General features: G+C 36.9%; 54 protein-coding genes (2 of these 54 running past the window's edge). 21 read left to right on the top strand and 33 right to left on the bottom strand.

Going from position 1 to position 57,671, the window contains the following annotated elements; all coding sequences use genetic code 11:
• Positions 1 to 1,366 carry the 3' portion of a peptidase domain-containing ABC transporter gene (locus ACPDHL_RS01840; protein WP_430531096.1) on the top strand. The gene continues 845 nt to the left of window position 1, outside the view, so the window shows 1,366 of its 2,211 coding nt (coding positions 846–2,211); the start codon falls outside the window, past its left edge; its stop codon occupies positions 1,364 to 1,366.
• A gap of 75 nt (positions 1,367 to 1,441) precedes the next feature.
• Here the strand turns inward: ACPDHL_RS01840 and ACPDHL_RS01835 are convergent, their stop codons facing one another.
• From ACPDHL_RS01835 to ACPDHL_RS01815, 5 genes are all read right to left on the bottom strand, one after another.
• Entirely contained in the window at positions 1,442 to 2,071 is a 630-nt protein-coding gene (locus ACPDHL_RS01835) for an AsnC family protein (RefSeq protein WP_430531095.1), read from the bottom strand.
• Between the two features lie 164 nt (positions 2,072 to 2,235).
• Positions 2,236 to 2,715, bottom strand: coding sequence for a hypothetical protein (locus ACPDHL_RS01830; protein ID WP_430531094.1), 480 nt, complete (start codon positions 2,713 to 2,715; stop codon positions 2,236 to 2,238).
• A gap of 30 nt (positions 2,716 to 2,745) precedes the next feature.
• Positions 2,746 to 3,696, bottom strand: a complete 951-nt coding sequence (locus ACPDHL_RS01825) for an NAD(P)-dependent oxidoreductase (RefSeq protein WP_430531093.1) — start codon at positions 3,694 to 3,696, stop codon at positions 2,746 to 2,748.
• Between the two features lie 21 nt (positions 3,697 to 3,717).
• The gene (gene serC, locus ACPDHL_RS01820) at positions 3,718 to 4,785 is read right to left on the bottom strand and encodes a 3-phosphoserine/phosphohydroxythreonine transaminase (RefSeq protein WP_430531092.1); all 1,068 of its coding nucleotides are present in this window, start codon (positions 4,783 to 4,785) and stop codon (positions 3,718 to 3,720) included.
• Between the two features lie 4 nt (positions 4,786 to 4,789).
• The gene (locus ACPDHL_RS01815; protein WP_430531091.1) at positions 4,790 to 5,848 is read right to left on the bottom strand and encodes an acyl-CoA reductase; all 1,059 of its coding nucleotides are present in this window, start codon (positions 5,846 to 5,848) and stop codon (positions 4,790 to 4,792) included.
• A gap of 73 nt (positions 5,849 to 5,921) precedes the next feature.
• Between ACPDHL_RS01815 and ACPDHL_RS01810 the strand changes: the two genes are divergently transcribed.
• On the top strand, positions 5,922 to 6,272 hold the full coding sequence (locus tag ACPDHL_RS01810) for a 4Fe-4S dicluster domain-containing protein (protein ID WP_430531090.1): 351 nt from the start codon (positions 5,922 to 5,924) through the stop codon (positions 6,270 to 6,272).
• A 90-nt stretch (positions 6,273 to 6,362) separates the two neighbouring features.
• Here ACPDHL_RS01810 and ACPDHL_RS01805 read toward each other — a convergent pair whose 3' ends face one another.
• Positions 6,363 to 6,593 (bottom strand): hypothetical protein, encoded by a 231-nt coding sequence (locus ACPDHL_RS01805; RefSeq protein ID WP_430531089.1) that lies wholly within the window; start codon positions 6,591 to 6,593, stop codon positions 6,363 to 6,365.
• 76 nt (positions 6,594 to 6,669) lie between these two features.
• A complete protein-coding gene (locus tag ACPDHL_RS01800) occupies positions 6,670 to 8,712 on the bottom strand; it encodes an LTA synthase family protein (RefSeq protein ID WP_430531088.1) in 2,043 nt (680 codons plus the stop codon).
• A gap of 571 nt (positions 8,713 to 9,283) precedes the next feature.
• On the opposite strand from ACPDHL_RS01800, the gene ACPDHL_RS01795 reads away from it, so the two are divergent.
• From ACPDHL_RS01795 to ACPDHL_RS01780, 4 genes are all read left to right on the top strand, one after another.
• Entirely contained in the window at positions 9,284 to 9,928 is a 645-nt protein-coding gene (locus tag ACPDHL_RS01795; RefSeq protein ID WP_430531087.1) for a suppressor of fused domain protein, read from the top strand.
• Positions 9,929 to 9,934: 6 nt separating this feature from the next.
• Entirely contained in the window at positions 9,935 to 10,420 is a 486-nt protein-coding gene (locus tag ACPDHL_RS01790) for a hypothetical protein (protein ID WP_430531086.1), read from the top strand.
• A 147-nt stretch (positions 10,421 to 10,567) separates the two neighbouring features.
• Positions 10,568 to 11,056, top strand: a complete 489-nt coding sequence (locus ACPDHL_RS01785; protein WP_430531085.1) for a hypothetical protein — start codon at positions 10,568 to 10,570, stop codon at positions 11,054 to 11,056.
• A 58-nt stretch (positions 11,057 to 11,114) separates the two neighbouring features.
• Positions 11,115 to 11,885: a hypothetical protein gene (locus ACPDHL_RS01780; RefSeq protein WP_430531084.1), complete on the top strand. Its 771-nt coding sequence runs from the start codon at positions 11,115 to 11,117 to the stop codon at positions 11,883 to 11,885.
• A 104-nt stretch (positions 11,886 to 11,989) separates the two neighbouring features.
• Here ACPDHL_RS01780 and ACPDHL_RS01775 read toward each other — a convergent pair whose 3' ends face one another.
• From ACPDHL_RS01775 to ACPDHL_RS01725, 11 genes are all read right to left on the bottom strand, one after another.
• Entirely contained in the window at positions 11,990 to 13,078 is a 1,089-nt protein-coding gene (locus tag ACPDHL_RS01775) for a DUF695 domain-containing protein (protein WP_430531083.1), read from the bottom strand.
• A gap of 43 nt (positions 13,079 to 13,121) precedes the next feature.
• Entirely contained in the window at positions 13,122 to 13,658 is a 537-nt protein-coding gene (locus tag ACPDHL_RS01770; protein WP_430531082.1) for a GRAM domain-containing protein, read from the bottom strand.
• Positions 13,659 to 13,707: 49 nt separating this feature from the next.
• Positions 13,708 to 14,349 carry a DedA family protein gene (locus ACPDHL_RS01765; RefSeq protein WP_430531081.1) on the bottom strand — a complete coding sequence of 214 codons (642 nt, stop codon included), beginning with the start codon at positions 14,347 to 14,349 and terminating at the stop codon, positions 13,708 to 13,710.
• Between the two features lie 762 nt (positions 14,350 to 15,111).
• Positions 15,112 to 15,747 (bottom strand): DEAD/DEAH box helicase family protein, encoded by a 636-nt coding sequence (locus tag ACPDHL_RS01760; protein WP_430531080.1) that lies wholly within the window; start codon positions 15,745 to 15,747, stop codon positions 15,112 to 15,114.
• A gap of 1 nt (position 15,748) precedes the next feature.
• A complete protein-coding gene (locus ACPDHL_RS01755; protein ID WP_430531079.1) occupies positions 15,749 to 16,921 on the bottom strand; it encodes a sigma-54-dependent transcriptional regulator in 1,173 nt (390 codons plus the stop codon).
• Positions 16,922 to 16,944: 23 nt separating this feature from the next.
• The gene (locus ACPDHL_RS01750) at positions 16,945 to 18,249 is read right to left on the bottom strand and encodes an ABC transporter permease (RefSeq protein WP_430531078.1); all 1,305 of its coding nucleotides are present in this window, start codon (positions 18,247 to 18,249) and stop codon (positions 16,945 to 16,947) included.
• 2 nt (positions 18,250 to 18,251) lie between these two features.
• Positions 18,252 to 19,172 carry an ABC transporter ATP-binding protein gene (locus tag ACPDHL_RS01745; RefSeq protein ID WP_430531077.1) on the bottom strand — a complete coding sequence of 307 codons (921 nt, stop codon included), beginning with the start codon at positions 19,170 to 19,172 and terminating at the stop codon, positions 18,252 to 18,254.
• A gap of 190 nt (positions 19,173 to 19,362) precedes the next feature.
• Complete coding sequence (gene dnaJ / locus ACPDHL_RS01740; protein ID WP_430531076.1) at positions 19,363 to 20,490, bottom strand: molecular chaperone DnaJ; 1,128 nt, start codon at positions 20,488 to 20,490, stop codon at positions 19,363 to 19,365.
• Positions 20,491 to 20,533: 43 nt separating this feature from the next.
• On the bottom strand, positions 20,534 to 21,067 hold the full coding sequence (locus ACPDHL_RS01735) for a nucleotide exchange factor GrpE (protein WP_430531075.1): 534 nt from the start codon (positions 21,065 to 21,067) through the stop codon (positions 20,534 to 20,536).
• Between the two features lie 453 nt (positions 21,068 to 21,520).
• Positions 21,521 to 22,423 carry a TIGR01777 family oxidoreductase gene (locus ACPDHL_RS01730; protein ID WP_430531074.1) on the bottom strand — a complete coding sequence of 301 codons (903 nt, stop codon included), beginning with the start codon at positions 22,421 to 22,423 and terminating at the stop codon, positions 21,521 to 21,523.
• A 36-nt stretch (positions 22,424 to 22,459) separates the two neighbouring features.
• Complete coding sequence (locus tag ACPDHL_RS01725; protein WP_430531073.1) at positions 22,460 to 22,921, bottom strand: DUF4442 domain-containing protein; 462 nt, start codon at positions 22,919 to 22,921, stop codon at positions 22,460 to 22,462.
• A 293-nt stretch (positions 22,922 to 23,214) separates the two neighbouring features.
• On the opposite strand from ACPDHL_RS01725, the gene ACPDHL_RS01720 reads away from it, so the two are divergent.
• Positions 23,215 to 23,556 (top strand): PadR family transcriptional regulator, encoded by a 342-nt coding sequence (locus ACPDHL_RS01720; RefSeq protein ID WP_430531072.1) that lies wholly within the window; start codon positions 23,215 to 23,217, stop codon positions 23,554 to 23,556.
• Positions 23,549 to 24,991 carry a PspC domain-containing protein gene (locus tag ACPDHL_RS01715; RefSeq protein WP_430531071.1) on the top strand — a complete coding sequence of 481 codons (1,443 nt, stop codon included), beginning with the start codon at positions 23,549 to 23,551 and terminating at the stop codon, positions 24,989 to 24,991. The genes ACPDHL_RS01720 and ACPDHL_RS01715 overlap by 8 nt, the downstream gene beginning before the upstream one ends.
• A gap of 51 nt (positions 24,992 to 25,042) precedes the next feature.
• Here the strand turns inward: ACPDHL_RS01715 and ACPDHL_RS01710 are convergent, their stop codons facing one another.
• Both ACPDHL_RS01710 and ACPDHL_RS01705 read right to left on the bottom strand, forming a co-directional pair.
• A complete protein-coding gene (locus tag ACPDHL_RS01710; RefSeq protein WP_430531070.1) occupies positions 25,043 to 25,744 on the bottom strand; it encodes an OmpA family protein in 702 nt (233 codons plus the stop codon).
• Between the two features lie 25 nt (positions 25,745 to 25,769).
• Positions 25,770 to 26,228 (bottom strand): hypothetical protein, encoded by a 459-nt coding sequence (locus ACPDHL_RS01705; RefSeq protein ID WP_430531069.1) that lies wholly within the window; start codon positions 26,226 to 26,228, stop codon positions 25,770 to 25,772.
• A 165-nt stretch (positions 26,229 to 26,393) separates the two neighbouring features.
• Here ACPDHL_RS01705 and htpG point away from each other — a divergent pair, with 165 nt between their 5' ends.
• Positions 26,394 to 28,244, top strand: coding sequence for a molecular chaperone HtpG (htpG, locus tag ACPDHL_RS01700; RefSeq protein WP_430531068.1), 1,851 nt, complete (start codon positions 26,394 to 26,396; stop codon positions 28,242 to 28,244).
• 361 nt (positions 28,245 to 28,605) lie between these two features.
• On the opposite strand, the gene ACPDHL_RS01695 is transcribed toward htpG, so the two are convergent.
• Positions 28,606 to 28,944, bottom strand: a complete 339-nt coding sequence (locus ACPDHL_RS01695; RefSeq protein WP_430531067.1) for a hypothetical protein — start codon at positions 28,942 to 28,944, stop codon at positions 28,606 to 28,608.
• A gap of 188 nt (positions 28,945 to 29,132) precedes the next feature.
• Between ACPDHL_RS01695 and ACPDHL_RS01690 the strand changes: the two genes are divergently transcribed.
• Both ACPDHL_RS01690 and ACPDHL_RS01685 read left to right on the top strand, forming a co-directional pair.
• Positions 29,133 to 30,104 (top strand): EamA family transporter, encoded by a 972-nt coding sequence (locus tag ACPDHL_RS01690; protein WP_430531066.1) that lies wholly within the window; start codon positions 29,133 to 29,135, stop codon positions 30,102 to 30,104.
• A 155-nt stretch (positions 30,105 to 30,259) separates the two neighbouring features.
• Positions 30,260 to 32,872, top strand: a complete 2,613-nt coding sequence (locus ACPDHL_RS01685) for a hypothetical protein (protein ID WP_430531065.1) — start codon at positions 30,260 to 30,262, stop codon at positions 32,870 to 32,872.
• A 53-nt stretch (positions 32,873 to 32,925) separates the two neighbouring features.
• On the opposite strand, the gene ACPDHL_RS01680 is transcribed toward ACPDHL_RS01685, so the two are convergent.
• Positions 32,926 to 33,756, bottom strand: coding sequence for a lysophospholipid acyltransferase family protein (locus ACPDHL_RS01680; protein ID WP_430531064.1), 831 nt, complete (start codon positions 33,754 to 33,756; stop codon positions 32,926 to 32,928).
• Between the two features lie 79 nt (positions 33,757 to 33,835).
• Positions 33,836 to 34,486, bottom strand: a complete 651-nt coding sequence (locus tag ACPDHL_RS01675) for an NUDIX hydrolase (RefSeq protein ID WP_430531063.1) — start codon at positions 34,484 to 34,486, stop codon at positions 33,836 to 33,838.
• 51 nt (positions 34,487 to 34,537) lie between these two features.
• Here ACPDHL_RS01675 and ACPDHL_RS01670 point away from each other — a divergent pair, with 51 nt between their 5' ends.
• Both ACPDHL_RS01670 and ACPDHL_RS01665 read left to right on the top strand, forming a co-directional pair.
• Positions 34,538 to 34,981, top strand: coding sequence for a DUF4268 domain-containing protein (locus tag ACPDHL_RS01670; protein WP_430531062.1), 444 nt, complete (start codon positions 34,538 to 34,540; stop codon positions 34,979 to 34,981).
• Between the two features lie 42 nt (positions 34,982 to 35,023).
• Positions 35,024 to 36,889 (top strand): hypothetical protein, encoded by a 1,866-nt coding sequence (locus ACPDHL_RS01665; protein WP_430531061.1) that lies wholly within the window; start codon positions 35,024 to 35,026, stop codon positions 36,887 to 36,889.
• A gap of 290 nt (positions 36,890 to 37,179) precedes the next feature.
• On the opposite strand, the gene ACPDHL_RS01660 is transcribed toward ACPDHL_RS01665, so the two are convergent.
• The 5 genes from ACPDHL_RS01660 to ACPDHL_RS01640 form a co-directional block, all read right to left on the bottom strand.
• The gene (locus ACPDHL_RS01660) at positions 37,180 to 38,370 is read right to left on the bottom strand and encodes a GlmU family protein (protein ID WP_430531060.1); all 1,191 of its coding nucleotides are present in this window, start codon (positions 38,368 to 38,370) and stop codon (positions 37,180 to 37,182) included.
• 132 nt (positions 38,371 to 38,502) lie between these two features.
• The gene (locus tag ACPDHL_RS01655) at positions 38,503 to 38,754 is read right to left on the bottom strand and encodes a type B 50S ribosomal protein L31 (protein ID WP_182627051.1); all 252 of its coding nucleotides are present in this window, start codon (positions 38,752 to 38,754) and stop codon (positions 38,503 to 38,505) included.
• 323 nt (positions 38,755 to 39,077) lie between these two features.
• Complete coding sequence (locus ACPDHL_RS01650; RefSeq protein ID WP_430531059.1) at positions 39,078 to 39,293, bottom strand: heavy-metal-associated domain-containing protein; 216 nt, start codon at positions 39,291 to 39,293, stop codon at positions 39,078 to 39,080.
• Positions 39,294 to 39,393: 100 nt separating this feature from the next.
• Positions 39,394 to 41,811, bottom strand: a complete 2,418-nt coding sequence (locus tag ACPDHL_RS01645; RefSeq protein ID WP_430531058.1) for a heavy metal translocating P-type ATPase — start codon at positions 41,809 to 41,811, stop codon at positions 39,394 to 39,396.
• Positions 41,812 to 41,898: 87 nt separating this feature from the next.
• Positions 41,899 to 42,462: a helix-turn-helix domain-containing protein gene (locus tag ACPDHL_RS01640; protein ID WP_430531057.1), complete on the bottom strand. Its 564-nt coding sequence runs from the start codon at positions 42,460 to 42,462 to the stop codon at positions 41,899 to 41,901.
• A gap of 242 nt (positions 42,463 to 42,704) precedes the next feature.
• Here ACPDHL_RS01640 and ACPDHL_RS01635 point away from each other — a divergent pair, with 242 nt between their 5' ends.
• From ACPDHL_RS01635 to ACPDHL_RS01610, 6 genes are all read left to right on the top strand, one after another.
• Entirely contained in the window at positions 42,705 to 43,280 is a 576-nt protein-coding gene (locus ACPDHL_RS01635; RefSeq protein WP_430531056.1) for a DUF4199 domain-containing protein, read from the top strand.
• A 13-nt stretch (positions 43,281 to 43,293) separates the two neighbouring features.
• Positions 43,294 to 44,259 carry a glycosyltransferase family 2 protein gene (locus ACPDHL_RS01630; protein ID WP_430531104.1) on the top strand — a complete coding sequence of 322 codons (966 nt, stop codon included), beginning with the start codon at positions 43,294 to 43,296 and terminating at the stop codon, positions 44,257 to 44,259.
• An 11-nt stretch (positions 44,260 to 44,270) separates the two neighbouring features.
• Positions 44,271 to 45,998: a phospho-sugar mutase gene (locus tag ACPDHL_RS01625; protein ID WP_430531055.1), complete on the top strand. Its 1,728-nt coding sequence runs from the start codon at positions 44,271 to 44,273 to the stop codon at positions 45,996 to 45,998.
• Between the two features lie 68 nt (positions 45,999 to 46,066).
• A complete protein-coding gene (locus ACPDHL_RS01620) occupies positions 46,067 to 47,896 on the top strand; it encodes an ABC transporter ATP-binding protein (RefSeq protein ID WP_430531054.1) in 1,830 nt (609 codons plus the stop codon).
• A 147-nt stretch (positions 47,897 to 48,043) separates the two neighbouring features.
• Positions 48,044 to 49,237 carry a nicotinate phosphoribosyltransferase gene (pncB, locus tag ACPDHL_RS01615; RefSeq protein ID WP_430531053.1) on the top strand — a complete coding sequence of 398 codons (1,194 nt, stop codon included), beginning with the start codon at positions 48,044 to 48,046 and terminating at the stop codon, positions 49,235 to 49,237.
• A 96-nt stretch (positions 49,238 to 49,333) separates the two neighbouring features.
• A complete protein-coding gene (locus ACPDHL_RS01610; RefSeq protein WP_002986848.1) occupies positions 49,334 to 49,753 on the top strand; it encodes a nucleoside-diphosphate kinase in 420 nt (139 codons plus the stop codon).
• A 59-nt stretch (positions 49,754 to 49,812) separates the two neighbouring features.
• Here the strand turns inward: ACPDHL_RS01610 and ACPDHL_RS01605 are convergent, their stop codons facing one another.
• From ACPDHL_RS01605 to ACPDHL_RS01585, 5 genes are all read right to left on the bottom strand, one after another.
• Positions 49,813 to 50,292 (bottom strand): hypothetical protein, encoded by a 480-nt coding sequence (locus ACPDHL_RS01605; protein WP_430531052.1) that lies wholly within the window; start codon positions 50,290 to 50,292, stop codon positions 49,813 to 49,815.
• 159 nt (positions 50,293 to 50,451) lie between these two features.
• Positions 50,452 to 51,591 (bottom strand): C10 family peptidase, encoded by a 1,140-nt coding sequence (locus ACPDHL_RS01600; protein WP_430531051.1) that lies wholly within the window; start codon positions 51,589 to 51,591, stop codon positions 50,452 to 50,454.
• 235 nt (positions 51,592 to 51,826) lie between these two features.
• Positions 51,827 to 52,771 (bottom strand): glutaminase A, encoded by a 945-nt coding sequence (gene glsA, locus ACPDHL_RS01595; protein WP_430531103.1) that lies wholly within the window; start codon positions 52,769 to 52,771, stop codon positions 51,827 to 51,829.
• Positions 52,772 to 52,855: 84 nt separating this feature from the next.
• Positions 52,856 to 53,890, bottom strand: coding sequence for an AMP-binding protein (locus ACPDHL_RS01590; protein WP_430531050.1), 1,035 nt, complete (start codon positions 53,888 to 53,890; stop codon positions 52,856 to 52,858).
• A 20-nt stretch (positions 53,891 to 53,910) separates the two neighbouring features.
• A complete protein-coding gene (locus ACPDHL_RS01585) occupies positions 53,911 to 54,816 on the bottom strand; it encodes a CPBP family intramembrane glutamic endopeptidase (protein ID WP_430531049.1) in 906 nt (301 codons plus the stop codon).
• A gap of 42 nt (positions 54,817 to 54,858) precedes the next feature.
• Here ACPDHL_RS01585 and arsC point away from each other — a divergent pair, with 42 nt between their 5' ends.
• Both arsC and ACPDHL_RS01575 read left to right on the top strand, forming a co-directional pair.
• A complete protein-coding gene (gene arsC / locus ACPDHL_RS01580) occupies positions 54,859 to 55,200 on the top strand; it encodes an arsenate reductase (glutaredoxin) (protein ID WP_430531048.1) in 342 nt (113 codons plus the stop codon).
• An 84-nt stretch (positions 55,201 to 55,284) separates the two neighbouring features.
• On the top strand, positions 55,285 to 57,671 hold the 5' portion of the coding sequence (locus tag ACPDHL_RS01575) for a TonB-dependent receptor domain-containing protein (protein WP_430531047.1). It continues 109 nt past the right edge of the window; the window shows 2,387 of its 2,496 coding nt (coding positions 1–2,387); the start codon lies at positions 55,285 to 55,287; the stop codon falls past the right edge of the window.

The raw sequence follows: 57,671 nt of genomic DNA, 5'->3' as shown, positions 1-57,671 counted from the left end.
TGGGGATCATACCAGGATAGAATCCTTTGTTACTAATAATATATCTTCAACAATTCATTCATTTATTAGTGTTTTTGCTTTTTCTATATTATTATTTCAATATAGTACAATCATCTTTATTATATTTTCTGTCAGTCTTACAATTTCTTATATATGGACAGTTTCTTTTACTTCCAGAAGAAATTTAATAGAATATAAAAGATTCTCATCATATAAAAGCAGTATGGGGTCTTCATTCGAAATAGTTCAAGGGATGGTAGATCTGAAATTAAATAATGCAGAGAACTATAGAATTAAAGAGTGGGAGAATAAGCAGAATAAAATTTATTTAACGAAAGAAGAGTCACTTGTTATTGAAAATAAAATAACTATAGGTAATACTTTAATATCGCAAATAAAAAATGCTCTCATTACTTTTATTTGTGCATACTTGGTAATAAATAAATCACTAAGCTTAGGCGAAATGTTAAGTATAAGCTATATCATTGGAGCATTAAATGCTCCACTTGGTGCATTTTTAGATTTTATGAAAAAATGGAACGAAACAAAGTTTAGCTTTTTACGAATAAATGAAGTAAATGAAATGCCAGAAGAAGACTGCAAAGCATCGAAAAGTATAGATGATTTTGAAGAAATAATTATACAGGAAGTTAGTTTTAAATATAGTGGAAATTCAGGTAATAATATTCTGAATGATATCTCTATCAATATTAAGAAAGGACAGAAAATTGCCTTTGTTGGTAAAAGTGGTAGTGGAAAAACAACTATGATGAAACTACTTCTCAAATTTTACGCACCTTCTATGGGTAATATCCTTATTGATACTATTGATTTATCAGAAATCAAATCTAAGGACTGGAGAAAATTATGTGGCGTTGTGATGCAAGATGGGTATATATTTACTGGAAGCATATTAGACAATATAATTTTGGATAAATCAACTATTGATTATAACAGGTTAGAACAAGTATCTCAAATGGCTAATATAAAAGATCACATTAATAATCTACCTAAAGGATACAATACTGTTTTAGGACAGAATGGTAAAGGAATGAGTGGAGGGCAAATACAAAGAATTTTAATAGCAAGAGCTTTATATCAAAATCCTGAAATACTTATATTTGATGAAGCTACAAGTGCGTTAGATACATTTAATGAAGCTTTAATAATGAATAATATATATAATCATTCACAAAATAAAACAATGATAGTAATCGCACATAGATTAAGTACAATAAAAAACGTTGATCATATATATGTTTTCGACAATGGACGAGTTTTAGAACAAGGAAATCATCATGAATTAGTAGCTAAAAAAGGGGAATATTATAATCTAGTAAAAAATCAGTTAGAGTTAGGACAATAGTAAATCTATGTAAATTCATCTCGTATATAGAATAAATGACTGCCAATTTAAAGCTATTTCAAAAAATAACATTCCTCAAATCAGTTCACGTGCTCGCAATACCGCTAATAGTTCCTGATAATTTTTCACTTTAAAGGCAACTGAGAGTTTAGATACTCTTTTCTGAATAGCGCTTGTGCTCAATAAAAGTTCTTGATCCAATTGATTCATTCGATAGCCCTTGGATAGTAAAGTAATAATTCGCCTATTTTTTGAATCGAGTAAAGTGGTGTTTTTTATTGTATTTTGAATTGCTTTTTTTACTAAAGGACTTAGGTAAGGCAATGCATCAGTATGCGTTGCTACAAGATCAAAAAACACCTTCTTCGTGAATTCTGATTTGACAAGTAAAGCATCGGCTTTTGCTGTTTTATACAGCTCATACAAAACGAGTGCTTTCTCATTTTCTGTCAGCAGAATAACCTTGCAATACGGGATATTCTTTTTAATGAGTACCGCACAATCTAAGCCCGTTTCTAGTTTTTTATCAGCAAACCCAAGGACTTCATGGGTAATAATAGCAAGATCTAAGTCATGTAAAGTGGCAAAAAGAGTAGCAAAGTCTTCACAAGTTGTTGTTGTTAAAAACGTGTGCTTTTTAGGCCCAAGTAGAGCCCTATACCCTTCCATTATCATTGGATTGCGCTCCATAATCAATATTTTCATTTTTTACTTTTAAAATATAAAAAACGAAAACACAACAACAAATATTTAACATTAAAACAAACACTAACTAAACAAATCAATGATTAATATTGAAAATATATATAATAAAAAAACCAAAAAGAACATTCTTTTTGGTTTTTTTATTATGTGTCTCGGTCTATTGATTAGAACAAGCCTTTTAGTGCATCAATGGCTCCACCAAGGCCTTCTTTTCCACCTGTTAAAGAGCCCAATAGATCGTTTCCTCCTTTTCCATCCCCTAATCCACTGATTAAATCCGTCAATTGGAAACCACTTTCTCCACCTTGTACTTTAGAGATGATCATCTGAATCACACTAGGAATCACAGAAGAGGCAAAGTTATTCGCAATCCCTTCTGGCAATCCGAGCTTCGTTGTCAATCCTGATATTAGGTTTCCGATCATTCCAGAAACCATAGGATTAGACGCTAAATTACCTGCATTTCCGCTCAATAAACTGGTTAGTCCACCAAGATCTCCTTGGCTGATACTATTTTTAAAACCGTTGATAATACTATCTCCTGTTTCTTTTGTAACCGCTCCTGTTAATTCATTAGAAATAGCAGCTCCGCTTACTTCTTTTGCAGTTACCTGCTCAATTAATTTTGTTAATTGCTCTACCATAGTTTTTATTTTTCAACTAAAGCTACGCAATTAATTTAATAATTCGTGCATTTTACGTTGTATTTCATCCCAAACTTGGTGTTGGCTTTCATGGGTTGCTGTCGCAATATTAGGCGAAAGCGAAAATGCTGGTTGCATGAGTACTTGGATCACGGGATTAGGTTCTTCTTCAAAGCGATCTAATCCTGCAAAAAGAATAGTTTCTTTGTTTACCTCATCCACCAAATCCACTTCGTTAATTGCTTCAGGATAAGCACAGTTGACAATACCTATCAAGTTTTCTGCTTGTTCAAAAATATCCTTATTCACGATATAGCGTTGAAAATACTTAGTGTGAATAGTAATAAAATGAGCTTGCTCTGCTAATTCAGCCAGTGCAATTGATTCCATATCTACAGCAAAGACAAGTCCATTTGCCAGTTCAAAGGTTGTTTTAAGGTGTGGCATTGAAGCATCACTATATACCACGTGCATCCCCAATCCCAATGCTTTCTGGGCAACCAATTGTCCTGCTTGATTCATGCCGATAATTCCCAATGTTTTGCCCGATAACTCAACCCCTGAGCTATACGATTGCTGCAAGGATTTAAACTGGGTATCTCCCTCTAAAGGCATGTTTCTATTGGCTTCTTGTAATAATCTCGCACCGCTAAATAGGTGAGCTAACACAAGCTCTGCGGTGGCATTGGCCAAGGCATCTTCTGCCCAAATCACACTAATTCCGTTGCTCTTGATGTGATCCATAAGTTCTAAATTGACCTGCACTCCCGCAAAAACAATAGCTTTTAAGTGTTTCAGCTCGTCAATCATGCGTTTATTCAACAAGGTACCTTGTTGAACTAATAAAACAGCAACGTCATTTTTTTGGGTATAAGCTACCAATTGTTCATGGGCTACGCGTACTTCTTTTATTTCAAAACCAAGTGTTTCTAATTTTTGTTTTATATCTTCTGGTATACCATCATTGGCTAATACTCTCATGTAATTCTTCTTTTTTATTCGTTAGATTACGGTCTTCATTTGTTCTAATACGTTTACAAGAACAGCAACACTATCTAGTGTTACGGCATTGTACAACGAGGCTCGATATCCCCCTACTGATCGGTGTCCTTGTACATTGGCAATATGAGCTTCTGTACAAAGCTGATCGAATACGCCATTCATTCTTTCTTCTGTAAAGCGAAAGGTTACATTCATCTTGGATCGATCTTCTACTGCGGCAACTCCTTGTACAAAATCCAATTGATCAATGGTTTGATAAAGTAGGGCAGCTTTTTGATTATTGACGCGTTCAATAGCAGCTACTCCTCCCTGTTGTTTGAGCCATCTTAAATTTAGCAAACAAGTATATACTGCAAATACATTGGCCGTATGATATAAACTATCCTTGTTAATATGCTCTTGATAATCCATCATATGTGGAATTACGCGTTGTGTGTTACCGAGTATTTCCTCCTTGATCAAAATAAGGCTAACCCCCGCTGGTCCGATATTTTTCTGTGCTCCTGCATAGATCAAATCGATCTGATCATAGGCAAATTCACGAGAGTAAATATCCGAACTCATATCACAGACCAAAGGAGCATTCGCTTTGGGGATAGAGTTGAACTGTGTACCATAAATGGTATTATTTGAGGTAAAATGCATATAATCCAAGGGTTCCTTCACGTGAATCTCTTTGGGAATATAGGTATACGCTCGATCTTCTGAACTAGCAACGATGGATACTTCGCCCATTAACTGTGCTTGTTCAATGGCTTTGGCAGACCAGGTTCCTGTATTGATGTATCCTGCCTTTTGCTGCATTAAATTATAGGGAATACGCAAGAATTCCATACTTGCTCCCCCTTGTAAAAACAATGCGACATAGCCTTTGTGCTGCAAGCCCAACAATTCTAGACTCAACGATCGAGCCTCTTCCAACACGGCAATAAATTCTTTACTACGGTGTGAGATAGACAAAATAGACATTCCCGTCTGTTCAAAGTCGAGAATGGCTTGTGATGCTTGTTCATAGACCGATTGTGGCAATAAACAAGGACCTGCGCAAAAGTTATGTATGTTTTTCATTGTCTTATAATTTCAATAAAAAGGCTAGCGTATCCACTTGATCCGCATAATCCCAAAGTTGTGGGGTTTGTGTTTGTCCAAATGCGATACTGTCTGTTGTTATACCATTGGATACAATACACTGTATTTTTTCCTGATCGTTTTTCAATCGCTCCATCACTTCTTCTATGACATCATAATATTCATAGTATACGGAAGAAATAGGCGAAGCATAAGACGCGTCTTCTTTGATCGTCAAAAAGCCATTATCTAACAATTTGAATTCACTCATTAAGAAAACGGCTTTGTTGTAGTCGTAATTATTGGCGTATTTCTCATAAGAGATAACGTCTTTTTGCGCGTACATTCCCTGAAAAAAGGCGTCAAAATTATACCCGCGAGGAACGAATAATTTAGATACATTTCGACAACCCAAACCATAGTAAGTAAAGATATCTTTTCCTAAGGCAGTTAATTGTTCTGGTGTTTCTTCTCCTGTTAGTAAAGCAACAGAATTTCTATTTTTTCGAATAATATTGGGTACGCTGTTAAAGTAGTAGTCAAAATAACGCGCTGTATTGTTACTTCCTGTAGCGATAACAGCATCAAACCCTTCCATCTTACCTTTGATAAACACTAGGCGTTCTGCAAACTGAGGTTCTACTTTTTGTAGATATTCTGCTAAAAGGGGAAGTAATTTTTGATCATTAGACGACAATTTTACAAGGGCAATATTTCCAGAAATGAGGACGGAAATTAGATCGTGAAACCCAACTAAAGGAATATTTCCAGCTAAAATTAAACCGACCTTTTTCAAGGGTTCACGTGAAAAATCATAAGCCGAACACCAGTGGTTTAAATTTTCTGCTGTTAATGCTGCTGCCCAAGATTGAATGGCAATTAGAACTTGTTCTTTTACAAACCATCCGTTGTAGTGTACAGATGTCTCAATTAAAGCTTCAAATGGGGCAAAAAAAGTGTCATTATGTTCAACTTTTTCACTTTTTACAAATTCATTTGTCGCAAATTGTCTTAAAAAATCTCCTAACGCTACGAATGCTTTTTTTTTAGCTTCTAAATCCATATTGATTTGTTTCTGAAATGTTTTGGGTGTAAATTTGTAGCAAAGTTAATACATATAAAACAAAATATAAGCTATGGCAATCATTATAACTGACGAATGCATAAATTGCGGTGCTTGTGAACCTGAGTGCCCAAATAATGCGATATACGAAGGAGCCGACGATTGGAGATATAAAGACGGTACGGCCTTAAAAGGATCTGTTGTTTTACCTGATGGAACGGAAGTTGATGCTGATGCAGCTCAAGACCCTGTTTCTGACGAGTTTTACTATATTGTTCCTTCAAAGTGTACGGAATGCAAAGGTTTCCACGAAGAGCCACAATGTGCTGCTGTTTGTCCAGTTGATTGTTGTATTCCAGACGACAATCACGTTGAAAGTGAAGAAACACTTTTAAATAGACAAGCTTTTTTACACAATCACTAGTCGATTAAAAACAGAAAAAATCACAGCCTTGTGCTGAGATATTTCATAACGAAAAAGAGATTTGGAGTCTTTCCAAATCTCTTTTTTTCTTTAGTCTTTTTTTTTGGGTGACAATACAAAATAAATGACGTAAATCCATCCTAATAGTCCGTGAAGAATTGCCCAAAGGACGGATGCATTACGCGACCATGAGGCTACAATAGCAATAACTGAGCCTAATAATCCTACACCTCCTAGCATTCCATCACTTCCAGTTGTATTGGCTAGAGCCTTTGCTCCTACTAATAAAAACATCATCACAACTAACACATACTTATTCATAGCTTTTATTTTTTGTTTACTGTATTCCGTCAAAAAAACAAAATAAACCTAAAAAAAGCCGAATAAAGTGTCAATACTATTTTTTCTTTTGTTGATGTTGATTGATGCTTTTGTAGATTTCAACCGTTTTCATTACTGTATAAGCCTGCATCTTATGTTGCAAGTACAACGCATGACTCGAGGTATTATCACCAACCTGTAGCTTTCTCTTCTCTTGATTGGTCCATGTATAGTAATAAGGTTGATTATTTTCAATGGCAATAGCTCCTTTATCATCAGCAATAAAGCTGTAATCATTTAGAGCAAATCGATGCTCTACTGCAGGATCAAACAGATCATCTCCCGTATAAAAATACGCGGCATCCGAAAGGGATAAATTAAAAATAGTTGGAAAAATATCTTTATGTGAAGCTAACACTGTCCCATCAAAAAAGGCAGGTTTGTATTTTTCTGGAATATACATCAAAATAGGTACACTGCGCTTTAAAAACCCTTCCTCAGGTGTATATTCTAATACTTGACGAATATTGTGATCACCAGAAGCTACAATAATGGTATGCTCTCCTAAAGGAGAATTCCGAATTTCTTTAATAAAACGAGCCAATTCCGAAGCTGCATATTGATGGGAATAAAAATTAGCATAGGCTGTTTTTTCATCTACGCGGATTTTCTTCTTCATGTCCTCACTCATTGTAATCGTTTTCTTTTTAAAGTAAGAGGGGATTTCAAAAGGGGTATGGTTGCTAATAGTCAATCCAAAAATAAACTTAGGCTTTTTTGTTTCTTTTAGCGTTTCTCGGATATAATCAAAGAGATATCCATCGTGCACACCCCAAGCAAATTCCTCTGCATGAGGAAATTTCTCTTGGATGAAATTCTTTCCTTGAATCACATCAAACTTTTGATGTTTAATCATATTATCTATATTTCTCCACGAAATACTTGCACCAGTTAAAAAGTAGGTTTCATATCCACTATTTTTAAAAGGCAAAGCAATTGAACTTGCAAAAGGCGTATCAAAATAAACCGATTGGGATATGATGGTTTTAGGTGTGCCAATTAAGAAATCTTCTAGCGTTTGAATGGTGCCATTATAAGCAGATAAACTATTTTTAAAGTAGTATAAATTCGGTAATTCCTCACTTAAATCCCCCAATAAGTTTAGTGTTTCACTATTTAAATCGAAGTAGTGATTACTCATACTTTCCATTTGTAAAAACACTACATTGGGTGGATTTTGTTGCAGAAATTCGCTGTGTTTTGTTTTTGTAAACAGGTCTTGATCAAATAGGTTTCCTTCGCTATCGCCTTTATATCCCAATTGTACTTCTTCAACGCTCGCAAATCCATTGGATGTTAATTCGCGTTCAATATCGGGGCGAATAGCATTTTCCTTGCGTTCTGAATTAGCAAACTTCAAGGAATATAACGCATTGTAGCATAAGGAATTTACAAATTCATTTTTTGAAATATTGGTATGTTCTCTCCTCAAGGTAAAAACCCCAACACTACCTCTCATTCCAACGAAAAATAACGGAAAGATCAACAATACAATTAATCCATAGGCTTTTGCACGAGATTGTGCAGGTTTTACCACCTTGCGCTTCACTCTTTTACTCCAATACAGCCAAGAAACGATAACTAGAATATAAACCAATCCAATAGTAAACAACGGATAATCTGTCCATACTGAGGTCAAAACAGCTGCTGTATCATCATTGAAAATCCCAAAAAACAACAGGTTAATATGGGATTGGAAAAACTGATAAAAAAAGTAATCAATGATAATTAAGGTAAGAAAAACAAGAGCTACAAATAACAAATAGTAGTGCGCAAAATTGGCGTAAAAGCGACTAAATCCCAATTCATTTTTTTTGGGTATAAACAACGAGGTTAACCAAAAAAGAACTAGGGGCAAAAAGCCATAACAAATAGCAGATACATCAAAACGAGCCCCAACAATAAAGGCTTCTACTATTTTCCATTTTTCATTTTCAAAGATATCTGAGACACCATAACTAAATAAAAACACCAAACGCCCTACTGCAAATAACAAGACAAAAAACAAAAAATAGTTTAGCCCATTACACACCGTTTTTCTAAAAAGATTCAGATTCATATTCTATTTTTTCTCATACTTTAGTTCGCAAAAGTAAGAATTAAATAACAGTTACTTAATCCTAGACCAAAGAAATAATAGTACTTTTTATTGATCGTTTCAATCCGTCAGCTACAAGGTCGCTTCAAAAGTTAGCCCCCTTTTTACCTTGTGCTTTTTACTGTCTTTTTCAATCTTTGTCTTTTCTTACTTCCCTACACATAAAGTCTACCTTAAAAATAACCAAAAATAGGGATTTCTCATTTTGCGAAAAATTTAGAATTTTGACCTTGTAAGAATGAATAAAATTGCGCTGAAAAAAAAAAATAGCATTACTTACATTTTTGTTTACAAATCGCTCGTAATAAGTACGAGCGATTTTTTTTTACCTGATCCGTTGGACAGTTGACGATTGACGATTGATGGTTGACGGTTAACGGTTGATGGTTAACGGTTGATGGTTGACCAATTGCCACGAACACCGAGCAAACCGCACGACGAGCAACTCACAACTCACAACTCACAAATTCCCCTATAATTAGGGATACTTTTCTTATCTATTTGAAGTAATTTTATCACTTAAAAAAGAAGGATGACTTTAGATCAATATAGACAAAACTATAACGAAGAAGATGCGGTAGGATGGGATTGCATTACAGCGGCATTAGATGAAATTTACGATAAGCAAGAACCCCAACATTTTGGCAATGCACTTCCCTATTCATTAGGCGGTGACAATCCGCTAGATGGATTAAGTGTGTATGAAAGCACCAAACAAGAAGATCACTTTCATTTGGTTAGCTACGGTTTTTCCAACCTATACTACGATGAAGACAAAATAGAGGCGGAATACAGTGGATATGGTTTTGAATTGACCTTTCGCTTTAAAAAACAGGGAGACAATAATATTCATTGGGCGATGAATTTAATGCAAAATCTAGCCAAATACGTTTTTGACTCAGGCAAATGGTTTGAAGAATTTCACTTTATCCCAACAAATAGTCCGATTCGTTTAGAATACGATACGGAATTAGTGGGTATTGTTTTTGTGTTGGATCCCGAATTAGGTTCGATTGAAACGCCACATGGTCGTGTTGACTTTTTACAAATGGTGGGTATAACACAACGTGAACTCGATCAACTATGGGAAAATCCAAAATTAGCAGAGACAGAGAAATTGGTGGATTACTTACGTCAAGACAACGCTTTGCTTCTTACCGATTTAGACCGAAAATAAAAGACCATGAAACCTTGTGTTCTCTTCCTTTTTTTCTTTGTATTTATGGGATGTCATTACTCTTCCATTACGCTTTCTCCAACGAAATATTCGTACGTCGGCCAGGCGCGTACTAGGCAATTGGATCAAGAGAATCCTCAATTTGATCCTGCCATAACCTTAAAAGAAATACGCCAATCTATTTGGAGTTGCAAAGCCGTTTTCGAGGTTCAAGGATGGTATAGTTCATATGGCCTTCAAGCAAGGAGTTTAAGGCAAATTAAATGGACCCAAGAAGTGACTGGAGATCAATTAACTCTTACTTGTTATGTAGAACCCAAAAGAGGCATGGGAAAAGAAAGCGCTCAGGTATATGGTTACAATTACAAACAAGAAATAGTCGTTAAAATCCCTTCAACCATTCATCAGTTAACAGTTAAGCTAATCGAACAAAACGCTACACAACAAGACATAGTAAGCTATCAATCTCATGTAGAATTAGATACAAAATAAACAGGCCCAAAACTTTTTTCCCTACAAAACGAGAACAGTTGTACTATTTTTACCTAATTTAACTAAATGAAGTTTGAAAGTAATTCATTAAAACGCAACATTATAGCTATATTTTTGCTATCTTCACCCTTACCTAACACGATTTACATGAAATTACAACTACCTAAAATCAACTATACTCTTTTAACCTATTTTATTGCTGCTCTTATAGGCATCTTACTTTTTCTATACCAAGATGCCGATACAAGATACATGTACATTTTATTGTCTCTAGCCGTTGTCTTTATTCTCTCTACGAGTTGTTTTCACGCCTTGAGTTTTAGAAGTTATCGAACTGTTTTATGGCCATTTATACTCAACATACTCTTGATTTTGGCTTTTACAATTGCCAATGGAGGAACAGATAATGCTCCTTTCTTTGGGTCAGATAACATCTCCTTAAGCCTGTTTTTTATCATACTTGGATTTAACGCACACTGGTACATATTAATCGAATCTCAACCTATATCTGATTTCAGTTTTCTTTTAATTAATGCCTTATTGTCTTTTGTTATTCCGAGCATAGGATATGCAATGGGGTATTTATATACTTCTAAAATAAGACAAACTGATTCGACTTTCTCTAATTCTCAATAGGTTAATTCATCGTGATTTTCAATTCAACGACAGAATACGCTTTTATTTACCCCTATTTATGGAAGAAAAACACATAGCCTGTTCAATACATGGTAAACAAGCAATGGCATTGCTGTGTTCTCATTTGGGACACAGTTTAGACGATCGTATACCCATTGGTTTTTTCGAATATGATACAGGAGATACAGGTCGACCTGATGCTTGGTGTAACACCTGTGAAGAAGCGTGGAATCACACGCAAACAGAAGAAGATCGCGAACAGTGGTTTATTGACTGCCAACACAAATTAGTTTGTGTCAGTTGTTGGGATGAAGCTAAAGCTCTTAATCAAATAGCTACTCATATTTATTTTAAACTACTAACGTCAACAGAGATCCAAACCGTGCTACAGGATCAAACTGCGGGAGTTAGCTTTCCTACTACAGTCTCTTTTCCTTTTCCATCAACCTATCTCCTATTTGCCAAACGCAAAGAGACAACGAGTATTTCTTCCGAGACTATACTATTTGATACTGTTGAAGCCCTAAGTGAAAATAAAGCAAGTGATTTTTCTATGCATTGGATCTTTGCTCGAAATGGACAAGGAGATCGTTGGTTATTTGATGAAATGGGACAAGTGTTTTTTGGCGATCACGATCAACAACCGATGGCTTTAACCCCAATGCACCTCGACTTTGAACAATGGTTGCAACTGGCTTTTTGCGTACAGCAATTAGACGATTGGTTGGAAGCAGATTACGATCCAGAACGCGTAGCACTTCCCTTTCACGAAATACTAAACTGCATTCATCCGCTACTAGCCGAAAATTACCCTTTTGAGATTGCGTAAACAACGTCTAACTAAAAAAACTACGCCTCGTCCGTTGCTCATCGTAGACTGGTTATCCGCATAAAATAAACAGGGCGTTAATCAAATTGATTAACGCCTTGTTTTTATCCTTTATATCGTTCAAATGACTGCCAATATTTATCTTTATAAATAGCATACCCTAAGGTAAAATCACTTTTATACTTCTTTTTCATTTGTTCTAAAACTCGCGCAGGTAATCTAAAATCTTTACAAGCAAAGAAAATATCGCGGTTGCCATCTACCGTCTCCCTACCGAGATTCAAATATCCCTCCATATCAGGTAAAACGGCAATTAATTCATCTTCTACCTGATTCAACAATTGGTAGGTAGTCTCATCTGGAAAGCCATTTTGACTTGCTTTATACGCAATTTCTACGCGTACAATCCACGGATGTGATGCTTTGGCATCCCAATCTAAAATCGTTCGATTAATCATCGCAATCAACGGCATTCCATTTTCCAAAGTTGCCTCTAAGCCTACATAGGCGTCATTTTCTGTATTATAACGAGTTCCTTCATACTTTTCGATAAACTCTTTCTCTCGCCACACTAAATAGTCCTTGAGTTTTAAGATGGGAATTAACGATCCCTCAGCTTCGTCAGGTCCTACTACTTTTAAACCATCAATAGAAGTAATGGCATTTAATTCACCTAAGAAATTGTCTAAAAAGATATATACGCCGTTTGTAATTACGGCTTTGTCCGCTAGGGTAAAATCGTCATACACAATCACTAAATCTACCTCATCTGGATATTGTGGATGTTCGATAGCGTAGAAATTAATTTTATCTTTAGAAAACTCGTAATTATTCATTCGAATATTAAATCGATTGATGTCTACTGCGGGTTTTAAAGCCGTAAATTTCCAATTCGTCAGTTGAGGTGCAGCAGCAACTAAGTCTTCAATAAATGCAACATTCTTAACGATTCCATCGGGTGTAAAAATCAATTCAGCGACTGTGTCTTTCATCATTCCTGCAAGGAAATAAACGCCTTCTTTCAGCTCTTGTAATTTAGGTGCAAGGTGATCAAAAAAGTCTTCTTCGATTGTATCGCGTCCTTGTACTACTTTAAAAAACGTCTGTTCATTGTCCTGAAACCAAGTCCAAAAGTCTTCAATAGTATTAATGGATTTTTCTTTCTTAGCAAAAATATTTTTTAGTATACTCATATAAATGATGTTATAGCACTTCAATTTGTGTGGTATATACCGCTTAAAGCACCTGTTTTAATTCGATTTTAGTTTGTAGTTTTTGAAGCCAGATACGAGGTTGATTGACCTGGAATTTAAACTTCATACCTCCCTTGGTTTGAATACGTACCCCTAGATCAACTACTCCCAGCGAAGAATAGGTTTGAATATTCTCTACATTCTCCCAATCTAATGTCCATGAATTTTCAATCCAATCTTCATTATTGGGTTGAAAGACCAACTGATTTTCAGTTGCGTATAATACACCCGAAACTACTGAAGTTTTAATCAATTGATGTGCTGCTCCATAAAAAGCAATAGATGAATCAGAAGCGATATGATCCATTACTTGTTTTCTTTTGTGTTTAAATCCAAAGGCAAAAAGAAACCAAAATCCACTAAAGCAAATAGCTTGAAAAATCAATGCTACAACAGATATAGCTTCACTATTTACAAGTTGGAACCAATAAAAAGTAAGTCCATAAACTCCGCCAACCAAGAGGCTGAAGTACACCTGAAACTTCGTCTCTATTTGCACGACATCTCCTCCAATTTTCATTCCCTATCTGATTTAGCTTAAAGATACCCAAAAAAACCGTTCACTAAACTTATTTTTGCTTCTTCATTTTTGCCTTAATAAACTCGAAGATAATAGGTAAAATGGAAATAAAAATGATCAATAGGGCAATCTTAGAAAAGTTGTTTTTAACGATAGGTAAGTTTCCTAAAAAGTATCCTGCCAAAGTCAATCCCACTACCCAAATAATCCCTCCAATCACATTGTACATCATGAAGATTCGGTAACGCATGCTTCCTACACCTGCCACAAAAGGAGCGAGCGTACGAACAATTGGGATAAAACGAGCGATAACGATTGTGCGCTCTCCGTACTTCTCATAAAAAGCATGGGTTTTATCTAAGTGCTCTTCTTTGATGACCTGTTTGCCAAACAACCGTATTTTCGTCATCTTCATCCCAGCTTTTCTTCCGATATAATAATTCAACGAATCACCAGAAATAGCGGCAATAAGCAAAAGTACAATAGCCAAGGTAATATCTAATTCTGTGGATTGAGCAATCAGCATTCCCGTTGCAAAAAGCAAGGAATCTCCTGGTAAAAAAGGCATGATCACGAGCCCTGTTTCCACAAAAATAATCAGGAATAAAATAACGTAAATCCAAGATCCATAATTGGCAATTAACGTATGTAAATATTGATCAATGTGAAAGATAAAATCTAATAACTCCATAGTACTTTAAAGTGAGTTTAAAATTGAATTTGTTTGTCTCACAAAGATGTAAAGATTATTCTAATTTAAAAGAAAAAAAATCATTTAACAGCAAGCTATTGATGTTCAGCCATTATTTTTTGTATTTTTAGTTCTAGTACTAAATCGAATCTGCTATGTTTTCACAGCTTGTATCACTTACTACCCTCAATCCAAATCTCGCCTCACTTCAGGCGATTACCCTAATGTTACACCTGTGTTTTCTACTTGCCTTTTTGGTTATTATCGTCCGATTTACCCGAGATTTTTTATTTTACAAGCATCCTTTTCAGCTAGCTTTCAATCGAAGAAAAGCGTCTTTGATAGTGTTGGCCATCGTTTATAGCGTAACCATGTTCGCCATTTATTTTTTGTGGTAGCTTTATTTAGGTGAGTGGTGAATGGTGAGTGGTGAATGGTGAGTGGTGAGTGGTGAGTGGTGAATGGTGAGTGGTGAATTGTAAAACACAAATCAAAAAACAAAAAACAAATCACAAATCGAAGCGAAAATCGGAACGAAGTGAAGATTCATTGAACACCAAAACCAATATAAAATCAGTGAGATATATTCATCGAACACTAAAACAAATATAAGCTAGGTGAGATAAATGAGTTATGAGTTAAGGGGAAAATCTTCTAAATAAGAATAAATATCACAAAGAACAAAAGCCAAACAACAAACAACAAACAACAAACATAAAAAAAGAGGCGAATGATCATTCGCCTCTTTTTTTATATTCTTTTTTATTCTTCGTCCTCTTCGTAAAAATCGAGCCATTCCATATCTTCAGTCATGGTCTTATCAACGAACATATCCAGTTGCTCAACGTAGTCTGTAGCGAAATACACGCGTTGTGTTTTACCGATACTTTCTGACAAGCGGTATAAACGCGGTTCATGTCTATTTCTCAATTGTTGATCCACATCGTCAATAGCATACATTTTCAGCTGATTCACATCAAATCCTGCTCCACTAAACATTAAATTTAGTCGCTCAGCTGTTCCAATAAGGATATCGTTTCCTAGAGACATTTGATTTTTATCATCATCTAAATCGGTATAATCGTGTACGCCAAATACGCGAATTCCCATTTTAGAACCGAATCGATCAAACTCTTCCAATAGGCGTTCTACTTCAAACTTATCTTTTACCACAATTAATACACGCGTAGCGATCATATCATCGACAGGAGCTTCTATACGCTGTAAGGCTGCCATAATCAAGGTGGTTGTTTTTCCTTCTTCCTTAGGAGCAATCAGCACAAAATCTTGTCCTCCTTTAATACGTCCAAAAGCAGTCTTTTGTAATACGGTAGGTTCAACAAGTCCTTGTTCACTTAAATTTTGTTGTAAAACGGGGTGTATTTTTTTTAATTTCATCTTATTTTGTAGCAAATAGCTTTACGTCTTCTAATGTTACTTCTTTCTCTCCTAAAATAATTAATCGCTCCAGTACATTGCGCAGCTCGCGTATATTGCCACTCCAATCGTATTCTTGCAATAAAGCAACGGCTTCTGGTGTAAACTTTTTGGGAGCGGTTCCTTGTTCCGCAGCAATTTGTTTGACAAAATGCTCTAGCAACAAAGGTATGTCATCTCGACGATCATTCAAAGCGGGTACTTTAATTAGAATTACTGCTAATCGATGGTATAAATCCTCCCTAAAACGCCCTGCTTCAATTTCTTTACGCAAATCTTTATTGGTTGCCGCCAAGACGCGAACATCTATTTTTTGATCTTTTTCTGCTCCTACACGAGTAATGACATTTTCCTGTAATGCACGTAGTACTTTCGCTTGAGCAGACAGACTCATATCTCCTATTTCATCTAAAAAAATCGTGCCTTTATCTGCTAATTCAAACTTCCCAGGTCGATCTTTGACAGCCGAAGTAAATGCTCCTTTTACGTGACCAAACAATTCACTTTCGATCAGTTCTGCGGGGATAGCCGCACAGTTTACTTCAATCAACGGTTTGGATGCACGTTGACTTTGGGCATGAATTTGATGAGCTACCAATTCTTTTCCAGTACCATTAGGTCCCGTTATCAATACACGAGCTTCGGTTGGCGCCACCTTTTCAATCATCGCAGTGATTTGTAGAATAGATTCACTTTGTCCAATAATCTCATACTTTTTAGAAACCTTTTTCTTTAAAATCGTATTTTCCACCACCAATTTACTCTTGTCTAATGCATTGCGCACTGTGGTCAATAAACGATTCAAATCAGGTGGTTTAGAGATGTAATCATACGCGCCTAATTTCATTGTATTAATCGCTGTTTCCAAATCTCCATGCCCCGAAATCATCACAAAAACGGTTTCGGGTTTAATCTTCTTTGCTTCGACAAGTAATTCATCACCACTCATTTTTGGCATTTTAATATCCGAAATTACCAAGTCATAATCTTCTTGGGTAATCATTTGTAGCCCTTCTGCTCCATCCTCAGCACCATCCACCTTGTATTCTGGAGATTCTTCCTCTAAAATGCGGATTAAGACACGGCGAATAGCCGCTTCATCTTCGACAATTAAAATCTTGGATTCTTTACTCATAACTTCTGTTTTAGAAAGGGGTCTTAATATTTCAGCCATTTATACAGTTCCTTCCACGAAGGACGCTTTCCATACATGAGAATACCAATTCGATATATTTTTGCTGCAAACCATACCGTTAAGATAAAAGTTCCAAACAACAAGACCATCGAAACAAGGATCTGCCAAATCGGAACACCAAACGGAATACGCATCAACATGACAATAGGTGAAGTAAATGGAATCATGGAAAATACAGTAGCTACTGTTCCATGCGGGTCCTTAATTACAGTAAAAAAGCCAATATAAACCCCTAACATCAAAGGCAACATCACGGGAAATAAAAACTGTTGTGTATCTGTTTCATTGTCCACTGCTGCACCAATTGCGGCATATAGTGAGCTATATAAAAAATATCCGCCTATAAAAAAGATAATAAAATACACAAACCAAGACAACAAAGGCAAACTCATGATTTCCGTTATATAATTTTGGATATCACTCATCATACTTGGATCCATTGTTGTTGCCATTTGAGCTGCTTCTAAATTCGCCCCTCCAGCATTCAATCCAAAAACAGAAGTTGCAACGAGCATTAAAATTCCTCCCACAACTCCCCAAATTAAAAACTGTAGTAATCCAGCCATAGAAGTACCTATTATCTTGCCCATCATCAATTGAAAGGGTTTTACAGAAGAAATAATCACTTCGATAATTCGATTTGTTTTTTCTTCAATAACTGAACGCATCACCATATTTCCATAAATAATAATGAACATCATGATACAATATCCAAAGAGTGAACCAATAAAAATCTTGATTTCATTCAGTCCTTTTACGGTTTGCTCGCCAGAGGCTTTCTCCAAATGCAAATTAACCGAAGCTTGATTGTCTTTGATTACCTGAGGGTCAATTCCTTTTTCGATTAAATTTAAACTCGATACTTTATTTTCAATGATCGATTCGATTTTACCGATAAAAGCAATTCCTGGACTTTCGTTCGAGATATAGTAAATCGAATTTTCATACGCTGCTAGTTGTTCTTGCTTTGGGATATATAGAAGTCCGTCATATTTTTCGGCTAATACACTATCCTTTAACGTTTCAATTGAAACAGTCGATAAGTTTTTATATTCGTATTCCTCTGAATTCTCAAAATCACGGCTAAAGATACCGCTCTCATCGTGCATAGCGATTACTTTCGTTGTTGACTTCATGGTACTTAAAAATCCAATGAGCACCGCAATTCCCACAAAGAAAAGCGGAGCTAAAAAAGTCATAACAATAAAAGCTTTATTGCGCGCTTTTGCGATAAATTCTCTTTTTATAATTAGTTTTAAAACACTCATACCTATTTGCTTACTGTTTGAATAAAAATATCATTTGCCGTTGGCAATTTTTCTACAAAATGAGTGACTTGTCCATTGTTTGACAAAATATGCAATAACTCATTAGGCATCGCCTGACCTAAATCAACCTCCAATTGTAATTCGTCATTTAAAGACTTAAACGAAGTTGGTTGTACAGTAAATTTTTGAGATAATTCAAACATCAATCGATGTACATCACTAGATAAAATTCCCACTTGATACAAATTGGTTCGAAAATCTCGTTTCACATCTACTAAACGCCCTTCGATTAATTTATTTGATTTATGAATCAAAGCAATATGATCACACATTTCCTCTACACTTTCCATGCGGTGGGTAGAAAAGATAATCGTTGCTCCTTTTTCTTTGAGTTCTAGGATTTCGTCTTTAATAATATTGGCGTTAACGGGGTCGAAACCAGAGAAAGGTTCATCAAAGATCAGCAGCTTGGGTTTGTGTAATACGGTTACGACAAACTGTATTTTTTGCGCCATTCCTTTCGAAAGCTCCTGAATTTTTTTATTCCACCATCCTTTGATCTCGAGTTTATCAAACCAATAGTCGAGCTGTTCTTTTGCTTCCGCTTTGCTCAATCCTTTCAATTGGGCTAAATACAAGGCTTGTTCACCTACTTTCATGGTTTTATACAATCCGCGTTCTTCGGGCATATAACCAATGTCCTTAATGTGATGAGGACTCAAGGGCTGTCCATCCAGTAGCACTTGTCCTTGATCGGGGTAGGTGATTTGGTTGATGATTCGGATGAGGGATGTTTTCCCAGCTCCATTTGGTCCTAATAGACCGTATACAGATCCTTTTGGAATAGTGAGCGAAACATTATTTAAAGCTATTTTGTCAGAATATCTTTTTTCTACATTTTTAACTTCTAAGATAGGTTGCATCAATCGATCTTTTATATTTCTTGTAAAAATAAATCATTTATTTCAACTTGCGAAGTACAAGGTATATTTTGATTACAAATAGGCATAAAAAAACCCAACCTTATATTACTATAAGGTTGGGAAAAATTGCTATGAAAAAGAAAATCCACTGTTTAATAAGTGTGCATCAAATGTATGACTTCTTTTCTAATTACGAAAACATTTCTTTGACTTTTTCAAAAAAAGATTTATCTCCCTTACCAGGAGACGGTTTAAAGTTGCCATCTTCTTCCATTTTCTCAAAGAATTCTTTCTGTTCTTTTGTGAGTTTTTTCGGTGTCCATACGTTCACGTGCACCAATAAATCACCACTACCATAACTATTTAAGTGCGGTAATCCTTTACCTCTCAATCGGAGAATTTTTCCAGATTGAATGCCCTCTTCTAATTTGATGCGCACATTGCCTGTTACGGTATAAATTTCTTTATTTCCACCTAAAGCGGCTTCAGAGAAGCTGATATAAAGATCATAATGTAGATTATCACCCTCTCTTTTTAAAGATTCGTGTTCTAATTCTTCAATCACAACCAATAGATCTCCAGCTACGCTATTGTTTCCTGGCGCTTCGTTTCCTTTGCCTGCCACTTTCAACTGCATACCTTCAGATACTCCTGCTGGAATTTTGATTGAAACAGTTTCCTCCTGTGCAATCATTCCTTCTGCATCCGATCCTGCTGGTTTTTGATCAATCATTTGTCCTGTACCTTGACACGTATGACACGGTGATGCCGTTTGCATACGACCAAATACCGTATTGGCTATTTTGGTTACTTGTCCAGATCCATTACAAGTTGCACAGGTCTTATAAGTAACTCCTGCTGCTTTTATTTTGCGTTTTACTTTAACTTTCTTCTCTACACCATTAGCGATGTCCTCTAGTGTTAGTTTAACTTTAATACGCAAACTAGTTCCTTTGGCTCTACGTTGACCGCCGCCGCCGCCAAAACCGCCGAAACCACCAAAACCTCCACCGCCAAAAGCACTACCGAAAATATCTCCAAATTGACTGAAGATATCATCCATATTCATATGACCGCCGCCAAAGCCACCACCACCTTCAAAAGCAGCATGTCCGTATTGGTCATAACGCGCTTTCTTATCTGGATCACTTAATACTTCATATGCTTCTGCTGCTTCCTTGAATTTCTCCTCTGCTTCTTTATCACCAGGATTCTTATCCGGGTGAAATTCAATGGCCTTTTTACGGTATGCCTTTTTAATGGCAGCAGCATCTGCTCCTTTATCGATACCTAATATTTCGTAATAATCTTTCTTCATTTGGATTCTGAGTTTCTATTAATAAATTGGTCTACACATCTGTTTATTGACCAATAACAACTTTAGGAAAACGAATAACTTTATCGCCTAGTTTATATCCCTTTTCTACAACATCCACTACTTTTCCTTTTAAGTCATCTCCCGCAGGAATTTGTGTGATCGCTTCTGATATATCTGCATTAAAGGCATCGCCACTTTGAATCGCTACTTCCTCTAATCCTTTTGCTGCCAAGGTATCGATCAACTTTGTCGAAATTAAACGTACACCTGTCAGGTGTTCGCTTTCTCCTTGTTTTTCTAATTCCAATAAAGCACGACCAAAATCATCCAAAATAGGGAGCATTGCTGACATAACTTCCTCATTTGCTGTTTTAAACAACTCTAAACGCTCTTTTGAAGTACGGCGTTTGTAATTCTCAAACTCTGCAAATAAACGCAAATACTTATCTTTCTCTTCTGCTATTTTAGCATTTAGCACTTCTTCTACAGATGCTGTCTCTGCCGTTGTCGTCTCAGTTTCTTGCGTATTTTCCGCTGTTACCTCTACTTCTTCCTTGTTTATATCTTTATTTTCCATACTACTTTCCTAAATTATTTATTGCTTTCTCTTAATCAAATCCTTTGCCAACTGTTTATTTATGCCATAATGACAGTTTTTTTGGTGAGTAGTGAATGGTGAATGGTGAGTGGTGAGAGGTAAACTGTAAACTAAACCGTGAACTGTATAGATTGACTGATGCGATGCTTCCTTCGTCAGCATGACAAGGTTGTACGATTCATTTTTATACTAAAGATAACTTTCTTACTATTGACGGTGTCCTGAAGGAACGAAGGGTCGCATCCTAGATATTCGTGATTGGTGATGGGAGATGAGTGATGAGAAAATCTTCTAAATAAGAATAAATATCACAAAGAACAAAAAACGAAGAGCGAACCGTGCAAATAGAAACGAAGTGTATATTCATCGAACACTAAAACAAATATTAACTAAGTGAGATAAAGAACAAAGAGCACAACGCGCAAAAAAAAATCAATCATACAGATTTTCAAACGCTTGGGATAACGTTGAAAAATGAAAGGAAAAATCTAATTTCTCTACTTTACTACAGCTAACATATTGTCCTGCTGTGACAAGCATCGCTTTTTCGCCTAAAACTAAGCGCAATACCCAGGTGGGAACTGCAGGTAAAATCATTTTTCGATTTAGGGCGTGACAAAGTGCACGCGTAAAAGCCTTATTTGATTCGGGTTGGGGAGCTACTGCATTAAAGGCACCTGCTAGTCTGTGATCCATGACAAAGAGAAATAGACGAACTAAATCGGTCAGGTGAATCCATGAATAGTATTGTTTTCCCGATCCCAATGGTGAGGCCAGGTAGTATTTTGCCATTTGTTCAATATGGGGCAAAGCCCCTCCATCTCGGGATAGTACTAAACCAATACGCAACAAAGCTACGGGTATACCCAAATCTTCAAAACGTCGATTTTCTCCTTCCCATTGTTGGACCACTTTACCTAAAAAATTAGTCGCTGGTGTATACTTATCTTCAGTTTGTACTACATCAAGGGTATCGTATATTCCCACAGCTGAAGCACAAATGACTTGTTTCACTTGATGCGGATGCCGTTGCAACAATCCATACAGGGTTTGAGATGCCTCTACTCGACTATGGATGATCAACTGCTTGCCTTTGGAAGACCACGATCCGTCAATTGAACTCCCTGCTAGATGGAAAATAACCTCCACTCCTGCTAAACAGGCTGGATCAATTTCACCTTGACGGGGATTCCAAAAAAATCCCTGACAACCTGGCAATGCCATCAATTTATCTTTCGCTGTAGTCACAAAAGCAACCTTAATATTCCTTGCTTGCAGTTGCTGTACTAACTGCTTTCCCACTAATCCCGTTGCTCCAGTAACTAAAACTCTCATGGCCTGTTTTTTTCTTATTTCTCTGTTCTCTTTTCTTTATTTTTTCGTTCTTACTTTTAAGGTCCATTCAAAATTAAAGGTAGATACCTCATCTCCTTTTTCGTCAATTCCCACGGATTTCATCCAAATAGTCACCCCTTCTTGGGTGTCAATGGCCTTTTGAATTGCCTCATCTAATAAATGTCCCTCTGTACAAGTAAACGAAATTTTTCCCGTTGCTTTTTTTACAAAGACGGAATTGTTTTGCGCAACTAACATGGAAATACGCTGACCGCTTTCGCTGATTTTCTTCATCACTAAAGCTCCTGTGGACAATTCTGCTGCCATGGCTTGTACAGCAAAATACATCGAGCGAAAAGGATTTTGATTCGCCCATTTGTGACGAACCGTTGTTGTCGCTTCTGTATCAGAAATACGTCTTAATCGCACCCCTGTCCAATACGCAGAAGGCAACTTAAAGAATAAAAATTTATTGATAGACGAAACTGAAAATTCCATAATGTACCTGTTTTATTTTCCCCTAAATATACAAAATTATACCATAATTTACTTGTTTATCACTTTTATTCCCTCCCTCCTTATGTCCTTTATACCTTTTTGAATCAATATTGTATCCTTAGAATCCCCTCCCAACAAACCACAGTAAAAACCAAGATACAAGAGGGTTAGCCTCTAATTTCACTTCTTTTCCTCTTAGCCTTAACTGTTAAACTAAAGTTAATTTTAAGTACTTTGCTATACATAGTACATGCCTTTAACCATATCTTTGCATAAGATAAATCATTGAACCTATGAATAGTGAAAATACAAAAGCTCAAATGCGCAAGGGTATCTTAGAGTTCTGTATCCTATCCATTCTAAAAGAACGCGATTATTATACTTCTGAAATATTAGAAGAGCTTAAAAAAGTAAAGCTTTTAGTCGTAGAAGGAACGGTATACCCTTTACTAACAAGACTCAAAAACGGAGATTTGTTAAGCTATCGCTGGGAGGAATCTAATGCAGGGCCTCCGAGAAAATATTACAAACTAACACCAAAAGGAGAACAATTCTTAGGAGAATTAGCAGAGACATGGGAAGAATTAGCCCATGCAGTACAAGAGATAACCACAAAAAATCAAGACCATGAATAGAACGCTAACTATAAATATCGGTGGTTTAGTTTTTCACATTGAAGAGCAGGCTTTCCAACACTTGGAACAATACATCAAAGCGATTCGCCGATCTATTGCTATCGAAGAGCAAGAAGAAGTGGTACAGGATATTGAATTGCGCATTGCTGAAATATTCAATTCCAAAATAACGACAACCAAACAGGTCATTACGTCAGAAGATGTGGAAGAAGTGATTCGCATCATGGGGCGTCCAGAAGATTATTCCCTAGATGATGATACGACGACACAACAACACAGCGAACAAACCTATTATAGAGAGAAAAAATTATTTCGCGATACGGATAGTCGAATTTTAGGCGGTGTACTTTCGGGCTTGGCCCATTACTTTAAGATTGATACGGTTTGGGTGCGTTTAATTTTCATCTTTTTGGTTTTCTTTTACGGAACAGGTATTCTACTGTATTTTGTCTTGTGGATCATCATTCCCAGTGCAAAAACAACCAGTGAGAAATTGGATATGATGGGAGAGCCTGTCAATATAGAAACAATTGAACGCAAAATTAAAGAAGGGGTTGATTATACTGCAAATAAATTCAATTCCATGGATTATGACAAGTTCAAAACACAAACACAACGCGCAACCAATCAGGGAGCTAAAGTCATTCGCTACATTTTTGGAATTGGTTTCATTGTCGTTGCTGTCGTGGGGATGTTGATTAGTTTTTTTATCAACCTTATGATCATTGTCAACACTAGTTTTATTGTCAATCAATTGAATCTTCCGGAACTTCTCATTGATCCCAACATACCTCGATGGATTTTGCATACCTGCATGAGTCTCATTATGTTCTTACCTTTTATTATTATGTTACTGTTGGGGTTAAAATTACTCTATACTAATATGAAGTACATTTGGATTACGGCCATCACTATTTTTGTGTTGTGGATTGGTAGTTTAATTGGACTATCCGTGATGATCATCAATGGAGATACCGAGCATTTTGTACGCAATAAAACAGGCTATGGCTATACGGTGACGTATTCCTCGAAGGGACAACATACAGCTGAAGATCAAACCTTGTTTACAACGAATAAAGACCTTGTTTTACAACTGAAAAGTCCAATTACAGGGACAGATTCAATAAAAAACAAAATTGAAATTGTTCCCTCGTATCAAGACAATGCCTATGCGCGTTTTAAAATGGCATCACAAGACGATCAATACACGATTGAAACCGCTGAAGAAGACGCCCATTTTGTCATTCACCTTACACAGGAACAGTTTGATTTAGAACAACCGATGACGGTTTACTTACCTATAAGAAAGAAAATATTCATCAAAGAAGAAGTACAGCCCTATTTATTTCAATCCGCACAAAAGGAGATGAAAGCTGGGGATCACTGGTATACGATGCAAGAAGACTTTACGTTGACTTGTACCGACTGCAACTAAAAAAGGGAGCTGATGCTCCCTTTTTTTATTTTATAAACCGTTAACCTATAATTACATTGTAGCTGCTTCGTTTTGAGCGTCGATAATCATTTGTTCATTTGCCTTAATAGCAAACTCTACGCGGCGGTTTTTTGCTCTTCCTGCATCTGTATCATTACTTGCAATTGGATCAGCAATTCCCATTCCTTCAGTAGCTAAACGCTTGTTTGATACACCATTTTGCATTAAATACGTTTTTACTGCATTGGCGCGTTGTCTAGACAATTTTAAATTGTATTCTTCTCTACCTGTATTGTCTGTATAACCAAAAATACTAATGTTTGTATTCGGATTATCTTTGAATACAACGATTAATTTATCTAAGTTTTGTTTGGCTTTATCTGTCAAGGTTGCTTGATTCAGATTAAAGTTAACTGAGCTTTCGCCTAAGATTAATTTAATCCCTTCTCCTACTCGTTCTACTTGTGCACCTGGTACGGTTTCTTCAATTTGACGCGCTTGCTTGTCCATATTGTTTCCAATAACGCCACCAGCAGCTCCACCAATCACTCCTCCTAATACGGCTCCTAAAGCACTATTTCCACCTTTTCCGATGTTATTTCCAAGGATTCCTCCGATAATGGCTCCTCCAGCAGCTCCAATTGTAGCTCCTTTCTGTGTATTATTCGCATTTTTGACAGAGTCACAGCTTGTCAGCGATACAGAACCCAATAGCAGAGCTCCTGCTAAAAAGGTTGTAGTTGTTTTTCTCATAATATTACCTTCTTGTTGTTGATTCTTAATTCTTTACAAAGTGATATGTTACATCATACCCTTGTCCATCTACGTAAAAATTATCAATCAAATCAAAACTAGTAGCGGTTTGATTTTTAACTTTCATCTTGTACCCTGTCGTAACGTTTTTAGCTTTTAATCCTGCATCGACAAATTTGAACTCAAATTCTCCGTTTGGATTAACAAACCATTTAAAGTTACTTTCAAACATAGGGCACGAATTCCCTCCTCTTAAACTAACCACACCTGTGTTGTTGTTTGAAACAAATTTCCACTGACTTCCATTAAAGCAGTGAGCATCAGCGATGTTGAAAGAAGTAACTTTTACAAACTCTCCTCCAATATGGGAAACATTTGTCAAGGTCCAATCTCCTTTAATTCCATATTGGGACTGTTTATCCATCGTCGGTTTACACGAAGCTACTGCTAAACCAATAAAACTTAACAAGACTAACTTTTTCATAATATTTCTTCTATTTTTTACAATAATACAAACTTTCTCGCTATTATAAGATTTTAGTGTACAAAAAAGCTCCAAATGACAAATTGACATCTTGAATTGGGTTGGTATCTTTTTTGCCTACTAATTCTATATAAAAATATTAAAAATAATAATACCAAAATAATTATGACATCTGGAAAAATTAATGTTACTGTAGAGAATATCTTTCCTTTGATTAAAAAATTCTTGTATAGTGATCACGAGATATTCTTGAGAGAGTTAGTTTCAAATGCAACTGATGCTACATTAAAGTTAAAGCACCTCACGAGTATTGGGGAAGCGAATGTGGAATATGGCAATCCTATTATTGAGGTTAAAATTGACAAAGACAGCAAAAAACTCCACATTATTGACCAAGGATTGGGGATGACCAAAGAGGAAGTGGAGAAATACATCAACCAAGTTGCCTTTTCTGGGGCCGAGGAGTTCTTAGAAAAATACAAGGACAGTGCCAAAGACACGGGGATTATTGGACACTTTGGATTAGGTTTTTACTCTGCTTTTATGGTAGCGGACAAAGTAGAAATCATTACCAAGTCATTTAAAGATGCCCCTGCGGCACATTGGACGTGTGATGGTAGCCCTGAGTATACCTTAGAAGAAAGCGACAAGCAAGATAGAGGAACGGAGATTGTGCTTCACATTGCGGAAGATTCGTTAGACTTTTTAGAGGAGTACAAGATTCGTGAGCTATTGACGAAGTACAACAAATTTATGCCTGTGCCAATTAAATTTGGTACACATGAAGAAGGGGAAGGCGAGGACAAAGTAGAAGTAGATACCATCATCAACAACCCAAATCCTGCTTGGACGAAACAACCTGCAGATTTGACAGAAGAAGATTACAAAAACTTCTACCGCGAGTTGTATCCGATGCAATTTGAAGAACCTTTATTCAATATTCACTTGAATGTCGACTACCCATTTAACTTAACGGGAATTTTGTATTTCCCTAAATTAAGTGGAGATATGCAAATGCAAAAGGACAGAATCCAACTGTACCAAAATCAGGTGTTTGTAACGGATAACGTAGAGGGAATCGTTCCTGACTTCTTAACAATGTTGAAAGGGGTGATTGATTCGCCAGATATTCCATTAAACGTATCGCGTTCGTATTTACAAGCGGATGGAAATGTTAAGAAAATTTCCAACTACATTACGCGTAAAGTAGCGGATAAATTAAAATCGCTATTCAACGAAAACCGCGCTGATTTTGAAAGCAAGTGGAACGACATTAAAGTAGTTTTAGAGTACGGTATGTTGTCTGAAGAAAAATTCGCTGAAAAAGCAGGTGCTTTTATGCTATACCCTACGACAGACAATACGTACTATACGATTGAAGAATTAAAAGAAGCAACGAAAGATTTACAAACGGATAAAGACGGAAACCTCGTTGTTTTATATACATCCAACAAAGATGCGCAACACAGCTATATCGCTGCGGCAAAAGAAAAAGGATACCAAGTGATTGTACTGGATTCTCCTATTGTTTCTCACTTGATTCAAAAATTAGAGAGCGACAATGAAAAAATGACTTTCGCTCGTGTGGATGCAGATCACATCAACAACTTGATTAAGAAAGAGGAAAACGCAATTTCTAAACTATCAGAAGAGGAGCAAACGTCTTTACAATCGTTTATTGAACAAGTGGTACCGAAAGAAAAATACACGGTAAAATTAGAGTCGATGGACAGCCAAGATGCGCCATTGATCTTGACACAACCGGAGTTCATGCGACGTATGAAAGAAATGAGCCAGTCTGGTGGTGGTATGTTCGGTATGGGTAATTTCCCAGAGATGTACAACTTAGTGGTGAATACCAATTCGGAATTTGCTTCTAAAATCTTGAACAATACAGACGAAACAGCACGTACAACGGCTTTCAATCAAGCCTTAGATTTAGCCAAATTATCACAAGGATTATTGAAAGGCGAAGAACTTACGGCTTTCGTAAAGCGAAATTTCGAAAAATTGTAAGACAAGCTAATTTGTCAAACATACAATAAGCCATCAAAAAAGGCTGTCTCCATGAGGCAGCCTTTTTTATTTTATCTCCGCTATTTACGCTGTTTGCTCTTTGTTCTTCGCTCGCTTTGTTAATTGCTCTAATGATTTTATTTATATCATCTCCTCCTCCTCTATCATCACTTCTTTTTGTCTCCTACTATCTACCTTATCTATTGTTAACTAAGAACTGTCAATCATTCGTCTTTGCTAGGGGCCTTCTTTTAGCTGTTTGCATACTCCTTGCCTTATACGTCCATAGTGTGTCTATTAAAACACGACTTTTTAATAGACACACTATGGTGGCACTATGGAGGCTCTATGGACTCATGTCCTATAAAACCTCTACTGCTTCACAATAAAAACCAATACAATCGTTTTCATCGTCTGCAATTTGAAAATTGATATTCTCCCAGCCATGAGCTGAAATATCTAAAACAGCTAATCCATAAAGCGGCTGTAAGGTAGCACCCTCAAAGTTCAACTTAAACTGAGTACAGTGTTTAAACCATACCTCAACCGTTTTAAATGCTCCCTCTCGATTCGGCCATTCTTTTTCATTTTCTCGCTCTTGACATAGCAAAGTGAGGATCAAATCTCGGTTAGACCAAACAAGAGATTGAATAAAGACCACGGTTGTTGAATCCCAATTACTGCTATTGAATGTTTTCATTTAAAAAGAAACTGTAAAGAAGAATTAAAACGCATAAAACTAATACAATTAGCTGTTTCATGGTTAAATTTAAAAAAACAAAAGAAAAATGCTCCCCTATTCTCCTCTTTTTTCTTTCCTTCCCCTAGACATTTGTCCTATACCTCCAAAAAAATAATAACTACCTTTGCCCCGTTAAAAGTAGAGCAATGAAAGAACAGAATTTGGTAAAAGGCGTATTTTTAGTCGCTATTGGTGCATCCAGTTTTGGGATGTTGGCTTCGTTTGTAAAACTGGCGTATTCACATGGGTATACTACTGCTGAGGTAACCTTATCGCAAGTATTACTCGGACTTATTGGAATGTTCATCATCAATGGGATTCGCAAAAAACAAACCACTGACGCTATTGCTAGTAAAAAAGACATCCGCAACTTAGTTTTAGCGGGAACATCCATGGGATTTACTTCTGTTTTATACTATATGGCCGTGAGTTATATCGACGCTTCTATTGCCGTTGTATTGCTGATGCAATCGGTGTGGATTGGCGTGGTCATTGAAAGTGTGGTTACCAAACAATTCCCCAGCCTATTAAAAATTGTAGCAGTGGCGCTAATCTTATTTGGTACAGTATTAGCAACCAATGTATTGGCCAATGAAATTGAACTCGATTACCGCGGACTGATCTTCGGATTTTTGGCGTCTTGTTCTTTTGCAACAACCATGTTTGCCTCAAACGTAGTGGCCAATCACTTACCAGCACCTAAGCGAAGCTTATTTATGCTATGTGGGGCAACCGCTATCGTTTTGATTTTCTGTTTCATCACGCAGATCGGACCGAACAATTCGGACATCATGTTATCTTTTTATCAACAATTTACCACCAATACGAGCGGTATTCGCGATTTCGACTGGAGTATTTTTTACTCTTGGGGATTGTTGTTAGCCCTATTTGGTACCATTTTACCTCCAATCTTCTTGAATATGGGATTCCCCCATACAGGCGTTGGATTGGGTAGTATTATCGCTTCTATTGAATTACCCGTATCCGTAACCGTAGCCTATATGGTCCTACAAGAACAAGTTGTTTTGATTCAATGGTTGGGTATTCTTCTGATTTTAAGCGCTATCTTTTTGATGAATAGCCAACTTATTTTCAAGAAAAAACAGTCTTTAGTCTAGGAACTAAATCCATCAGTATAATTTAAAAGTCTTTGTATCAACTACAAAGACTTTTTTTATTTTCCCTTGTAAAAAAATCACATTCACTAGAAGTAGTGATATTGTTTTTCTGCTGTTTTATCTACATTTGTTGTACAATAAAAACACACAGGACGATGTACAAAAAATTATTACCTATTGCCTTGTTATTTTCTTCTGCGATTTACAGCCAGACGGTAAAAGATACCTTATGGGTAAACACATACGACGAAGTAACGACCAAAGCATTGGCTAGTTCATTTAGAGTTTCTAAACCCATAAAAAACAAAGAGGGCTATAGAGAAATCACGACGTATAACAAAGAAACAAAAGCAATTGAAGTAAGGGGAATTGGTAGTTTTGATCAAACCAATGCCATTACATATGACGGAAAAGTGGCCTATTACAATGAAGATGGATCGGTTAATTTCGATATGTTCTTCGATAACGGCAATGCTACCCATATTACGTCTATCGATCCTTTTACGCAAGAAGAATTTACGTTAACTTACGAGAATGGTTATCCTTATGATGGGAAAATGGTGCAATTGTACAAAAGTGCCTATTTTTACATTGCCATTAACGAAGGAAGCTACGAATCATATATCTACGTTAATAAAAATCAGCCCAACCAAAAATACATCTTCACTTTTGATGCGGAGAACAATATTTTGGAGGAGCAATATTTGAATGAAAAAGGCGAAGTGCTTTACACGGCAAACTACGAAGACGGATCGATTCAAAATGGCACATCTATTATCTTAGATTACGATACTTTCCGTCCAACAATGACGAGTACCTACGTGAATGGGGTTAATACGGAAACAGCTAACTTTTATGTATCTGGCGCAATCAAATACAAAACAACGGCAACTACAACTAAAGCAACAACACTTTTCTATGATCCAAATGGAAAAGTAATCGCTACGTATACAGCAGATTTAGATGAATACAGCGCGGAAACAAATCAAGAGGGATCCTATGTATTTTACAATGAATATGGGGATAATCCAGATACACCAACCAGCCTATCGGAATACAAAAAAGGAGAGCTTGTTAAGGAAACGGTATACCACCCAGGAGCAACGCTATTCTTACCTAAATCAATCAAGTATTACCACAATTCATACGCGATTGAAAAAATAGAATACTTCAATCCTGACGGCAGCAGCAAAGGCGTATTAACCTATGACAAAGACGGTTATAGCCCAGAAAATGGCGTTTTATACGATGATGAATCCATGACAACCTATAAAAATGGCTTTATTGTGGCAAAAAAAGCGTTTTATTCTACAGGGGAATTATTTGAAGAGGCAACAGAATTAAGTTCTACCTACTATGACAAAAAAGGAAAAGTCATTGGTAAATTACAATCTAAAAAAGGGACGTATGGCTATACAGAACCTTTTGAAGGTGATTTTATCACGCTAACAAATGATGAGATTGGCAATAAAATTTCATATAGCAAAGGAGAAATTACGTATAGTGCTTCTTATGAAGCTTATCCAACCTATGACAGCAAACCGATCTTAAGAGAAGAAATTTTCACACCTGCTGTTGGCGTATCCAAACGCATTCGCTATACCAGAGAAGGAACGAAAAGAAATGAAGAAATTTTCAACAAAAACGATTACGATCAATCAATACTAAAAGTAACCTACTTCGATGCAAAAGGAAAAGTAACAGGTGTTTTTGACAATGTTGAAAAAGAGGGAACTTTCTATACATTCTTCGAAAATGACGTGGTATCTTCTGCAAGCACATACAGCAAAGGAGAATTGATACGCAAAAAAGAATACGGCAATAAAAATGGGATGTATAGCGATGAGATTGATCCGTATTTAATTTCTGATATTGACTACAACAAACAGGGTGTTTTCTATGATATGGAAGGCAATCAAGTAGCGAAGGCTACGTATAAAGCAGGGCAACCGTATACGGGAACAGTAAGTACTTCCGACGGGTATTCTACAACCATCACAACCTATGAAAAGGGATTAAAAGATGGACTTGAAACCTATCAAAGTGAATATTCCGAATACATTGCAAGCAAAACCTATTACAAAGCAGGAGAGATTGTAAAAGAAGAAACGTATAACGAAGCCTATTTACAGTCTTCTAAGAGCTATGAAAATGGGGAGTTAAGTGGACCAACACACTTCTACGATGAAGCAGGTGAGAGTATCGCCACTTTAGAATACCGCGATGGCTATCCATACAAAGGAACCTACATTGAATTTGGATATGACAGCAATGTATATTCTACGTATGAAGAAAGTGTAATTACCTATGAAAAATCAATCAACACCTATACGGGAACCTTAACGTATGAGAAAAAATTATTGGCTGATGATTCGACTCAAGAAAGTTTTTACAACGAAGATGAAGCGTTAGTTTACCAATATGGCACGAAAAATTACGCTCTACATGGTCCGTGTATTTACTATGAAAATGGGAAAGAAAAATACCGCGGTAGATTTGAAGAAGGTCGTTTTGTTGAGGGGACAGTGGCACTGAGAACTTGGGGAGATTCATATAACGCTTACAGCTATGATGAGTCGTCTTACTTTGTTTGTACGATCCAAAAAAACAACCTAACAATCCAACGTGTATCAACGGATACGAATACAGTTATTTTTGAACTAACAAGTAAGGTGAAGAAAGGAAAGATGGAAGACAATCCTATTTTCCAAAATAGCATTGACAGCAGTAGTCTTTACCCATATCACAATGGTAGTTCATCCTACTAAAATAAAAAAAGGTCATCCCGTGGGATGACCTTTTTTTATACCTCCTTATTTTTTTAGTAATTTTTCGATGAACTATAGTAATCGTACGTTCGCTTTTCGTTTAGTGCGGTTTGTTCTTCCACAAACTCTTGTGGAACCACTTTTAGGAAAGACGAATGTTGTTCGATGGCCATTTCAATTTGCTCGACAATTTGGTCAATACTGCTATTTTCATAATCAATTTCCAGCGGTTCTTTGATGACCATGGACTGCAAAATGCCCTTCTTTTTTAGGTGTAGTCCCTTTTTGTCAAAAGAGCGTCGAAATCCATCAATAACAATAGGAACGACAATAGGCTTGTAGTTTTTGATAATATGGGCTGTTCCCTTTCGAATGGGTTTAAACGATTTAGTTGTTCCCTGTGGAAAAGTAATCACCCACCCATCGTCTAAAGCGATTTTAATATTTTCTACTTGGTCTTGATTAACTTCGCGTTTTTCATCTATATCGACCCCCTTACTTCTCCAGGTACGATCGACTTGTACGGCTCCAACATAAGCCAAAATACGAGGTAAAAGGCCAGCTTTCATTGTTTCTGCCGCAGCGACATAGTACAAATTTAGCTTGGGCTTCCAGATATACATAATATTCTTAATCGAATTATCTCGTCCTTTCAAACTGGCATTAAACACGTGGTACATGGCCACTACATCGGCAAAATACGTTTGGTGATTCGAAATAAACAATACATTTTTATCGGGTAAACGGCGTAAAATTTCTGAACCTTCGATTTGCAAGTCGTTAAACCCTCTAAATCGTTGGTGTGTTAAGAAACCAAACGTTCGAATGATCCATTTTTTTAGCCATAGTATATGGCCAAATGGATTCCTCTTGAATAATCCCATACTCCTACATCCTGATTAATGAATTACAAATTTAATGCTTTTTACTAGTTGCATTAGGTTAAAATTTGCTAATTACGTCCTACGTATATGTTTTTAGTGCATTTTTTAGCGTTTCCTTGAGTTCACTCAACATCATAGCTGTTGCTCCCCATATCGTGTAGTTGTTGTAAATAAACGCAGGTACGTGCGTCCAAGCGGCATAGCTTGTTTTCATCTCCACCTCTTTGACAATTTGATCTTGGAGTAAAACATGCAACGGCAATTCAATAATATTTGCCACTTCAAACGCATCAGGAATAAACAACAGCTCTTTTTGCGCAATACCCAAATACGGTTGCACATAAAAATTACTCGGTGGAATATAAATCTTGGTAAACGGCTGAATAATTTGAATATCTTGTTCAATAATCCCCACTTCTTCTTGGGTTTCTCTCAAGGCTGTTTGTTGAAGATCCCGATCATCAAGTTCGTATTTTCCTCCAGGAAACCCCACTTGCCCAGAATGAACCCCTTTGTACGTTGCACGTTCAATTAATAAAACATAGGTTTCTTGTCCTTTGGGATACAGCAACATCATAACCGCAGACTCCTTTGGATTGTATGCCCTAAAATCTTCTGCATATAAATAAGGGATCCTTTCTATGGGGATCATCAAGCGATGTGCATCAATTCCAACAGGTTTTGCACCTTTAATTTGCTCTATCTTATGCAAAAAAGAATCAAAAGTCATAGCTTTGCTTTATCAAATTAACATATACCTAAATTTACGACTTTATCAACAATGTATAGTAAAGAAGATGCTAAAAGAATAAAAAAAGAATTCTGGATTCAGTTTGCTGAAACGTATCCAAGAAAGTGGCTATTGCACAACACCAAAATCAAGGATGTTTCTTTTAAATTCTACGCAGACAACAAAAAGGCAGAAGTGCTGCTCGATATTGAACCCCGAGATGAAGAGAAGAGAACGATTTATTACGAGAAAATAGAATCCCTCAAAGGTATTCTATTAGAAGATCATCTAGCAGATGCTATTTTTGAACGCGAATATTACTTAGAAAATGGAAAATTAATCAGTCGTATTTGGGTTTCTCTCGAGGGTGTTTCCATTAATAATCCAAAAACATGGGACACTATTTTTGATTTTTTTAATGAAAAAATGACAGCATTTGAAATTTTCTTCTACGAATACGAAGATTATATTCGAGATCTAGAAATAAATACTTAACTTTTCCGTTGTAACAATCTAGTTTCCGTTGAGAAAAACCACATGTTAAAAATAACCTCTTTTCTATTTTTATTTTGTTTTGCTGTACAGCTTACCTGTGCACAAACGACACCTATCATAAAAGTAGATACGGTACCAAAATTTGACAGTGTGCAATACAAGAAATTACCCTTTCAGGTAAAAAAGGATACCACGGAGATTTTTTCTAACCTCAAGGAGAAAAACAAGAGTACAAAACTGGGGCGCTTATTCAATAAGCTTGTTTATAAAAGCAACAAGCGCATGGTTGCTCATGCTCCAGAAGTACAGGTAAACCGACACTTAGATCGCGGGGAGGGAAAAATCATTCGAAACATCAATATTACAACCCTTGATCCCTTTGGGTATTCGGAGAAAGATTCGCTAAAAAAACCAGAGAAAACTTTGGAAATATGGGGAAATCGCGCGCATTTAAAGACAAAAAAATTTACTATACGCAATTTCTTACTTTTTAAAGAAGGGGAAGTATTTGACTCTTTAAAGGTAAAAGAATCTGAGCGTTTAATTCGTACGCAACGCTATGTGCGTCGGGTGATGATTACGGCCATACCCACTTCTTCTCCCGATTCTGTCGATGTAAATATTCGAGAGCTAGACTCTTGGACCATTTATCCTAGTGGTTCTATTTCTACTTCTTCGATGCGTCTGAAGTTAACGGATCGAAATTTTGGTGGTTTCGGACATGATGTAACCGTTCAATATATTAAGCGACTCAAGGAAGATAAGCAAGGAGCTTATTTCAGTTATTCTGTAAACAACATTCAGAATACGTTTATTCGCTCCAATATCTTGTTTAATCAAGATGCATGGGGAAACTACGTTAAAGGAGTTTCACTCAATCGCCCTTTTTATTCTCCTTACGCCAAATGGGCAGGAGGGTTTAGTGCACAACAACGGTTTAGGCGTGATTCACTTCCTGACCAAAACATGAAGTATAGTTTAGAGTCCATCAAATACAATACCTATGACTATTGGGCAGGTTATTCTATTGCGTTGCACACCAAAAGTCCAACCATTACCAACTTGCGTACTTCCCTTCGTTTTGTCAAGGAAAATTTCCACAAAACCCCTGGGCCTGAATACGATCTCTATAATTATTACCGAGATCAACGCTTGTATCTCGCTTCTATTAGTTTGAGTTCTACCAACTATATTCAGGATCGTTTTATCTTTAATTACGATATCATTGAAGACGTTCAAGTAGGTAAAATCTTAGCTTTAACGGGGGGAATGCGCGACCGATATAACAAGCGAAGGGCTTATTTTGGCGCTCGCTTTTCGATGGGTGGTTATACCAAATTAGGGTATTTTGCAGGAAATATTGAATGGGGAGGTCATTTTGATGGTGGAAAAACCGAACAGGCCGCTTTTCGATTAGAAGGAACTTATTTTACGCGTCTCTTCGTTTGGGGCAGTTGGCGTTTCCGACATTTCTTCGTTCCTCAACTGGTTCTGGGATCACATCGTTATGATCACATTGGCGATGAATTAAAAGTAGAAGGGGTTATTCAAGGGATACGCGCGCAAAAAATTACAGGGACCAAACGACTTTCCCTAGCCTACCAATGGCAATCCTATGCTCCATATGAGTGGAAAGGATTCCGTTTTAATCCGTATTTCAGCTTTGAAGGCGCATTTATTGGAGATAGTAAAAATCGCCTCCTCGATCCAAAACTCTACTCGCGATTTAGCCTAGGACTCGTAGCAAATAACGATTATCTCGTATTTAGTAAGGTTACAATTTCTTTAGTGTATTATCCCACAATGCCAGATTCTGGCGGAAGTGTATTCCGTGCGAATTCGGTACAATACAACATGGATTTACCAAACTTTAACTACGACCGACCACAGACTGTTTCTTACTATTAGTGATGGGAGATGGGAATTTGCGCGATTTGTTCTTTGTTCTTTGTTCTTTGCGCGGTTTGCGATACACTAAACTAAACTGTCTGGTTCACTTTGTTGAATAGGTTGTTTTATTTTTACTATTCTTTTCTATAAAATTATCAATTTTATATTTAGCAAATCTAAAGGTAAACTGTAAACTAAAAAAAGACCTGGGGCTACCAAGTCTTTTTGTGTTTATTATGTGAATGGATTATTATAAAAATTATTTTTCACGTTTCACTTGTCACCAATCACTATTCACCAATCACCAATTATCTTCCTAGCTTTGCTTGAAAGCGCTCCAAGCGATTTTCTTCTGCCAAGTAACGAATAATATTTTCTTCTTCTTGTGTCCATTCAATATGACGGCGACTCATGACAATTTTCATGGTTTCGATAGCTTTTGACACATCATATACATCATCTAAATCTTTACCCCCCCAAGTAAAGCTTGGTAAAAACGTTTTAGGAAAACCGCCACCAAAAACGCTACATGCTACTCCGACTACGGTTCCTGTATTAAACATGGTATTGATTCCACTTTTACTGTGATCCCCCATCATTAATCCACAGAATTGTAATCCCGTATTTTCTTGTGCATTGATTTCGTAATTCCACAATTTTACTGCGGCATAGTTATTTTTCAGGTTAGAATTATTCGTATCAGCACCTAGATTACACCATTCGCCTAAAACGGAATTCCCTAAAAATCCATCATGTCCTTTGTTGGTGTATCCGAATAGTACTGAATTGCTTACTTCCCCTCCTACTCTACACTCAGGTCCAACCGTTGTTGCACCATAAATTTTGGCTCCCATTTTTACTTGAGCGCCTTCACAGAGGGCAAAAGGCCCACGGATGATCGCTCCTTCCATGATTTCGGTATTTTTGCCAATATAAATAGGACCTGTTGTTGCATTTAGCGTCACGAAGTTCAACACGGCTCCTTCTTCAATAAAGACGTGCTCTGCGCCAATTACTTGTACTGTTGACGGAATCGGTTCTGAAGTACGATCTTCTGTTAACAAGACGTAATCCTGACGAATTGCCGCATCATTATACTGAAAAATATCCCATTTGTGTGCGATTTTAATTAAGGAGGCTGTAAAATCAACGATTTCATAGTCGTCAAAGTCAATTTCTTCTTGTTCTTCTTCTGTAAAAAAAGCAACAATATCTTCCTGATAACCAATCGCTTGATTCGGCTGTAACGCTTGAATTCGCTCTACTAATTCCGCTGTAGGCAAGAACGCACTATTAATCATAATGTTTTGTTCCGCTTCGACCATAGGGAACTTCGCTTCTAAGTATTCCTCTGTCACCGTAGTGGTAGTATACCCCAAATATTTCTCCCATTTTTCACGAATGGTTAAAATCCCTACGCGTATATCGGCTACAGGTCTTGTAAAAGTAAAAGGCAATAGGGCATTTCTTACCTCCCCGTCAAATAAAATATAATTCATAACAATACATATCAATTCATAGATTATTCAAAGTTAAGAGAATCCCGTCTAAAAATCACAATCTCCCTCCTAGATATACAAAAAAACCTTCCAATTACTTGGAAGGTTTTTGTTATTGTAAATAAATTCAGACTATTTGTTGAATTTAGCATATTTGCTTTTAAATTTATCAATACGTCCTGCAGTATCGATAAGTTTAGATTTACCTGTGTAGAAAGGGTGAGATGTACGAGAGATCTCCATTTTAAACACTGGGTATTCTACTCCATCAACTTCAATTGTTTCTTTTGTTTCAACTGTTGATTTTGTAATGAATACGTCTTCATTTGACATATCTTTAAATGCTACTAATCTGTAATTTTCTGGGTGAATACCTTTTTTCATGATAAATCTATTTTAAAAAATTGAGCTATTCTCTATTCCGAAGCTTTCTGTTCTCAAGAAAGGTGTAAACGTCAAATAACTTTTGGGTTATACTTATTTTATTTAAGCATGCAAATTTACAATTTAATTTGTATTTACAAATCTTTTTTTGTTTTTTTTAGTGAAAGGTAAGTGGTAAGTGGTGAGAGGTAAGTGGTGAGAGGTAAGTGGTGAGAGGTAAGTGGTGAATGGTAAGTGGTCTCCCTTCTCCCTTCTCACTACTCACTACTCACTACTCACTACTCACTACTCACTACTCACTACTCACTACTCACCATTCACCATTAAAGGCTTTCTGCTTTGAATCCTTTTTTCTTGATGATGTTTACGACTTCCTCTGCAGTGACAGTAGCATTGTTTACTGTTAGAATTTTATCACTTACGGAGGTATCGACCGTCCATTGTCCCTCTCCTAGGGCTTCGTTTAAGTCTGCTGTAACTTTTCCTACACAGCTTGAGCAATTTAAATTGGTCTTGAATTTATTGATTGTATGATCCATGGTATTTATTTTTTATTGATTATTATTACTAACAAAGTTCTTTGTTTTTAGTTGGTAAGTTGTTATACTATTCTTGTCATCTTTTGTGAAATTTCTCTTTTTATTTTTTCCATTTTAAGCGCAAACTATTACTCACTACACTCACGCTACTTAGTGCCATAGCAGCTCCAGCAATCATGGGGTTTAACAAGAAACCATTCACGGAGTATAAGATTCCGGCCGCAATAGGAATACCAATTAAGTTGTAGATAAAGGCCCAAAACAAGTTTTGCTTGATTGTATTTACCGTTTGCTTAGATAAGCGAATGGCCTGTGGAATTTTGGTCAGATCTGACGAGATGATCGTCATTTTAGCAACATCCATGGCAATATCACTTCCTTTTCCCATCGCAATACTCACATCGGCTGTTGCTAAAGCGGTACTATCGTTAATTCCATCGCCCACCATAGCCACTACTTTACCTTGTTGTTGCAACGCTTTGACAAAATCAGCTTTCTCTTGGGGTAATACTTCTGCTTTATAGTGCTGAATTCCCGTTTGCTTGGCGATCGCCTGAGCCGTTGCTTCATTATCTCCAGTTAGCATATACAATTGAATGCCCATGGTTTGTAGTTCTTGAATGGCCTGTACGGAAGTTTGCTTGATTTGATCCGAGATAGCAAGTACTGCTAAGGCTTGTTGGCTGTTGGCAAACCAAATGACTGTTTTAGATTCTCTTCCCCATTGATCGGCTTGTTGTTGCAATATTGAAGCAATGGTAATCTGATTCTCTTGTAAAAGTTTTTTATTTCCTACAACATAGGTTTCCCCTTGATAATCTGCTTTAGCTCCTTTTCCAGTTATGCTATCAAAGGCCGTAATCCCAGTTGATTCTTCTCCTTTGAAGTAAGTAACAACTGCTTCGGCTAAGGGATGTTCAGATTGTTTCTCAATACTGAGTAAGACATCTTTTCTCGCGTCATGATTGTCTAGCCACTTCACACCAGTCACTTGTGGTTTTCCTTCCGTAATAGTTCCTGTTTTATCCAATACAATAGCCGACACACTTTTGGCTCGTTCTAAACTTTCTGCGTCTTTAATTAAAATGCCGTTTTCTGCTCCTTTACCAACACCCACCATAATGGCCGTTGGCGTTGCTAGTCCCAAAGCACAGGGACAGGCGATAACCAATACCGTTACAGCAGCTAATAATCCTTGTACCACGCCGTGTTCACCACCGAGCACTAGCCACAAAATAAAAGTCAATATTGCAATCCCAATGACAATGGGTACAAATATTCCCGCAATTTTATCTACTAATTTTTGTACAGGAGCTTTACTTCCTTGGGCGTCTTGTACCATGCGAATAATTTGCGCCAGCATGGTTTCTTTCCCTACCTTAACCGCTTCAAACTGAAAACTTCCTTTTTGGTTAATCGTTCCTGCAAAAACTTTTTCTCCTGCTTTTTTCAATACTGGTACAGGTTCACCACTCAACATGCTCTCATCTACATACGAATTTCCTGTACGAACGATGCCATCTACTGCTATTTTCTCTCCTGGCTTCACCAAGATAACAGCGCCTACCTCTACTGCTTCGATTGGAATTTCTTTTTCTGTTCCATCAGCCTGAACAACTAATACAGTCTTGGGTTGCAACCCCATGAGTTTTTTAATAGCTGTAGACGTATTTCCCTTGGCTTTTTCTTCCAATAATTTGCCTAGTAAAATAAAAGCAATAATTACCGCTGCGGCTTCAAAGTAAACGTGTGCTTCTAACCCTCTACGGGCCCAAAATTCAGGAAAAAGCATATTAAATACACTAAACACATAAGCGATTCCTGTACTCAGCGCAACAAGAGTATCCATATTTGCTGAGCGATTTTTTGTTTGTTTCCAGGCGTTAAGGAAGAAATCTTTTCCAAAATACAACAAGACGGGGGTGGAAAACAACCACATAATTTCATTGCCATAGGGCATATTCATAAAGAACATTCCGATGATCACTACAGGGATCGATAACAGAACGGCTCCCCAAGTTTTGCGCTTTAATTGTTTAAATTTTTCGGCGTGAATTGCCTCTAATGATTCTTGTTGTTCGGCTTCATCAACCACCAACAAATCGTAGCCTGCTCCTTGCAATGCCTTCTGGAGTTGAACGACATCAGTTAAGCCAGGGATATATTCTACGGTTAAATTAGCTGTAGCAAAATTCACTGCTGCATCGATAACCCCTTCTTCAAAGCTGACAATGCTCTCTGCACTTCCAGCACAAGAAGCACAGGTCATGCCTAAAACGGGAAAGGTTTGTTTGATTGTGGGTACATCATACCCCAAGTCGCGTACTTTTTTCGCTGCTTGTCCAAGTACTTCAGGATCTGAAATGGAAAGAGCTACGCGTTGGTTGTTGAGTTCTACTTTAGCGGATGCTACTCCCTTAACTTGAGTTAATCCTTTTTCTACCACTAATGCACAGTGCTCACTGTTCACTTGTTCTATGGGTAGGTATACTATTTTATGTTTACTAGTATTGGTCATAATGCTATGGTATTTGTATGGTACAAATTTGAGCACTCTTGCCTAGTAAACTGTTATGTAATTTCTGGTTTTATTTGTAACTTTTACTTATACTTCATCTAGTGATTTTCTTTTCTTCTCTCCTATTTTCTTAAAGTGACTCGGTGTTAATCCGGTAACTTTCTTAAACTGATTACTCAAATAGGCCACACTTGAATAGTTGAGTTGATGGGCAATTTCACTGAGAGACAGTTCATCATACACCAATAGTTCTTTGATTTTTTCAATCTTTTGTGCAATAACATACTTCTCTATGGTTTTGCCTTCAATTTCAGAAAACAAAGTAGAAAGATAGTTGTAATCATGTCCGAATTCCTTGCTTAACAAATCGGATAAATTCATGTTCAACTCATTATTTTGATAGTGCACCAGTTCAACAATACGCGTTTTAATACGCGTAATCAATTGACTTTTTTTATCGTCAATCAGCTCAAAACCCAAGGCAATTAAGGCCTGTCCTACTCTTTCTTTTTCAGTCACACTTAGTTCTCCTTCTAACTCTACTTCACCAAGTTTGATCGATATCATCCTCAAATCCAATTGCTCAATTTCCTTTTGAACCATAAAGATACAGCGATTACACACCATATTTTTGATAAACAGTACACTCATACCTTAATTATTACTGGATAAATATTGCTTTTCTACCTGTAAAACTAGCAAAAAGAAAGCAGGTAAAAAAGGAGTCTTTCGCGCACTATTTTTCCTCTTTGCTTTCACCTTTTCTCGCTAAAACAAGCGGTATCTAGCTAAAATCCCCACTGCTTTACCTATCTTGCACCTTTATTCCCAGATCGCACCAAACTAAAAGGGGATTTTAGTATATTTGTAACTTACATTTTTTTGAAACACTGATGAAGAACCCTCTCAACAAAGTAGGCATAACATTTGGGATTGTACTAGCGATTTACTACATCCTATTCAACTGTACCTTATTTTTCACTGACCAGACGCTATTTGCCAATAAATTTGTCGGCTTTTTCAATATGGCCATTATCATTATTATTGGGGTACTCTGCGTATTTGCAGCGAAACGAAGAATGGGAGGATATTTAACTTTTCGAGAAGCCTTTACGCCTTTTTTAATTATGATTGCTATAGGGGTTACCGTTAATTTTGCGATGTACAATATACTATTCCAATTAGTAGATCCATCAGCTAAAGACGTTATCAACAAAGTTTTAAATGATATGTTAGTGGAAACACTGAACAACTCTGGTTTACCCCAATCGCAAATTGATGAACAATTTGCTAAGGCCAAAGAACTAAATCAATTTGAGCCAAAATCTCAACTTTTTATGTGGGCGGGTAGTATTTTGAGAAATTCAATTTTAGGATTGTTGTTAGCAGCCATTTTCAAAAATAAATCGGAATTTACCAATCCTGCGCCTGTTGTGGAACAAGAAGAAACAGCTGCTAAAGATCAATAAATAAAGCATGAATATAAATCTATCCCTTGTTATTCCCTTGCTCAACGAAGCAGAATCTCTCCCTGAGTTATACACTTGGATTCGCAGGGTTATGCAAGAAAATGGCTATACCTATGAGATTTTATTTGTTGATGATGGTAGTACAGATCAATCTTGGGAGATCATCAGCACTTTATCTGAAAAAGACGATAGTGTAAAAGGGATTAAATTTCAGCGAAATTTTGGGAAATCACAGGCTTTACATGCGGGATTTGCTCAAGCAGTGGGTGATGTAGTCATTACAATGGATGCCGATTTACAGGATAGTCCGGATGAAATACCTGAATTGTATCGCATGATCACACAAGAGCACTTTGATATGGTTTCGGGATGGAAGAAAAAGCGATATGATTCGGTCATCTCCAAAAATCTACCTTCTAAATTATTCAATTGGGCAGCGCGTAAAACTTCAGGGGTACATTTAAATGACTTTAACTGTGGGCTAAAAGCCTATCGTCAGGAGGTGATCAAGAACATTGAAGTTTCTGGAGAAATGCACCGCTATATTCCTGTGCTTGCAAAAAACGAAGGTTTCGACAAGATTGGAGAAAAGGTCGTTCAACATCAAGCGAGAAAATACGGCACAACAAAGTTTGGCATGAGCCGTTTTATTTATGGCTTTTTGGATTTAATCACCATTTGGTTTTTATCTAAATTTGGCAAACGCCCCATGCATCTTTTTGGTAGCTTAGGGGTTGTTACGTCCATCATTGGTTTTTTAGCTGCCTGTTGGATTGGCGCTAATAAACTAATCAAATTATACCAAAATAAACCTGCGATCTTGGTTACACAAGACCCTTGGTTTTACATTGCGTTAGCCATGATGATTATCGGAACGCAATTGTTCTTGGCAGGCTTTTTGGGCGAACTAATTTTACAAACAAAATCAAATACGAGTCGATATAAAATTGCTGCATACAGCGGTTTAAACAAACGCTAAATTAAAAGAAGATGCAAATAGAAAAAGAAATTTTAGCAAAGGTAGAACAATGGTTAACAGCCCCCTTTGACAAAGAAACGCAAACAATTGTTCAACAATTACTTGACCAAGATCCTGTGCTTTTACAAGATAGTTTTTACAAAAACTTAGAATTTGGTACAGGTGGAATGCGCGGAATTATGGGTGTGGGAACCAACCGCATCAATAAATATACCTTAGGAAAAAACACCCAAGGGTTATCTAATTTTATTAAAAAATCTTTTCCTAATCAACCTTTAAAAGTAGCGATTAACTACGACTGTCGTCACAACAGTCAAACCTTAGCCAAGGTAGTAGCTGATGTATTTACAGCCAATGGTATTCAGGTTTACTTATTTGGCGATATGCGACCTACACCTGAATTATCATTTGCCGTTCGTTACTACGGTTGTCAAGCGGGTATTGTATTAACCGCTTCTCACAATCCCCCAGAATACAACGGATATAAAGTATATTGGTCTGATGGTGGGCAAATTGTACCCCCTGAAGATGGCGCTGTCATTGACGAAATTAATCACTTGACCTACGAACAAGTTAATTTTGCTGGAAATGACGCCTTAATCACAACAGTAGGTGAAGAATTGGATCAGGCTTTTATTCAATCGACAATTGAAAATGCTAGTTTCAATACACCACAAACAGTTAAAGATGGTTTAAAAATCGCCTATACATCGCTTCACGGAACATCGATCAAACTGATTCCTAGAACTTTACAAGAAGCAGGATATAACCATGTTTACATTGTAAAAGAACAAGAAGAGCCCAATGGAGATTTCCCTACGGTTCAATCGCCCAATCCAGAAGAGCCAGAAGCCTTGACTATGGCGTTGGCGTTGGCAGAGGAAAAAGGTGCTGATATTGTCATTGGTACAGATCCAGATTCAGACCGTATTGGTATTGGAGTTCGCGACTTAGATGGCCAAATGATTTTATTAAATGGAAACCAAACCATGGTGATGATGACGGGATTCCTATTGGAACAATGGAAAGTCAACCGCGGGTTTACTGGAAATGAATTTATTGGTTCTACGATTGTTTCTACTCCTATGATGTTGGATTTAGCCGAAAGCTATGGCGTAGAGTGCAAGGTGGGATTAACAGGGTTCAAATGGATTGCCAAATTCATCAAAGAATTTCCAAACCAACAGTTTATTGGTGGTGGTGAAGAGAGCTTCGGTTATATGGTAGGGGATAAAGTACGCGACAAAGATGCCGTGGCTTCTGCCCTATTGGTTTGTGAAATTGCCGCCTTAGCAAAAGCTTCAGGAAGTTCATTCTATCAAGAATTAATGAATCTATACATCGACCATCGTTACTACAAAGAGCACTTGATTTCCCTTGTAAAAAAAGGAATCTCTGGAGCTGCTGAAATCAAACAAATGATGGTGGAACTACGCGAAAACCCCTTAACAGAAATTATTGGACAACGCGTCGTTTGTGTGGAAGACTACCAAACAAGCCAAGCGAAAAACTTGATCACAGGTGATACGGAAGTCATCAACATTCCCAAGTCTAACGTATTGATTTACTACCTGGAAGATGGTACAAAAATAGCGGCCCGTCCAAGTGGAACGGAACCAAAAATAAAATTCTACTTCAGCGTCAACGAATGGTTGGACCGATTGGAAGACATCAAAGAAGTGGAACAACTTTTAACGGATAAGATCCAAGCGATCATAGACGAAATGAAACTGAACTAAACAGCATAGAAAAGACTGGTAAAAAAACCAGTCTTTTCTTTATTTTTGCTTTTTTATCTGGAACAAATATGAACGAATATTTTAAAAAGATTATCCACTTCGCTAAGCCGTATAAATCTTACGCTTATCTGAATGTTTTTTTCAATATCCTCTATGCTCTTTTTAGTGCATTAGGCTTTTTAGCCCTAATTCCCATGCTGACGATCCTATTTGGCGATGGAAAAAAGGTGACAGAAGAGCCCATTTATACCGGTATTGGTCATCTAAAAAATTATTTAGAAGACTATATGTCGTATTTCTTAACCCAATATACAGCAGAACACGGCGCACAGGATACCTTGATGATCATGGCCTTTGTTGTCATTTCGATCTTCTTACTCAAAAACTTGTTTAACTATTGGGCGATGTACTTCATTACCTTCCTGCGCAATGGGGTATTAAAAGACATTCGCAATGCGATGTACAAAAAAGCAGTGGATTTACCCTTGTCTTTCTTTTCTGAAAAACGCAAAGGAGATGTAATTTCGAGAATTACTTCAGATGTATTGGAAATTCAACACTCCTTCTTGTCTATACTCGAAGTGGTCGTTCGAGAACCGCTGACGATTGTTTTTACGATTATTGCCATGTTTGCCATCAGTACAGAATTGACTTTATTTGTTTTTGTATTCGTACCCATTTCAGGGATTATCATTTCCAGAGTTGGAAAAACCCTAAAACGCAGCTCGCAAAAAGCATCTGCAGAACAAGGATACTTTCTGTCGATTATCGAAGAATCTCTATCGGGATTAAAAGTCATCAAGAGTTTTAATGCGGAGAAAAACTTCAATAAAAAATTTCAAGATTCAACGCAATCCTTCTATGAATTAAATAATACGATTTTAAATCGCCAAAACTTATCTTCTCCTTTGAGTGAGTTTTTAGGCATTGTGACAATTGCAGTTTTGTTGGTTTATGGAGGACATTTAGTACTAGGAGAAGGAACCCTTACAGGTGCTTCTTTTATTGCGTATATCGGAATGGCGTACAATATTTTAACGCCAGCCAAAGCGATGTCAAAAGCGTCTTATTCACTAAAACGTGGAAATGCTGCAGCCGAACGCGTATTGGAAGTGTTGGAAGAGAAAAATCCAATTACAAGCCCAGAGAACGCCATTCAAAAAGAGCGTTTTGACGATAAAATCAGCATTGAGAATATCAGCTTCAAATACGAAGAGGACCTGGTATTGAAAGACTTTAGCTTGACGATTCCCAAAGGAAAATCCGTAGCTTTAGTAGGACAATCAGGAAGTGGAAAGAGTACGTTAGCGAACTTATTGACTCGTTTTTGGGATATCAATACAGGAGCCATTAAGATTGACAACGAAGACATCCGCAACTTGGACTTACACAGCTTGCGAAACTTAATTGGATTAGTTACCCAAGACAGTATTTTGTTTAATGATTCTATTAAAGCAAATATGCTATTGGGGAATGAACATGCAACAGATGAAGAGATCATCGAAGCACTGAAAGTAGCCAATGCCTATGAATTTATCAAAGACCTCCCACAAGGAATAAACACAAATATTGGAGATTCGGGTAGTAAGTTATCTGGAGGACAAAAGCAGCGTTTATCCATTGCTAGAGCGGTATTAAAAAACCCGCCGATCATGGTACTTGATGAGGCAACTTCCGCTTTGGATACCGAAAGCGAGAAACTCGTTCAAGATGCATTAGAGAATATGATGAAAAACCGAACGTCACTCGTTATTGCTCACCGTTTATCCACCGTTCAAAATGCCGACCTAATCGTTGTCATGCAAAAAGGTAAAATTGTGGAACAAGGCACCCATGACGAATTAATGAAACAAAATGGCACGTATACGAAACTCGTATCCTTGCAATCCTTTGAATAAATAACCTAAATCAACCCGCTTTTATCTCATTTAACAGCGGGTTTGTTTTTTTATCTCTATTTTAAGATATTTCCTTACCACTTTTCGTATCTTGTATCTTTGCGCTTTAATCTGATGTACAAGTCGATCGATTAACCCAATAATGCTATGGAAACACTACATTCTCCACAAGTTATTCCCTCTATTTTAGATAATGACTTTTATAAATTCACAATGCAGCATGCGGTAATTAAACAATTTCCCTATGCAAAAGCAGCCTATATTTTCATCAATCGCGGTCAACATAAATACCCTCCAGGATTTGCGGAGGCACTACGTCTTGCGGTAGATGAAATGGCAAAACTCAAATTAACGAAACAAGAGAAGGCTTTTCTACAAGTGACTTGTCCCTATTTGGATCCGACCTATTTGGATTTTTTACAAGGCTACCACTTCGATCCATCTGAAGTAGAGATCACCCAAGACGGCGAAGACTTAGAAGTGGCTATCAAAGGCTATTGGTATCGAGCCATTCTTTGGGAAGTACCGTTGATGTCAATCATCTGTGAATTGTATTACAAATTGACAGGATTGGTACGTGAATCAGATGACATCATTCGCGCAAAGACCAAAGAGAAAATCGAAAACTACAAAAAACTAGGCATTACCATTGCTGAATTTGGTACAAGACGTCGACATTCGTATGCTGTACATCAAGTGGTTGTAGAAACCCTACAACAATATGGTGGCGGTACGTTTATTGGGACGAGCAACGTGCACTTAGCGATGAAATACGGCACAAAACCCATTGGAACTCATGCCCATGAATGGTTTATGTTTCACGCGGCTAAATACGGCTTTAAAATGGCTAATTCTATGGGATTGGAACATTGGGTGGACACCTATAGAGGAGATTTAGGAATCGCTTTGACAGACACCTATACTAGTAAAGTTTTCTTTGAGTCGTTTGACAAAAAATTTGCCAAGCTATTTGATGGAGTACGCCACGACAGCGGAGATCCAATTGATTTTGCCAACCAAACTATTGAACACTACAAAAAGATGAATATCGATCCCCTATCGAAAACAATTATCTTTTCCGATGGTCTGAATCCCGAAAAAGTAGAGCGCATTGCGACTTATTGTAAGAATCGCATTGGCATGTCCTTTGGAATTGGAACAGATTTCACCAATGATGCGGGATTACCTGCCTTGAATATTGTGATCAAAATGACCCAAGCCTATCCAGAAGGAGGCCCTTGGACCGATGTGGTTAAGCTTTCAGATGAACCGAAAAAACATACGGGGACACCTGAAATGATCGATCTAGCTCAGCGTTTATTGGATATTCCGACCGCTTAAAGCAATTACTTTACTTTGAATGTGAAGATTTTGAATTAAAATACAATATATTAGACATAAAAGTCTATTTTTGCAAAAAATTTAATTTTAGAACAAATGGCAACGAACAGAACTTTTACAATGATTAAACCTGACGCAGTAGAAGCAGGTCACATCGGTGGAATCCTTAACATGATTACAGAAGCAGGATTTAAAATTGTTTCTATGAAGTTAACTCAATTAACAGTTAGAGACGCACAAAAATTCTACGAAGTACACGCTGAGAGACCTTTCTATGGAGAATTAGTTGAATTCATGTCAAGAGGACCAATCGTAGCAGCTATTTTAGAAAAAGATAACGCTGTTGAAGATTTCAGAAAATTAATCGGAGCTACTAATCCTGCTGAAGCAGCTGAAGGTACAATCCGTAAAAAATACGCTAAATCAATTGGAGAAAATGCTGTTCACGGATCTGACAGCGACGAAAATGCAGCAATCGAAGGTGCATTCCACTTCTCTGGTAGAGAGCAATTCTAATTCTTTTAGAAGAAAAATAAAAAAAAACCACGAGCGATGCTCGTGGTTTTTTTATGTCTTTACTTAATAATTGTAACCCAATTATCTTGATGCGATTGATCCCAGACTAATACGTCATTATAAAACAGCTTGTCTTTTACCAAACTATTTCTGCCTCTAGTTGCCCAAACTTCAATTTTATCTGTGTCCCCATTGGGTAAAACTATATAGACAATACTCTTTGTTTCTTTATTTATAAACTGACTGTAAATAAACCAGATACAATATTTTTTTTCATTCCAATCTTCTATTGCTTTTACAAAGTGCTCCGTTTTCTCATTCGCTATAGGAAGAGAATATCCATATTCATCAACGCTAAAAATGCTAATTTCCTCTTTGTTCCATCCTCCTACTGTCAATGGATTTAATAAATCTTCGCCTTTTATATTTTTGTATTCTAAGAGAAAAAGTAAATCAATATTGGTACTAAAATTATTGTCATTATCGTTTACACACCCACTTAGAAAAAACAAACTTAGTAGTAAAAATACACTCTTCATCACGTTAAGGTTTTATACCAATAATCATTTTCCTTTTATACTGAAAATTTAAATTTTCTCCATCATTACCACTGACTCCTTTTATTTCAAAGTCATCATATCTAAACCAACCCTTGTTATTAGAGTCAGTCTCATTACCTATCCCATTCCATCCCCAATTCATATGGGAAATTTTCCTCCTGGAGTAGAGGTAACTCGTTCATAGCGAGTGCCTGCATCATGCACTGTTCTATATATTGTTTCTCTAAAGCCATCACAAACCCAAGCGTGTCCTTCTCCATACGTCGTTTTCTCAAAAATCCAAGATCCTGTTTTCCTCTTACTATGTTTACCAGATAAAATTACAGGTCTATTATTTGTTAATTCTAAAGCTAAAATATCAGAATTGTAATCAATAAATGATACTGAAGTTGCATAACTAAATTTGTTTACTAACACATCTACTACCTTACTTGTTTGAGCTCCTGATTCATTACAATCATAATCCATCCCCACATAAATCCCAATATCACTCATTAATTTTGAAACCTCATTAGCTCCTTGATCAGTATAGTTAAACATCATATTTGGCATTATTTGCCAATGATAAAAATGAGGAAATTCATGGTATCGCATCACTTGTGCAACAGCAGTTGCAACACAGCCTGTAGGAGCTCTTTTTAATTGACCATCACAATTCAATTCTGGAGTATAATTAGTATATCCTCTTCCTTGTCCCCATAACGTTTGCAACAAAGGCGATACTTCATTATATAGAGGTTCTGCTGAATAAGGTGGATTTTCATCTCCTTCAATAGGAATATTTCTATCCCATTCTTCCCTTACATTGGAAGGTATTTCCATTCCTTCTGAGTAGTTTAAGAACTGAATCTTTTCTATCCGATTAATAAACCAATCAGCAAGGCCTAATGGCAAATTATCAACATCAAAATTGACATCTATTGCGTAGCCTAACACAGGCATTTCTTTTTTAGTAGCCGAAACTACAATGTAACCTTTAGGCAGAAAAGTAACTACATAAAGAATTACAACGTTCTTCTCATCACGTACAACTATTACTTGATCAATCTCATGGTCTTCAAAGCCAGAAACAGGAACAAAATCAGCTGATTGATTTTGTTTGTATTCCTTTTGAGCGTTTTCTAAAAAAGATAGCGCCACTGATTTAGCCATATCACTAGATACAAAAAGATCCGTTTGCCTAAGAGATTCTTCTTGCTGTATTTTATTCTCATCTGATGAACAAGATAAAATAAAAAACACAAATAAAACTAGGAGGTTTTTTTCATTTCCAAACATTTAAAACATTAATAATCAAAAATATAGACCAAAAACTATACCTGAATTACCATTAAGTTTAACTGTTTTTATCAATACTTCAACCATTTACTCCATAGTATAAATCAACTAAAAAAAAGTTCAAAAAATGATATAAAAAAGGCGAAGAAAAATTCCTTCGCCTTTTTTATGTCATTTTTGTGATACTGTCAAGTTCAAGTTAATATGCAATTGACAACCACTCGCCTAATAATCTTTAAAACAAACTCAAATCCATTTGATTGACAAAATCATATAAAATACGATAGCCTACCACAGAATTTCCGTGCTGATCCAAAGCGGGATTGAATACACCAATGCCCATTTTATTGGGCACACTAACAGCAATTCCCCCTCCAACACCAGACTTACTTGGTAAACCAACAGTTCTGGCATATTCACCGCTAAAATCATACATACCAGCAATGAGCATTTGCGCTTGAATTAAACGCGCTAAATCGCGGTTATAATACGTTTTATCTCCATCAAAACGCGTACATCCATTGGCATAGAAATAGCCGATTTTCGCCAAGTCTTCTGCGGTTACTTCAATCGAACACTGCTTAAAGTAGTTGTCTAATTTATCTTCTTCACCTTCAATTAATCCATTGTTTTTCAAGAGGTAGAAAATCCCTCGATTACGGTGTCCCGTTTCTTTTTCAGAAAGGTAAACCGTTTGATTAATAGCTATAGACTCATTTTTAGTAATATAGCGGATCATGGCTAAAATCTTTTGATAGGCCACATCTCCCTCTCCTTCAATAAAAGCAGTTGTTAGGATCGCCCCAGCATTCATCATGGGATTTAAGGGCTTTCCTGCTGTTTCTAAATTGGCATAGTGATTAAAGGCTTTCTCCGTACCGTAATAACCAATGCGTTCATATAGCGCTTGCTCGCCTTTTTCTTGTACGGCAATCATCAAAGCAATCACTTTCGAAATACTCTGAATGGTAAATTTAGCCTTTACATCGCCTACATTAATAATTTCTCCATTCGCTTTGACAACGGAAAAAGCGACAGCTTCAGGATTTGCTTTTCCCAACTCTGGAATATAATCTGCTACTTTTCCCTCTTTGTAATACTGGTGATTTTTACTTGCAATTTCTTGCATCCTTTCTTTCGTAATTTGCTTGTCCAATGCCGTTTTATTTTGCTGCGCCATACTTGGACTAACCTGACCTATTCCTACCAACATAACCAATAGTACTCGTTTATATAACTTTATTCTTTTCATCGTTTTCACCCGTTATTCGTTTACATTTTTACTTCGAATCACTTTACCTGATTCCGTTTCAACAAATTGTTCAACAAATTGTATTTCTTTAGGTCTTTCATATTTAGCCAAACCATCAAAGAGATCTTCTGGCAAAGCATAGGGCTTATTTTCAATCACCAAAACAACAATAGTACCAAAATAATCATCTGCTTTACCTGCAATAAAAAAGCGCGAAGGTATTTTCGCTGCTAATTTTTCTTCAATTTGCTCTGGGTACAGCTTCACACCACCGCTGTTAATTACATGGTCAAAGCGTCCCAACCACTCAAATCGATGGTCGTCAATTTGGTTCACTAAATCGTTGGTGATAAGACGTGTGGCACTAATACTTGGAATATCAATAACCAAACAACCGCGATCGTCGGTTTGTATTCTTGCATGAGGGAGTACTTCAAAATAGGGGTTTCCTACTTTCTTTGCTGCCATATGGGTAATCGTTTCCGTCATACCATAGGTTTCGTACACTTTTGTTTGTTTGTGTATTAATTTTTGTACCAATACTGGCGATACTTTTGCTCCACCGATAATCAAGGTATTGATTTGATCGAGTTCATTTAGGCTATTTTCCACCTGCATGGGCACCATGGCCACAAAATTGTAATAAGTTGTATTGCCCAGTAATGGTCGAGCGCTTGGTTTACAAATATCTAATTTCCAACCAAATAAAAGCGCACGAATAAACATTAACTTCCCACCTACAAACTGAGCCGACATACACAAAAGCGCTGTACTTCCCGCTGGGATGTCAAAAAAAGTAACCGTAGCTGTTGCTGAGGCTACCATGGCTTTTTTCGGTAAGTGGATTTCCTTAGGTGGTCCAGTTGTTCCTGAAGTGCGTTGTATCACAAACTCCTTCTCATCAAACCAATCAATTATCAGCTGTCCTACTTGGACTAAATATTCCTCTTGTGTGGCTAGCATTGCCTTTGCCTCACGTAAGAGCGAGTCAACGGTATGCCTCACACCATTTAATTTGAATTGAGGGTGAATATCGTAATGATTCATAACTATCTATTCAAAAATGATTAAGCTACCCTTCCCAACAAGCGATTTTTCCAATCCGTCCACTTGTATCGTTTAGCGAATATAACGAGTAAAATAGGGTAAAACACAACTACTTGCCAAATAAATTCCCAAACGGAAATGGCTGCTAAAGGCGTAGTATTCAAAAATAGGGAATTCGTTTGAAAAACAGTCCAACTTGAGGTAACTAGTAAAGCGCCAATCAAATTATTCGCTGCATGAAAACCAAGTGCTAATTCCAATCCATCATCCATTAATGTCATAATCCCCAAGAAAAAACCTGTCCCGATATAATACACCATAATACCGCCTCCTAATACTTCTACTTCAGGATTAGCAAGGTGTAACAATCCGAATACAACAGATGTTACAATCAGGGCTATTCCTCTATTTCGAGTCGCTAAACCGACACCCTGCATCATATAGCCACGAAAGAAATACTCTTCAAAGCTCGTTTGAATGGGAATAAAAATTAGGGCAATGACCAGAAAGCCTAGAAATGCGGTTGGATTAAAGTTAAATTCAAAGTGGGAGGGATTCAAGAGATAGCTGATACTAAAACTCAGTATAATCAAAGCGGTTTGACAGCCAAAGGCGAATCCAAATCGCTTGAGGTCTATTTTCATGCGGGATGTTGTCAGGCTTACCAGGGATTGTTTATGTACAAACAAGACCCATAAAGCTAACAATACCAAAAAGATAGCAAAAGGAAAAATCAACTGCAAGAAAGCCCCGTTTTTCCCCAATATCTCAATTTGAGAATGAATTAATTCTTGAGTTGAGACCGAAGAATATTTTGTAACCAGCCAGTTTACAAACATAATCATCAAATAAAAGAAGGTAAACGGAAGATAATATAGGGTTTTCTTCCTATTTACTTGATGTAGTAGTTGGTCGATGTATTTCATTTTTCAAAAAAATTGCTATATTTGAGAACAAACCTTAACACTATGATTACAATTTATCACAATCCTCGTTGCAGTAAATCAAGAGAGAGTATCGCGTTTATGGAACAACAAGGCGTAGCCTACAAAATTATAAAATATTTGGATGCAAATCTTGGTTATGACGACATTAAAGCGCTTTTACAAAAATTAAACTACACCCCGATTGAGTTAGTGCGCATCAAAGATGCGTTTTGGCAGGAGAATTTTGCGAAACAAACCCTTTCTGATGAAGAAATCATTCAGGCCATGGTGAAACATCCGCAAATCATAGAGCGTCCAGTCGTAGTCAATGGCTCAAAAGCTATTGTTGCAAGACCTACAGAAAAAATACACCAAATTCTTTGATTAACTTTTTTTTAACAAAATAGTTATTAAACCAATGGTTAAAATTATAGTCTAAGTAGATGATAAGTAAACTAAACGACTATAATGAAAAAACAAATGCCTTCATCAGTTCTTCTGCTGTTGTTCGTATTCTTTACGGCACTAACAACAGCAGCTCAGAACCGCCCTCAACCTACGACAACCAGTACAGTCACCGGTACGGTTATTGAGGCGGCAACGAATACGCCTTTAGAATACGCAAGTATTTACGCTCAAAATGAGAGCAATTCCAATATCATTTCTGGAGCCATGACCGATTCAAAAGGATACTTCTCTTTTGATGTTCCAGATGGAACCTACTATATTAAAATTGACTTTCTTGGTTTTAAAACCTTAGAATTACATCATATTACTGTACAGGGAAATACCAATACCGGGGTACACAAAGTACAGGATGATTCTCAACTATTAGAAGAAGTAATGGTCATTGCTGAACGTTCTACTGTAGACATCAAACTCGATAAAAAGATCTACAATGTTGGACAAGATATGATTGTCAAAGGAGGTACTGCAGCAGATGTATTGGATAATGTACCGTCTGTTGTAGTAGATAGTGAAGGAACAATCAGCCTCAGAGGAAATGAAAACGTAAAAGTATTGATTGATGGTAAACCGACTGGATTAGCGAACAACATCCAAGAGGCCATGCGTATTTTACCTGCTGAATCCATCGATCGCGTTGAAGTTATTACCAATCCATCTGCGCGTTATGAGGCAGAAGGAGGAGCGGGTATCATCAATATTATTCTGCGCAAAGGAAAAGCACAAGGAATCAACGGTAGTGTAACAGGAACAATTGGCGATCCACGTAACTACGAATTGAACACCATGTTTAATGTGAGAGGAGAAAACTACAACTTCTTTACTTCTTTAGGTTATAGAGACTCCAAATCTGATGGATACAATTTGAATGACAACCGCTATATTGATCCTACAACTGGTGAACCTACACAACGCATTTACGAATACAAAGACAACAACAGAGAAAGACAAGGATACAATGGTTCATTCGGTTTAGAATGGTATCTAACTCCTTCTATTACGTGGACGAATACCGTAACAGCGCGACGCAATTCGGGATACAATCCAAATAAAGTAACCTACAATTACTATGACGCTGCTGATACTTTTTTATATAATAGATATAGAAACGAAAACAAAGACAGTGAGAGAAATAACCTGGAGTACACCACGACCTTCGAGAAAAAATTTGAGAAAGAAGGCCATGTCCTAACAATCGAAGGATCGATTGCTCAAGACAAGGATAGAGAAGACGCCTCTATTGACGATATCAATGATTTTTTAAATCAAACCTCATTTGAACGTACTTTCAATAAAGAAAAAGAAAAAAGTGGTTTAGCTAAGTTAGACTATACCTTACCTATAGGGGAAAACGGAAATTTCGAAGCAGGTTATTTGGGAACGTTTAAGTCTAATACAACTGATTTTAATTTACAACGCTTGCAAAATAACAGCTGGAATACCGATATGCGTTTATCTAATATCTTAGAATACAAGGAAACAATTAATGCCCTTTATGCTCAATATGGGGATCGTATTACTCCAGAACTGAGTTTTATGGTTGGTTTGCGTTGGGAAGATTCGAATATTGACGTGAATCAATTGGCTACACAGAACTATAACAACAAAAAATACAATGATTTCTTTCCGAGTGCCTTCTTGAACTACGAATTAAATGAAAGTACAAGTACGAGTATTAGTTACAGTAGACGTGTAAATAGACCCCGTGGATTCTTCTTAAATCCATTTTCGAACTACACGAGTAACATCAACTTTTTCCAAGGAAATCCCGACTTAGATCCAGCGAAAACACATGCTATTGATTTAGGTTTTATGAAGCGTTGGACTGGTTTTACCTTAAATGCGTCAGCTTACTATAACAAAACAGAAGATACCTTCCAATTTGTTCGTCGAATTGCTGGAGAAACGGAAGATGGCACACCGATTTCTATTAGTTCACCGATTAACTTAGCGACAGAACACCGCTATGGGTTGGATATTACTTTAAACTACACGCCTTTCAAGTGGTGGAGATTAAATGGTAACTTCAACTTCTACCGTACAGAAACTAGAGGAGATTATACCTTTACGCATTTAGATGGCACCCTAGAAACACAGAATTTCGATAAAAACACCTATGCTTGGTTTACTCGTGTATCGTCCAAAATTACCTTGCCATACAAAATAGATTGGCAGTTAAACGGAATGTACCGCGCTCCATACAACACAGCACAAGGAAAAGTATTGGGTAACTTGTCAGGTAACCTTGCATTAAGCAAAGACATCTTAAAAGACAAGGGAACTATTACCTTTAACATTAGCGATATCTTCAACTCAAGAAAAAGAGAACAAGATCTCGTTCTACCACAAACGATTTCACACAGTGAAATGCAATGGAGAGGTAGACAAGT

The organism is Myroides sp. C15-4 (assembly GCF_050522745.1).
Lineage (GTDB): Bacteria > Bacteroidota > Bacteroidia > Flavobacteriales > Flavobacteriaceae > Flavobacterium.
Note: the sequence above shows the minus strand (reverse complement) of the source record. Positions and strands in the feature narration are given on the sequence as shown.

Coding starts and splice junctions, on each gene's coding strand:
- ACPDHL_RS01835 (WP_430531095.1), bottom strand. CDS start 2,071: ATGAAAATATTGATTATGGAGCGCAATCCAATGATAATGGAAGGGTAT.
- ACPDHL_RS01830 (WP_430531094.1), bottom strand. CDS start 2,715: ATGGTAGAGCAATTAACAAAATTAATTGAGCAGGTAACTGCAAAAGAA.
- ACPDHL_RS01825 (WP_430531093.1), bottom strand. CDS start 3,696: ATGAGAGTATTAGCCAATGATGGTATACCAGAAGATATAAAACAAAAA.
- serC (WP_430531092.1), bottom strand. CDS start 4,785: ATGAAAAACATACATAACTTTTGCGCAGGTCCTTGTTTATTGCCACAA.
- ACPDHL_RS01815 (WP_430531091.1), bottom strand. CDS start 5,848: ATGGATTTAGAAGCTAAAAAAAAAGCATTCGTAGCGTTAGGAGATTTT.
- ACPDHL_RS01810 (WP_430531090.1), top strand. CDS start 5,922: ATGGCAATCATTATAACTGACGAATGCATAAATTGCGGTGCTTGTGAA.
- ACPDHL_RS01805 (WP_430531089.1), bottom strand. CDS start 6,593: ATGAATAAGTATGTGTTAGTTGTGATGATGTTTTTATTAGTAGGAGCA.
- ACPDHL_RS01800 (WP_430531088.1), bottom strand. CDS start 8,712: ATGAATCTGAATCTTTTTAGAAAAACGGTGTGTAATGGGCTAAACTAT.
- ACPDHL_RS01795 (WP_430531087.1), top strand. CDS start 9,284: ATGACTTTAGATCAATATAGACAAAACTATAACGAAGAAGATGCGGTA.
- ACPDHL_RS01790 (WP_430531086.1), top strand. CDS start 9,935: ATGAAACCTTGTGTTCTCTTCCTTTTTTTCTTTGTATTTATGGGATGT.
- ACPDHL_RS01785 (WP_430531085.1), top strand. CDS start 10,568: ATGAAATTACAACTACCTAAAATCAACTATACTCTTTTAACCTATTTT.
- ACPDHL_RS01780 (WP_430531084.1), top strand. CDS start 11,115: ATGGAAGAAAAACACATAGCCTGTTCAATACATGGTAAACAAGCAATG.
- ACPDHL_RS01775 (WP_430531083.1), bottom strand. CDS start 13,078: ATGAGTATACTAAAAAATATTTTTGCTAAGAAAGAAAAATCCATTAAT.
- ACPDHL_RS01770 (WP_430531082.1), bottom strand. CDS start 13,658: ATGAAAATTGGAGGAGATGTCGTGCAAATAGAGACGAAGTTTCAGGTG.
- ACPDHL_RS01765 (WP_430531081.1), bottom strand. CDS start 14,349: ATGGAGTTATTAGATTTTATCTTTCACATTGATCAATATTTACATACG.
- ACPDHL_RS01760 (WP_430531080.1), bottom strand. CDS start 15,747: ATGAAATTAAAAAAAATACACCCCGTTTTACAACAAAATTTAAGTGAA.
- ACPDHL_RS01755 (WP_430531079.1), bottom strand. CDS start 16,921: ATGAGTAAAGAATCCAAGATTTTAATTGTCGAAGATGAAGCGGCTATT.
- ACPDHL_RS01750 (WP_430531078.1), bottom strand. CDS start 18,249: ATGAGTGTTTTAAAACTAATTATAAAAAGAGAATTTATCGCAAAAGCG.
- ACPDHL_RS01745 (WP_430531077.1), bottom strand. CDS start 19,172: ATGCAACCTATCTTAGAAGTTAAAAATGTAGAAAAAAGATATTCTGAC.
- dnaJ (WP_430531076.1), bottom strand. CDS start 20,490: ATGAAGAAAGATTATTACGAAATATTAGGTATCGATAAAGGAGCAGAT.
- ACPDHL_RS01735 (WP_430531075.1), bottom strand. CDS start 21,067: ATGGAAAATAAAGATATAAACAAGGAAGAAGTAGAGGTAACAGCGGAA.
- ACPDHL_RS01730 (WP_430531074.1), bottom strand. CDS start 22,423: ATGAGAGTTTTAGTTACTGGAGCAACGGGATTAGTGGGAAAGCAGTTA.
- ACPDHL_RS01725 (WP_430531073.1), bottom strand. CDS start 22,921: ATGGAATTTTCAGTTTCGTCTATCAATAAATTTTTATTCTTTAAGTTG.
- ACPDHL_RS01720 (WP_430531072.1), top strand. CDS start 23,215: ATGAATAGTGAAAATACAAAAGCTCAAATGCGCAAGGGTATCTTAGAG.
- ACPDHL_RS01715 (WP_430531071.1), top strand. CDS start 23,549: ATGAATAGAACGCTAACTATAAATATCGGTGGTTTAGTTTTTCACATT.
- ACPDHL_RS01710 (WP_430531070.1), bottom strand. CDS start 25,744: ATGAGAAAAACAACTACAACCTTTTTAGCAGGAGCTCTGCTATTGGGT.
- ACPDHL_RS01705 (WP_430531069.1), bottom strand. CDS start 26,228: ATGAAAAAGTTAGTCTTGTTAAGTTTTATTGGTTTAGCAGTAGCTTCG.
- htpG (WP_430531068.1), top strand. CDS start 26,394: ATGACATCTGGAAAAATTAATGTTACTGTAGAGAATATCTTTCCTTTG.
- ACPDHL_RS01695 (WP_430531067.1), bottom strand. CDS start 28,944: ATGAAAACATTCAATAGCAGTAATTGGGATTCAACAACCGTGGTCTTT.
- ACPDHL_RS01690 (WP_430531066.1), top strand. CDS start 29,133: ATGAAAGAACAGAATTTGGTAAAAGGCGTATTTTTAGTCGCTATTGGT.
- ACPDHL_RS01685 (WP_430531065.1), top strand. CDS start 30,260: ATGTACAAAAAATTATTACCTATTGCCTTGTTATTTTCTTCTGCGATT.
- ACPDHL_RS01680 (WP_430531064.1), bottom strand. CDS start 33,756: ATGGGATTATTCAAGAGGAATCCATTTGGCCATATACTATGGCTAAAA.
- ACPDHL_RS01675 (WP_430531063.1), bottom strand. CDS start 34,486: ATGACTTTTGATTCTTTTTTGCATAAGATAGAGCAAATTAAAGGTGCA.
- ACPDHL_RS01670 (WP_430531062.1), top strand. CDS start 34,538: ATGTATAGTAAAGAAGATGCTAAAAGAATAAAAAAAGAATTCTGGATT.
- ACPDHL_RS01665 (WP_430531061.1), top strand. CDS start 35,024: ATGTTAAAAATAACCTCTTTTCTATTTTTATTTTGTTTTGCTGTACAG.
- ACPDHL_RS01660 (WP_430531060.1), bottom strand. CDS start 38,370: ATGAATTATATTTTATTTGACGGGGAGGTAAGAAATGCCCTATTGCCT.
- ACPDHL_RS01655 (WP_182627051.1), bottom strand. CDS start 38,754: ATGAAAAAAGGTATTCACCCAGAAAATTACAGATTAGTAGCATTTAAA.
- ACPDHL_RS01650 (WP_430531059.1), bottom strand. CDS start 39,293: ATGGATCATACAATCAATAAATTCAAGACCAATTTAAATTGCTCAAGC.
- ACPDHL_RS01645 (WP_430531058.1), bottom strand. CDS start 41,811: ATGACCAATACTAGTAAACATAAAATAGTATACCTACCCATAGAACAA.
- ACPDHL_RS01640 (WP_430531057.1), bottom strand. CDS start 42,462: ATGAGTGTACTGTTTATCAAAAATATGGTGTGTAATCGCTGTATCTTT.
- ACPDHL_RS01635 (WP_430531056.1), top strand. CDS start 42,705: ATGAAGAACCCTCTCAACAAAGTAGGCATAACATTTGGGATTGTACTA.
- ACPDHL_RS01625 (WP_430531055.1), top strand. CDS start 44,271: ATGCAAATAGAAAAAGAAATTTTAGCAAAGGTAGAACAATGGTTAACA.
- ACPDHL_RS01620 (WP_430531054.1), top strand. CDS start 46,067: ATGAACGAATATTTTAAAAAGATTATCCACTTCGCTAAGCCGTATAAA.
- pncB (WP_430531053.1), top strand. CDS start 48,044: ATGGAAACACTACATTCTCCACAAGTTATTCCCTCTATTTTAGATAAT.
- ACPDHL_RS01610 (WP_002986848.1), top strand. CDS start 49,334: ATGGCAACGAACAGAACTTTTACAATGATTAAACCTGACGCAGTAGAA.
- ACPDHL_RS01605 (WP_430531052.1), bottom strand. CDS start 50,292: ATGAAGAGTGTATTTTTACTACTAAGTTTGTTTTTTCTAAGTGGGTGT.
- ACPDHL_RS01600 (WP_430531051.1), bottom strand. CDS start 51,591: ATGTTTGGAAATGAAAAAAACCTCCTAGTTTTATTTGTGTTTTTTATT.
- glsA (WP_430531103.1), bottom strand. CDS start 52,771: ATGGCGCAGCAAAATAAAACGGCATTGGACAAGCAAATTACGAAAGAA.
- ACPDHL_RS01590 (WP_430531050.1), bottom strand. CDS start 53,890: ATGAATCATTACGATATTCACCCTCAATTCAAATTAAATGGTGTGAGG.
- ACPDHL_RS01585 (WP_430531049.1), bottom strand. CDS start 54,816: ATGAAATACATCGACCAACTACTACATCAAGTAAATAGGAAGAAAACC.
- arsC (WP_430531048.1), top strand. CDS start 54,859: ATGATTACAATTTATCACAATCCTCGTTGCAGTAAATCAAGAGAGAGT.